We start from the raw sequence: 42,987 nt of genomic DNA on the forward strand, positions 1-42,987 counted from the left end.
TGCCGCCGCCGTCCCCCTGCCCCGAACGGCCCGCCCTGCGGGGCGAGTTGACGCTCGGAGACGACCGAGGCGCAGCCGGAGGCGCGGGCGTTCAGTCGGCGCAGAGGCCGCCGACCGTCGTCAGCGAACCGCCGTCCTTCTCGTCGTCCGTACCGAGTACGGCCTCGTCCGAGCCGGGCAGGCAGTCGATCGCCTCGACCTTGTGCTTCTTGAACTTCTCCAGCACCTCCGGGTCCTTCTCCACGGAGAGACCGACCGCGCCGGAACCGTCGAGCGTGACGTGTGCCGCCGTGTAGACGGCCGAGTCGAACGGGCCGTCGTCGCCGGGGTCGGAGGCCGAACTCACCAGCAGCGCACCGCTGTCGGTGAGGTCGGCGTCGGAGGCGTGCCGTACGTCGTCGTCCGGGTAGGGCGCCTCGACCTCGCCGGACTCCACGTCGCCGAACGTGCCCTTGCCGTCCGCGTCGAGGGTGAGCGGCGCGGCGTACAGCGTGCCCGGGGTGTCGTCCTCGCCCCGGTCGCCCCAGACCGCGACCAGCTTCCCGTCGCCGCCGGGTGCGGCCAGGGTGAGGTCCTCGATCTCGGCGCCGGACTCGACCTCCGGGAGCGTGAAGCTGTCCACGACCTCCGCCGTACCGCCGCTGACGCGCAGGTGGTAGGCCTTGCCGGAGCTCTCGGCGGCCAGGTAACCGCCTTGCTCGCCGGGCACGTTGTCGAGCGCTTCGAGGTCGACGGGCTGCTCGCCCTTCCACTCCAGCGGCTGGACGTCGGGGTCCTCGCCGTCGCGGTAGGTGACGGAGGAGATCCGGTTCTCACCGTCCTCCTTGTTGTCACGTACGAAGACGGCGGAGACGCTCTCGGCGGCGCTCCCGGCACCGGAGCCGGAGCCGTCCGCGGCGACGGAGATCCCGCTGACGCCCTCGGTCTTGCCCTTGCCGACGGACTGCCAGCCGTCGCCGTCCGCCCCGTACGCGGGCAGACCGCCGACGGCGACGGCGAGCGCCGCACCCGCACCGACGGCGGCGACGCTGATTCGTATGAGCTTTGTGGGGGGCATGAGTCCCTTTCAACTTCTGTGAACGACACGTGGAGAAGAGAACCGTCGCGGACCTTTCCACGGCGCCCGGGCACGCGCAAGATTCCACCGCCGCCGGGACCCACGACGGGGACGACGGGAACCACGGGACCCTCGGGGCCGGGTCCGCGGGTCAGTCGAGGCAGAACTCGTTGCCTTCAGGATCGGCCAGCACGATGTGACCGGCGTCGAGCGGCGGTGCGGGCTCATGCCGCGACAGCCGGGTGGCCCCGTACGGCAGAAGGCGCTCGGCCTCGGCCTCCAGGGCCGCCATCCGCGCATCGCCCTCCAGCCCGGGCGCGGCACGGACGTCGAGGTGCAGCCGGTTCTTGGTCTTCTTGCCCTCCGGCACGCGCTGGAAGAACAGCCGCGGCCCCTCCCCTTCCGGATCGACCAGCGCCGAGGCGTCGTTGCGGTTCGCGGGCGGTACGCCCATCGCCTCCAGCGCCTCGTCCCACGACGCGAAGCCCCCGGGCGGATCCGGCAGCCGGTAGCCCAGCGCCTCGGCCCAGAAGGCGGCCAGCCGCGCCGGGTCGGCACAGTCGACGGTGACCTGCACGGTGCGCGCCATGTCACCTCACCTCCCGCCGGGCCCGCTGGCCCGTACGCAGATACAGATCGCGGAGCAGACACACCTCGGCCAGGTGATGGACGACCTCGCGGTTGATGTGCAGCACCAGCTCCGCCAACGACCGCTCGCCGTACGGGGCTTCGGCCTCCCCGCACGCGCGGGCGAGCCCGTCCTCGCCGAGCGACTCGACGCCGGCCTGCCAGGCGGCGTACTCGGCGTCGAGCTGCTCCAGCGCCTCGGCGGCCGTCGCCGCGTACTCGAACGACCGGTAGTCGGTCGGCGCCCGCCCGAAGTGCCCGGCGTTGCGCACCGCCAGCACGCCGACGATCACATGCCCGAGCCGCCAGGCGATCGTCGTGAACGGCGGCGGATCGGGCTCCGGCATCGCGAAGTCGATGGTCATCGCCCCGGACCCGGCCTGCACCGGCGCGGTCCCGGTGCCACGGGGCCGCACACTCCAGCACCCGGGCACGGGCTCCCAGAAGTACTCGTCGTCGGTCAGCCCCTCCAGACGCCCCCGCAACTGCGCGTTCCAGAGCCAGGCGAGCTGATCCCGCAACAGGACGTTCCATGTCTGCTCGTTCATGCCCCGACCTTGCCGCACCTTGAGGACGAATGCGGTCCGCAACTGCGACATGGGACAAACAACGGTGGATCGGTCTCGAACGAGGAGGGGAACGGCGGCTGTTCACCGACCGGCACATACGAACGAGCACCGTGACGTACTGCGAGCCGGCCCGCACTCTTCGAACGTACGGGGACGGGCGCCTCCCGCTGCCTATGCTGACTGCCCGCCGCCGCGCAGCAACGGAGGACTGAGCAGCCACGCCTCCCCTCGGCGGTAGAGAGCAGCCGGGCGGCCGGTCGGTGGAAGCCGCTGTTCCCCGGTCGGCTGCACGAACCCCGCCGTCTTGATCACCTTGCGGCGGAAGTTGCTCGGGTCCAGATGCTGCCCCCAGACGACCTCGTAGACGGTGCGAAGTTCGGTCAGCGTGAAGGACTTCCCGCAGAAGGCCGTGGCGACGGCCGTGTACTCGAGCTTCCTGCGGACCTCTTCCAAAGCATCGGAAAGGATGTCCGCGTGGTCGAACGCCAACTCGTAGGATTGCTTGTGCAGTTGTGAGACCGGAAACCAATAGGCACGCTCGGCGTCCGTACCGCCCACAGGAGCGGGAAGATCCGGCCCCAGCGCGAGATAGGCGATCGTGACCACCCGTCCTCGCGGGTCACGTCGAGGCTCCCCGTAAGCGCCCAACTGCTCCAGATGCAGCCGGCTGGCGTCGATGCCCGCCTCTTCCCAGAGTTCACGCAGCGCCCCCGCGCGCAAGGTCTCGCCCTTCTGGACATAGCCGCCGGGCAGAGCGGGACGACCGAGGAATGGCTCCACCCCGCGCTCGATCAGGAGAACCATCAACTGGTCGTCCCTGAGCGTGAAGATCGCCAGGTCCACCGTCACCCACGACGCTTCCACCTCCTCGGAGTACTTCAGCCAGTCATCCACCAGGAGCCCCTAAAGGTCATATTGACTTAAACAAGGTCGACACTTATGGTCAGATCAACCTTAACCCTACAAGGCAGAGGCCGAACGTGATCACTTCCCATGTGCCGTCAGCCAAGGAAGCGACCGAGGAGCCCACCGACGCCACACGGCACTTATGTGCTGGCGCATACGTGGACGAACGGTTCCGTGATCTCGTGATCGACGAGGTGTGCACCGCTCCGCACCGACGCGTCGCTCCGTCCTACGGATTCGACATCGTTCCGGTCATGCGCCACGCATGGCGAGCCGCGGCGCTGAGTGCGTCGGTCCGCGCGACGGTCGTGGGAGTTGCGGCCTTTCCCGCCTTCACCGGGGCGATCCCCGCCACCGTCCTGATGACTTGCGGCCTCTGCCTCTTATGGCTCTTCCACGTCGCGATGCTGTTCCGCGGCTCCGACGACGAACCGAGACCCAGACGACGGTCCGAACGTCACGGCATGAGGACGGCACGAGAACATCGGAGCCTCCTCAAGCTGATCTTCACTTGGAAGTTCTCGGGGCGGATCAAGTACTCAGAGAAGGCACACGCGTACAGACTCATCGGTGCCGCCGCGTTCACCCTGGTTCTGACCGGCCTGGTCACCGCGGCCGTCTACCCGGATCGAGTCGCCGAAGCCCTGTACTTGGCAGGAGCGATCATCGGCACGTGCCTCACCGTTGGGGCCGCACGCCAGTTGATGCTGAATCGCGTCATGCGAGCTCCGGACCTCAGACCGAAGCGGCTGTCCCGCAGACAACGGGTGGCAGACGTTCAGCAGCGTCACGTCTGTGCCGTGTACCGGCGCCCACAGCACAGCGAGGACGACGAAGACCTCACCAGGTTCACATTGTTCGGGGAAGAGTCACCGTTCATCGGAGCCGGAGAACTCGTCTACCAGTGGAACCCGCCGATGTGCATCCAGTTGCTGCGCCCCGGCGACGACAAGGAATCGCTTGACCAGCTTGAACATCTGGAACCTCCCTTTGAGGCATACGAACTGGTCGACCACCTGCAAGACGCAGTCGAGCAGTTGAACACCGACACGGGAGACGTCCGACTTCCCGCGCGGCCCAGCCACCGCATCTATGTCGCCGAGACCGACGTAGCAGCAGACCGCGGCCTCCTGCCGCCCCGGATCGATGAGGCGGACATGCGCCTCATCATCAACACCCCGGGATGCAAACAGCACCACTTCCTCGAAATCACCAGCCCCATCGAAGGGGCGGAGTTCGTCGCGATCGTGCTGCTGCATGTGAGCCTGCGAGGACGCACCTTGACCATCTCCACTGCGGCGTGCGTACTCGCCCACACTCCCAGATCGTTCCAACGCGCCGCCGAGTTCGGCCAGAACGGCGCCATCGCTGTCGCCTGGGCGGCGTTCCGGCAACTGTCCACACTGCCGGCGGAGATCCCGCGCCTGTGGCGGATCATCCGATACCTCTACGCACTGAGCAAGGCCGCACTTCTCCCCCGCGACCTCACCTCGGCACCGATACGCAACGTCCTGATCGGCACTCGTATCAGCACGCGAGAGAAGGCATCCCAGTCATGGTCCAAGATCCAACTGGAGAAGACCGAAATCCTGGGCCGGATGAAGACCATCGAGCAGCGACTGTTGGCGGCCGCCCGCGATTTTCTGCGGGAGAAGCACATAGACATCTCTGAGTTCAACGACCGCGCTCTCAAAATCATCAACAGCGGCATCGTCAACTTCGGCGACAACAACAACTTCAGCAACAACGCGGTCGGCGACGGAGCACAGGCCGGCGGTTCCGGAAACCAGCCGGCAAGCTCGACCGCCCAAGGAAGCGGAGGAACCAAATGACCATGAATCGCGGCATCGTCAACCACGGCAGCGACAACAACTTCAACAACAACGCCGTCGGGGAGCACGCCCGTGTCTCCGTGGGCGCCCCTTTGCCCGACCCTGACGTTCCTTCCGAGAGCGAGGGCGAGGGCGAGACCTGGGACGTCGGCATCGTGACGATCCTCAGCGAGGAACTCCGTGCTGTGGTCGACGAATTAAAGATGGAACGCCACAAGGAGCCCAGCGGCCTCTACTTCTACCGGGGAAGCTACGCAGCGCCGGAAGCGACTGTCCGAGTCGTGGCCACCCAGAACCAGAGCCAGGGCCAGCGGTCGACCATGAGCGCCCTCGAGAACCTGCGCCGTCACTACAACCCGCGACTGTGGGCGCTGGTCGGCGTCGGAGGTGGAATCCACACTGAGCACGCCGGCATCGGAAACGTCATCGTCTCCACCGACGTCGTCTACTACGAGAACCGCAAGATCAATCCCAATGGCGATGTCCGGCGACGCGGAGAGCATCGACAGGCGCCGGCCCCCGTCGTCCATGCGGTGAACGCCTATTTCACCGACAACGGGACCCCAGCACGCATCCACGCTCAACTCGCTTCACACGCAACAGAACAGTTCGACGTCTTCCCGGGGCTGATCGGATCAGGCGAAGCGGTGATCGCGGACGGTGAGAGCGAGATCCGGAGCTACCTCTCGGACTACAACGAGAAGGTCTTGGCAGTCGACATGGAAGCCGGGGGGCTGAGCCAGTACTGGCAGGAGAACTCCGTCCACGGTGAACACAATCCGGGTTGGGTCGTCGTCCGTGGTGTATCGGACAACGCGGACCAGAAGAAGGGCCACGGCTACCACGAACTCGCGGCACGCAACGCCGCGTACGTCCTGCGACAACTGCTGCCGTACCTCTGCTGACCGGGAAGCGCCAAGGACCTCGTGATCATTCAGACACAGGGAGAAAGCGCTCATGACTGCATTTCTGTTCGGGGTTCTCAGCTCTCTGGCCGCCAGCGGAATCGCGCTCGTCCTCGGTCTGTTACGGGGCTCGCGACCGCTCTGGTGGCTGGTCTCCGCCTGCTCCTGGTGCACGGGCACAGGCCTCGGCCGCGTGTACCGCAATCAGTCTTCCGCCGAAGGGGACGTCGCACGGGATCTGGGCCGAGCTCGCTGGGTCAAGGTCCTGGCGGGACGCGGAAACGTGCTCACCCGTGAGGTCTTCTGCCCCGTGTGGTCCGGTGAACGCCCACTGGAGTCGTTGCAGATCCTCCTGCCGGACCCCACCGCACGGAATGACTCATGGCTGGACCGACGGTCCCACGACGTCTGCCGGTTCGACCCTGGCTTCACACCGAGTCTGCTCAGGAGCCAAGTGCAGTCGAACCTCGACTATCTCGCCCGAATATCACGCTCACAACGCCACTTCGAACTCCACAGCTTCAACCTGCCCAACACCTGCCGGGTGATCGCAACCGACCGCGCGGCTTACATCACCTTCTACAGCAGCTCCGCTCACGGGAGAAACTCCCCATGCCTGTATGCACGGTCCCCCGGGCTTCTCTACAGCATCGCGCTGCAGCAGTTCGATTCCGCCTGGGCGGACAGCTCCCCGGTGCGTTCGGCGTCGTAGCAGTACACCTTTGATATTCGGGCCCCGGAGTAACGCCCCACGACCCGCCCGCCAACACCCTTGACCTCAAGTCCGGTTGAAGTACGAGCATGAGCGCGTGCCCACAACAACCGCGGACATCAAGGCCATTGAAGAGATCGTGGCGACCGTCGAACGCACCCAGCGCGCCAAGGACGCCGAGGGGTTCCTCGCGCTCTTCCGCCCCGACGCCGTCTGGACCACCGCCCACGGCAAGGTCCTCATCGGCTTCGACGCCATCGCCGAGTTCACCCGCGCCGTCCTGCCCGGGGCGGACTGGGACGGCGACGTCACCTACGAGGCGGCGCACACGCAGTTCCTTCGCCCGGATGTGGCGGCGGTGAAGATCCGCCAGGTCTACCGCTCCCCGGAGGGCGAATCGCAGGGCTCCCCGCTCTACATCCTCACCAAGGACGACGACGGCACCTGGCTGCTCCACGTCGGCCAGAACACGGAGGTGCGCGTCGATACGGCGTGATCCGGGCACGGCACCCACGTACGGATCCTGCACGTAGAGCTTGCGTGAGGGGGCCTGGGTGAGTGATCCGCCGGGATCGGTTCGGCTCCTCGCAGGCGCATACGTACGGCACGGGGAACCATGAAGCATGCGACCGGATGACTGGCATCTCACCGACGACGTCGACGACTTCCTCTCCCGTACCGGAGACTTCCTGCGCTCGCGCCCCGCCCTGCACACCATGCCGCTGACCGTGACCGAGAGGCTGCGCGCGGACGGCGCGGTCGCGTACGGCGGCGAAGTGCCCCTCTTGGGGTGGCTGGAGCAGTCAGGCGAGGTCCGCGCCACCTTCCATCTCGTCATGCCCCGCGGTCTGAGCCTCACGCCGCTCGCCCCGGGGCCCGCCGACGCGCTCGCCGCCCGCCTGGCCGGTCTTGGCCGTTCCCTGCCCGTCGTCGGCGGGCAGGACGACACCGCAGCCGCTTTCGCCAGGGCCTGGCAGCGGTACACGGGTGCGGCGCCGGCTCTTCGTGACCGCATCCGTCTGTACCGTCTCGGCACGCTCACGCCGCCGGAGTCGCTTCCCGACGGCCGGAGCCGGGCCGCGGGCGAGCGGGACCGTGAGCAATTCATGAGCTGGTGCCGTGAGTTCGCCACGGACGTCGGAGAGGCGGTCTCGATCGACGCCGCATCGTGGGCCGGCACACGCTTCGCGGACAAGCGCTTCACCTTCTGGGAGACCCCGGACGGCACTCCCGTCTCCATGGCGGGCGCGACCCCGATGGTCGGCGGCCAGGTCCGGGTGGACCCGGTCTACACCCCGGCCCGCCTCCGCGGCCGCGGGTACGCGGGCGCCGTGACGGTCGAGGTGAGCCGGGCCGCTCTGGCTCAAGGAGCAACGGACGTCGTGCTGTTCGCGGACGCGGCCAACCCCATAAGCAACGGCCTCTACCAGCGCATCGGATTCCGCCGGCTCGCCGACTTCGCCGTGTACGACTTCTCGGCTGCCGCACCGGCAGTGAGTTGAGCCTTCCTCCCGCCAACTTCCGCGCGGCCGTGCCCACTTGTGTGCGCCCGCCCTTCCCTCCCTACCTTTACGCACCGTGTCGCCGCCGTGGAGGAGTCCCCGCCCTGCTGCGCCGGCATGTCCCCGTACACGTCGATTCGGCCCGACGCCGCTCCGTCCGAAGCAACGTGCCCGAACCAGTCCCCAGCACAGAAAGGCACCCCCGAGTGACCCCCTTACGTACCGGGCTGTGTGAGCTTCTCGGGATCGCCGTTCCCGTCGTACAGGCTCCCGTCGGGCGCCCCTGCACCCCGGCCCTGGCCGCTGCCGTGAGCAACGCCGGCGGACTGGGGATGCTGGCGTGTACCTGGGACGGCGTCGGGGAGTTGGCCGCCCGTGTACGGGCCACGCAGGCGGCCACCGCGCAGCCCTTCGGGGTCAATCTTCTCCTCGAATGGGACCAGGAGGAGCGGATCGAGGAGTGTCTCGCCCTCGGGGTCGGCGTCATCTCGACGGGCTGGGGCGACCCCGCACCGCTGACCGCGCGGATCCACAGGGGCGGCGCCCTTCATCTGCACACGGTCGGCTCGGCCGCCGAAGCACGGCACGCCGCGGACGCCGGCGTGGACGTGGTCGTCGCGCAGGGCTGGGAGGCCGGAGGCCATGTGTGCGGCGGGATCGCGTCGTTGCCTCTGGTCCCGGCGGTGGTGGACGCCGTGGCGCCCGTGCCGGTCGTCGGCGCCGGAGGGGTCGCGGACGGGCGCGGACTGGCGGCGATGCTGGCGCTGGGGGCCCAGGCCGCCTGGATCGGCACGCGTTTCCTCCTGGCGGAGGAGGCCGCCACGGCACCGGCGTACCGGGCGGGCCTCGCGCGCGCAGAAGAGACGGACACCGTGCACGGGGTGATCTTCGACAAGGGGTGGCCGCGCGCCCGTCACCGCGCGCTGGTCAACAGCACCGTCGAGGTCTGGAGGGCCGCGGGCCGTCCGCCCGTGGGCGAACGGCCGGGAGAGGACGACGTGTTGGGACATGGCGCGGACGGCGCCCCGATCGAGCGCTACGCGGACGTCGCCCCCACGGCGGACGTCGAGGGCGACGCGGAGGCGATGGCCCTGTACGCGGGGCAGAGCGTCGGGCTGGTCGGCCGGAGGCAGCCGGCCGCCGCCATCGTGGCGGAGCTGGAAGCAGAAGCCGTGCGCAGCCTCGACTCCCTGCGAGGGATGGGTGGTTGAGGATCACCGATGGGTGACTGAGGCCGACTGCTAGGTGGTTGAGGCCGACGGCTAGATAGTTGAGGCCGCCGGGTCCGGCTCCTCTCCCCACAGATCCCGCGCCAGCGCAGCGAGATCGCTCAGCGCACGGGTCTGGCGGCGCGATTTGTGCGTGATCATGTAGACGCCCAGGTGCGGAGCGCGCGTCCAGGGGAGGATCTGCAACTCCCCGCGCGCGGCCTCGTCGTGCACGGTGCTGGCGGGCAGCAGCGCCACCCCGAGTCCCGCGGCGGCGCACTTCTTGATCGCCTCCACGCTGACGAACTCCATGAGAACCGGGTCGACTTCGGCCTCTTTGAGTTCGGCGTCGATCATCTCCCGCTGGGCGCAGCCCTTCTCGATGACGAGCAGCGTCTCCCCGGCGAGCTGACCGCTGTGCACCCGCTTGCGCTCCGCGAGCGGGTGTCCGGGCCGTGCCACGAGCAGCAGCGGCTCCTCCGCCATCAGCTCCGCGGTGGTCATCGGCGCGGCGACGTTCCTCTCCAGCAGGAAGCCGACGTCGACGCCGCCGTCCTTGAGCGCGGCCAGCAGCGCGGTGCGGCCCGCGGGCCGGAAGACCACGCGCAACAGCGGGTAGCGGTCCTGCAACGCGCGGAGAACGGCCGGAAGCCGGTAGGCGCACAGGCTCTCCGGTGCGGCGATGTGCAGCGTCCCGCGGACCTCGCGCTGGTCTCCTCCCGCTTGCAGTACGGCTTCGCGTACCTCGTCGGCGTAGTTGACCATCCGCCGGGCGTGACCGCGCAGTTCCTCTCCCGCGGCGGTGAGGACGATCCGTCTGCCCAACCGCTCGAACAGCTCGGCGCCCAGGTCGGATTCGAGCGTCTTGATGTGGCTCGTCACGCTGGACTGGACGTATCCGAGCTCATCCGCGGCCCGGGTGAAGCTCATCGAACGGGCCACTTCGAGGAAGGTCACCAGATGCTTCATCTCCACGTTCCCATCGGTCCCCTCGATGGAGTCCATCGCAAACATTCGTTGGACGCGATGGCTCTGCGGCTCTTACAACAAAGACATGACCTTCACTGCCCGAGACGCCTCCCGGGGCGTCGGCACCTCGTCCGCGGGCGGACTCGCCGACCGCAACTTCCTGCTGCTCCTCGTGGCGACGGCCTGCGCCTTCTCCAACTACGCGCCCATGCTCTCGGTCGTGCCCCTGTGGTCGGACGACGGCGGGGCCGGGACCGCCGGGGCGGGAGCGGCGACGGGCGTGACGATGGGGACGACGGTTGCCGTCCAGTTGTGCATGCCGTGGCTGCTCAGGAAGCTCAGCCTGCTGGCGATCTTCGCGGTGGGCGCCGTACTGCTCGGAGTGCCGACCTTCGGCTATCTGCTCTCCTCCCAACTCACGCCGGTTCTCACGGTGTCGGCCGTGCGCGGCGTCGGATTCGGCATGGTCGCCGTCGCCGGCAGCGCGCTCGTCGCCGAGCTGGTGACGGAGGACAAGCGCGGACGGGCCGTCGGCTGGTACGGCATCGCGGTCGGTCTCCCCCAGGTCGTCTGTCTGCCGCTGGCGGTGTGGGGCGTCGAAAGCTGGGGCTACACCGCGGTGTTCACCGTCTCGGCGGTGCTGAGCGTCGCCGCGGCTCCGCTGATCTGGGCGGTGTCCGCCGATACGAGGCAGCGCGGCGGCCGGCCCTCCTCGGCCGACGGACGCCGCTCGGGCGTCGTCGAGCAGTGGCGCCCCCTGCTGAACCCGTGGACGGTGCTGATCACCGCGGCCTGCGCCCTGGGCGGTGTGACGTCCCTGCTGCCGCTCGCCCTGGACGACGTCGACGTGGCCGCCACCGCCCTGTTCGTGCTCTCGGCCACGGTGATCGCCGGGCGTTGGGGGGCGGGCTGGCTGAGCGACCGTCTGGGTCCCGGGCGTCTGCTGGTCGCCAGCGTCCTCGCGTGCGCCGCGGGCATGGCCGGTTTCGCCGCCGCCGTGGCGGGTGCGCCGCCCTGGCCGGTGTCCATGGCCGCCGCCGCGGTGTACGGGCTGGGCTTCGGCGTGCTGCAGAACGACACCCTCGTCGTCATGTTCGCCCGTGCCGGACCTCGGGGCAGCGGCCTGGCCAGCACCGCCTGGAACATGGCGTACGACGCCGGCACCGGTGTCGGCGCGGCCGGCGTGGGGGTCATCTCGGGCGCCTTCACGATGGGCGGCGCCTTCGCCGCGGCAGCCGCCGTCATCGTCGCCGCGGCTCCCCTGGCCTGGCTCAGCGGACGGACGGCGGGCTCCGCGCGGGGCGTACGCCACAAGTCCCCGCCTCCGGACGACCCGACCGACGACATCCGCAGTCACACAGGCTGAAAGGAGCCATCGACGATGAAGAGCAAGCAGGAATTCCGGCAAGGAGACGTCCCCATGGCCGGACGCAACGGCAGCCGGTTCGTGGATCTCAGCCACGACATCGTGCCGGGCTCAACGGCTTATCCGGGTCTTCCCCAGCCGTCGCTCACCGACTACATCTCGCGCGAGCAGTCCCGTGAAATGTACGCGGAGGGAACGGAGTTCCACACGGCGCAGTTGTGTCTCGTGGGGCAGACGGGAACGTATCTCGACGTTCCCTTCCACCGGTACGCGGACGGATACGACCTGACGCGGCTTGATCTGAACCGGGTCGCCAATGTGCCGGCCGTCGTGATCGATACCGACGCCGACGAGATCCCGCCGTCCGTCTTCGCAGGTCAGACTTTAACGGGACGGGCCGTGCTGCTGCGTACCGGCTGGTCCCGGTTCTGGGGCATGGACGCCTACCAGAACGGCGGTCACCCGCATCTCTCGGAGGAGTCCGCACGCGTATTGGCGGACGCGGGTCCCGCCGTCGTGGGCATCGATTCTCTCAATATCGACGGCACGCACACGGGCGAGAGGCCGGCGCACACCCAGCTCCTCGGGGCCGGTATTCCGATTGTCGAGCACCTGACGAATCTTGGCCAACTCCCGGGCACGGGCGCTCGGTTCACGGCTGCCCCTGTTAAGGTTGTCGGCTGTGGCACGTTCCCGGTACGTGCCTTCGCAACGTGGAGTCGGTGGGTTTAACCTGCTCCTAGGTACCACATGTAACAGTCTTTTCTGTTCCGTCTTACCTTCGTGGGGGAGACACGTGGCCACCCTGCAGCAGTTCAGGACATTGCACACCGTGGAGACCTGCGGCGGTATACACGCCGCGGCGAAGGCTCTGCATCTCTCGCCCTCGGCGGTGTCGCAACAAGTCAAGGCGCTTGCGGCGGAATGTGGTTTCCCCCTGCTCGAACCGGACGGCCGTGGAATAAGGCTGACGGAGAGCGGCGAATCCGTCGCCCAAGCCGTGTCCCAGATAGCGCAGTTATGGGAGAAGGCGATACTGCGCGCACGTCCCGAGGTGCGGGCGAAAAGGCTGCAACAGCCCGTCGTCAGCCTGGGCTCGTTCCCCTCCGCCATGGCCAACTGCGTACTTCCCGCTTTCCGTTCGTGCGCCGAGTACTCGGTCAAGGTCAGGCTCTTCGAGACGAGTCCGCACGAGGGATGTGAACTCGTACGCAACGAAATCCTGGACGCGGCGGTCTCCCTGAAGGACGCGGTGCAGACGAACGAGGACGGACTGCACTGGTTACCCCTCCAGCACGATCCCTTCGTGCTGGTAGGGCCTTCGGGACTGCTCTCCTCCACGGCGCGCAGCCGGGGCGCGTCCGCTCTCTCCAGCCTGCCGTGGATCCTTCCCTGCGCGGGGTCGGACTGCGACCGGCTCATCTCGGGCCATATGGCGCGGCACGGAGTGCGGGCGCGGCCCGCCGGCAGGACCGACGACTGGTCCCTCGCCCAGGAGATGGCCGCGGCCCTGAACGCGGTGGCCTACATCCCGTCCTCCGTGCTGCGCAACGAATGCGGTCTGGCGAGGGTCGTCGACCTGGCCGGCATTCCCAATCCCTTCCGCACGGTCGTGCTCGTCACCCGCCGCCCCGAGGAACATAAGCAGTGGTTCTCGGACATGAGCCGGCGCTTCAAGCAGGCGTACGCGCGCACCGCCGGTGAGGCGTACAGCAGTTGAGCCCCGCCCGGCCGGTCAGCGGCCGGTACGGCGCACCAGGCCCTCGTACTCCTCCTTCTTCTTCCACTCCGGGTCCGGCGGCACATGCCCCGGCTGCGGCACATAGGCGGAGATCTCGCCCCGGCCCACGTCGTGCAGATAGCGCGGGCAGTTCTCGAAGACGTCCCGCACCGTGACGCGCACCACCGCGTCCGCCTCGTGGAACAGCTCCATCAGGCGGGAGTCCGTCGAGACCTGCGCCTCTCCGTTGATCCGGATCTTTATGGGCCGGCCGTAGTCGATGAAGAGCATGCCGATGCGGGGGTTCTCCAGAATGTTCCCGAGGCTGCGGAACATGCCGTTGCCGTCGTAGCTGGGGAAGAGCAGATGTGTCTCATCGGGGACCTTGACGAAACCGGGACGGCCCCCTTTGTAGGAGCAGTCCGGTGCTCCCTCGGCGTCGGCGGTGGCCAGATAGAAGCAGTCGGCCGCCTCGACCACATGTATCTCGTCGGGGCCGAGCCGGCTCTGCACGTACTTGCCGGCGATGTGATCGGCGAGGGCCCGTGTCTCCAACATCTCCTGAACTTTGCGTGAGCCGGGGTTGTAGAACTCCTGAGAGCGGTTCACAGCGATCTCTCCTCTCCGGATGGGCCGGACGCGGCTTTCGCAAGATCGCAGGGCGCACCGGGCGGCACAAGGACCGTTCAGACATCGTGAACGGATAAGCGGCAGACGGCAGATGAGCCGCAGGACCCGAATCACCGGACCTTTGCGGCCGCCTCCGTACTCCACGGGTCAGATCGGCACGAGACGGACGCGCAGAACGCGGCGGCGCCGGACACCGAACCGTTTCGATAAACCTGACGGATCTGTTTCCTTCGCACCTTGTGGCGATACTTTCGAAGGCGTCGAAGAAATCACCTCTTCCATTCTCACGGCAACCAGAAACGGGATGATGACCTTGAATGCCCGTGCTCAGGAACTAGGCGAGAGAATGTTCACCCGCGGACATGTGACGTCCCTGGTGGGCCAGGAAGTGCATGCGGAGGAATGGAAGGTTTTCTCCGAGAGCTGGCACCGGCTTCCCGTCGACGCCTTCATGGCCGACGGTGAGAAATACCGGCTCCGCCGGCACACCGTTTTCAACGTGAACTCGGACTCGGGCATCGAGCAGCTTCCCCCGCGCCCCTACGTACAGACCCTGGACATCAACCATCTCAACGGCGACGTGCGCCGCAGCTACGACGGGATCGAGCGGCCGGTGACCGGAAGCCGGTTCTTCCGGTCGCTTCTCCTCGGCCTGTCCGCCCTGCTCGACGAGCTCCAGGACGGCCCCTGCACCTGGCACCACCAGTGCTTCCAGAACCGCATCACCACCAGCGGCTCGGAGGTCGGCAACCCGACCCCCGAGGGGGTGCACCGGGACGGCGTCGACTATGTCCTGACCATGATCGTCGACCGGCACAACATCACCGGCGGATGCAGCGGCATCTACGAGGCGTCCACACGCAAACCCCTGCACTCGGAAACGCTCACCGAACCCGGGAGCTTTCTGCTGGCCGACGACGAACGCACCCGGCACGACGCGACGTCGGTCTTCCCGCTCGACCCTGCACTCCCGGCTCACCGCGACGTCTTCATCGACGTCATCACACGCGGCACCCAGCCTCGCTGACCTGATCGGTCACCGAAGTCACCGCACCCACTCACCCACGTAAGGACGGAGCACCGATGACCGCGACCGCCTCTGAGCACACGCAGGCGAACGCCTTCACCGCACAGTTGCACAGCGCCTTCCCCGAGCACGGCACCCCCGATCCGCGGGCACGGGAGACCCTGCTCGCCCGGCTGCACGCGCACTACGTCTCGTACATGGCGGGGCCCGAGTCCTTCGCCTCCATCCCCCGGCTCAACAGCGACCCGGAGCTGACGGCGGTCGAGGACGCCTGGCTGCGCTGGGAGGACGCACAGGTCGACATGAGCCGACTCCCCGCCACCGGCAAGGAGTTCAAGGACTGGTTCCTGACCGTCGCCGACCAGCACACGCAGCCGGAGTTCTGCGAATACCTCGCGCACAAGGCGTCGCTGGAAGAGATGGCCCTGTTCTTCATGGGCGAGGAGCTGGTGGACAGCAAGTTCGACGACCTGATGGCGATGGTGCAGATCGGCACCGAGGGCCACACGAAGCTGACCATCGCGGAGAACTACTGGGACGAGATGGGCGAGGGCGAACTCGACGCCGTCCACACCCGCATGTTCGAGCACTCGGCCGTCTATATGCGGGCCCGTCTCGCCGACGCCGGCGTGGACCGCAGCCGACTGCACTGCCCCGAGGCGTTCGAGAACGCGTGCCTCCTGCTCATGTACGGCATCCACCGGCACCTCAACCCGAGGGCGCTGGGGGCGATGGGCGTGCTCGAACAGAGCGCCTCGCCGCGCTTCCAGGCCATGGTCGACGGCTGCGACCGGCTCGGCGTCCCCGCCGACGTCATCGACTACCAGCGCGTCCACGTCCATGTCGACGCGGACCACGGCGCGGAGTGGTTCGACGGCGTCTTCGTCCCGCTGGTGGACCGCTCGCCGGAGCTGCTGCGGGAGATCTCGCTCGGCGTCGCCACGCGCGTACGGGTCGCCAACGCCTACTACCAGCGCATCTGGCATGTCATGCGCGATCTGACGAGCTGAGAGGAGAGGCATGACCACGTCCGTCCCCAACGCCGAACCGCAGTTACTCTTCCGGAAGGAACGCGTCGGCCCGTTCGACCAGTCGGTGTTCGTCTTCAAGGTCGCCCTCGCCCTGGGGCTTGTGGCGGCCGGTGTCTCGCTGGCGCTCAGCGACCGCTGGTTCGTCGCGCTGCCGGGCTGCCTTCTGCTGGCCGCCGTCTACACGCACATGGTGGAGCTGCAGCATCAGTGCCTGCACCACTCGGCGTTCCGCCGGTCCAAGCTCCATCGCAGGGTCGGAGTGCCCCTGGGCGTACCGCTGTTGGTGGCCTACAGCCACTACCGCGTCCGGCATCTTCAGCACCACCGCTATCTGGGCACGCCCAACGACTCGGAGTTCTTCGGCTTCGATCCGCGCAAGCCGCTCACCTGGGGCGTACTGCTGCGGGGGCTGCTGGACTATCTGCGTCTGGCCACCGTCGTCCGGGACATCGGCCGCGCCTACACCGGCCGGTGGACCTATGACGCCGGGCAGATAGCCGAGCGGCGGCGCCGTGAAATCGCCGCGGAGTACCGGATGTTCGGCGTCGTGCTCGCGGCGGTCGCCGCGCTGGCCGTCGCCGGCTTCGGTGAGGAGATCCTGCGGCTGTGGCTGGTGCCCCTGGTCTTCGCGGTGCCCATGCACTTCCTGGTGGAGCTGCCCGAGCATCTGCTGTGCGAGACGGAGACCACGGACGTCCTGCGCAACACCCGGTCCATACAGGGGAGTTGGTTCAGCACCTGGTTCACCAACGGCAACAACCTCCATGTGGAGCACCATGCGGCGATGGTCGTGCCCATCAACCGGCTGCGGGAGCGCCACCCGGACGTCCAGCGGCACGCGGTCCATGTCGAGCGCAGCTACCTGGACTTCTTCGCCACCGTGGCGAGTACGGCCCACCGGAACGCGAAGAAGAGCCTGTCCTAGGCGGAAGGTGAGACCCGTCATGCCAGAAGCGATACGGAGTCGAGCACGAGACGCCGGGACTAGGGCCGGGGCCGGGGCAACGGCGGCCGGGACCGGGCCAACGGCCGCTACCGGGGCCGGAGTTGGTGCCGGAGCCGATGCCGATGCCGATGCCGGCACCGGAACGGGCGGCAGGGGCCCGGCGGCCTCCCACCGGGCGGCGCTGATGCGAGCCGTCCCCGACGCCCTGCGGATCTCCTGCACCGGCGACGTCGTACGCATCGACCTCCCCGACGGCGACGTACGGCTGCGTCTGCACAGCGCGCCGGGGGGCACCCGGATCGGGCTGCAGGTCGCCTACCGCGAGAACAGACCCTCCGGCCGTACGTGGTGGTCCAGTTGGGAGAGGTCGGTGGCCGCGCCTCCCGCATCCCCCTCCGTGGGAGCCGTGCTCACCGCCGAAGTCGCCGCGAGCCGCCGCGAGTTCGCCCGTGAACTGGACAGCGTCCGCATCTGTGAAGCCGCCCTGGAGTCCCCTGTCGATCCGGCGGCGTCCACGGCCGCGCCCCGAGCGAACGAGTAGACCACGCCACGGGAGCAGGTTCTCGAATGGAACTGACCGAAGCACTCCTCACACGACGCAGCAGGCAGTACCTCCTTGAGCCGGCGCCGTCCGGCGAAGAGCTGATCGACCTCATCCGGCAGGCGTCCTCGGCACCGGACCACGGGCTGCTCAGGCCGTGGCGGTGGGTGCTGCTGCGCGGTGCGCAGCGGGACGCCCTCGGGGCGGCCCTCGCGTCGACCGTTCCCGAGGACGTACGGGACCGGGCCGCCGCGAAGCCGCTGCGCGCACCGCTGCTGGCGTCGATCATCTTCGCGCCGCGCACGGCGACGAAGGTCCCCGAGTGGGAGCAACTCGCGGCGGTGTCCGCGCTCGTGACCTGTCTGGAGCTGCTGCTGCACGACCGGGGCTGGGGAAGCATCTGGAGGACGGGCGAGACGGTCGCCTCGCCCGCCGTCCGGGAGTTCCTGCAACTCCGGGAGAACGAGCGGCTGTTGGGCTGGCTGTACATCGGTACGCCCGATCCGCGGAACTCGCCCGTGCCCAGGAAGCACTGCTCGATCACCGACAGGGTCTCCAGCGTGTGAGCGCCCGGCGGTGAGACCGACGGTGGCCCGCGGACGATGCCGGACGGCGCGTCCGCGGGCCACCGTCGTCATGCGCCACCGCCGTCATGCGCCACCGCCGTCATGCGCCACCGCCGAAGGCCACGGCGGCCGACCCTCGGCGCCGCGCCTCCCGACGTCCGGGGCACGACCCGGGTCGCCACCCGGGTCACCGTCCGGGACGGTCCAACTGCCGGGTCGTGACGAAGCCGCCGTCGTGGTGCACGAGGGCGGAGCCCGGTGCGTCGCCGCCGGGCGCGGCCCCGTCGTCCACCTCCCCCACGACCAGCAGGTGGTCGCCGATCTGCCGCAGCAGCGTCGGCCGCGCGGTGAGCCAGGCCGGTACGCCGTCCAGCAGCGGCAGCCCGTCCTCGGCAGCCGTCCAGGGGACGCCGTCGAATCTGTCGATGCCGCTGCGGGCGAACTGCCGGGCCAGCGCGGTGTTTTCGGCGCCCAGCACATGGACGGCGAAGCGGTCCGCGCGTCGTACGGCCTCGGCGGTGGAGGCCGTGGTCCCGAGGCAGAAGGAGACCAGCGCGGGGTCGAGCGAGACGGAGGTGAACGACGTCGCCGTGAAGCCCGCGGGCCCCGGAACCGTGATCACGGTGACCCCGGCCGCGTGCTGCCGCAGTGTGCGGCGCAGGATCCTGTCGGGGGTGGGCGGTGCGTTCCCGGCGTGGGCCCCGGCCCGGTGCTCGGCGTCGGCTGCGAGAGTCATGCCGCGTCCTTTCGCTGTGGGCGGTGGAGTGGGCGGTGCTGTGGGCGGTGGCGTGCACGGTGCTGTGGGCGGTGGAGTTCGCGGTGGAGTGCCGCCGGAGTGCCGTACGCGCGTCCGTGCCGCCGTCCGCAGCGGTGGAGGCCCGCTCATCGGCCGGGCTCGGACTCGACGGTCAGCAGCGGGCTCATCGAACGGTCGGTGCGCAGCCGTTCCAGCCACTGCACCACCGCCGCGGCGATCGTGCGGTGTGCCGCGTCGTTGAGGACGTCGTGCAGGCCGTCGTGCAGAACCGCCAAGGTGGCCCTGGGCAGTTGGGCCGCCAGTTCGCGTATCTCCTCCGGCGGCGTCACCGGGTCGGCCTCACCGTGCAGCAGCAGAGCCGGCAGCGCGGGCCGTGCCGCGTCGAGCAGATGCGCGGGCACGTTTGTCGTCAACTGCCCCCGTACGAAGGCCGCGTCGTCGGTCAGGCGCCGGCGATGGGTGGGACAGGCGGTACGCGCGGCGAGTTCCCACTCCCAGCCGTCCTGCGGCTCGGGGCCGCCCTCGGCGTCCTGGGGTGGTCCGGGCGCCGCCGCCGTCGGCGCGGTCCCGGCCAGGATGACGCCCTCGACGGGGAGCCCGGGGTCGGCGGTCGCCACGGTCTGGAGCGCCTGGAGGGCTCCGGTGTCGCTGCCGACGAGGACGACGGGAACGGCGGGTTCGGGCCCCGCGAGCGCGGTCGCCAGGGCGAGCGCCGACGTCGCGTCGAGTCCGGGTGTGCTGCCCAGGGCGTGTACGACGTAGCCGTCGGCGGCCAGACGCAGCCCGAACCGCTCGTAGACACGGCCGTGTTCGCCTCTGCCGGGGAAGACCAGCAGCGTGCCGCGGGGCGCGATGCCGGACGGCGGCTCCCAGGTGTGCGTGGTGCCGCCGGCGGCGCCGGTGAGGCCGGCGGTCGTCGTCATCACAGGCTCCCGCCGGCGAGGGCGGCTGCCGGGCGCCGGGTGGCCGCGCGGTGGGCGAGTTCCTGACGGACGAGCGGAATGAGGTGACGTCCGTAGTCGATGGCGTCGTCCAGCGGGTCGTAGCCGCGGATGAGAAGCGTGGTGACGCCGATGTCGACGTAGTCCAGAAGGGCCGCGGCGACGGTCTCGGGCGTGCCGACGAGCGCGGTGGTGTTGCCTCCCGCCCCGCTGGCGGTGGCCGTCGGCGTCCACAGGGCGCGGTCGTGCAGGTCGCCCTTGGCGGCGGCGGCCAGCAGCCGCTGCGAACCGGCGTTCTGCGGGGCCTCGCCCGCGGTGTGGTGCCGTGCCTGGTCGAAGAAGGGCCGTCCCGCACCGCTGTTGATGGTCTCCAGGATGCGGTGGGCGCGTTCCCAGGCCAGTTCCTCGGTGGGGCCGAGGATCGGCCGGAACGAGACGCTGATGGAGGGTGGTTGAGCGCGTCCGGCGGCCTCGGCCGCGGCGCGCACCGCGGCGATCTGCCCGGCGGTCTCGGCGAGCGGCTCGCCCCACAGCGCGAAGGTGTCGGCGTGCCGTCCGCCCACGCGGTAGGCGGCGTCGGAGGAGCCGCCGAAGTAGAGCGGGATGCCGGTCTCCCGTACGGGAAGCACCTCGGAGCCGTAGTCCTCGAAGTGGTAGTGGGTGCCCTCGTAGCTGAAGGGCTCGGCCGAACTCCAGGCGCGGCGCAGGACGGTGAGGTATTCGTCGGTGCGCGCGTAGCGCTCGTCCTTCGTCAGATAGTCGCCGTCGCGGCGCTGCTCGGTGTCGTTGCCGCCGGTGATGGTGTGGACGGCGACGCGTCCGCCGGTGAACTGGTCCAGCGTGGCGAAGCTGCGCGCCGCGAGCGTGGGGGCGACGAATCCGGGCCGGTGCGCGACGAGCAGGCCCAACCGCTCGGTACGGGCGGCGACATGGGCGGCGACCTGGGTGCCGTCGGGCCTGCTGGAGCTGTAGCCGATGAGGACGCGGTCGAAGCCCGCGTCCTCGTGGGCACGGGCGAAGCGCGTGGTGTAGTCGGGGTCGATCGGCGGCCCGGCGGCGGGCCGGGTCTCGGATGCGTCCCGGGTGGCGATCATGCCGATGAACTCGACGGACGAGGGCGACGCGGGTGCGGAGGGCGAGGTCGAGGGCGAGGGCGCGGAGGCGCTCATGATCGGCTGCCTTTCGGTGCGGTGGCCGGCTCGTGCCTGCTGAGGACGGCGCGGCCGGTGTCGGTGAGGATGGAGTCGTCCTGCGGGGTGTGTACGCGGCTGCAGAGCACGTCGCGGTAGTGCCGCTGGAGTGGATTCGCCTTGGTCAGGCCGTGGTTGCCGACGAGCCGGACGGCCTCCTCGACGGCGGAGACGGCGGCGCGGGTGCCCAGCAGCTTGGCAGCGCCGGCCCGCGCGGCGGCCTCCGGATCGCCCGCGTCGACGCGTGCGGCGAGTGCGTCGACCAGGGTGTCGGCGCCGAAGAGCGCGGTTTCGATCTCTCCGACGGCCGTCTCGAACCGGGGCACCGAGGCCAGCGGCCTGCCCAGCGACGCGGGGACGCGTTCATGGAGGAAGCCGGCGAGCCAGTCGCGGGCCGCACCGGCGACGCCGAGATAGAGGGCGGTGAGTCCGAGCGCGTTCCAGGCGCCGGTCACCGGATCGGGCCGCGCGCCGGGGATCTCGCCGGGTTCGGCGAGGCCCAGCACGTCCTGCGACGGCACGTGCACCGCGTCGAGGATCACGTCGTCGCTGCGGCTGGCGCGCAGCCCCACGTGGTCCCAGGTCTCCTCCACCCGCACACCGGGGCTGTCGCCGCGTACGAGGAAGGTGCCCACGCGTACCGGATCCTCGTCCGTACGGGCGAAGACCAGCATCCTGCTGAGGCCGACGGCTCCCGTCGAGTAGATCTTGCGTCCGCTCAGCGCCCAACTGCCGCCGCTGCGCCGGGCGATGGTGGCCGGAAGCCCTCCGCGTACGGGGCTGCCGAGTTCGGGTTCCACGCGCAGCGCGTTGAGCAGCGTGGGGCGCACGGCCGCCTCGTCGAGGAGGTCCCCGTACGCGGCGGCGGGCCAGCCCGGCGTACGGGTCTCCGCGGCGTGGGTGAAGAGCGTCATGGCGGTGACGAGGGCGACGGACGGGTCGCCCGCCCCGAGGGCGCGCAGGATCCGCACGGTGTCGGCGAGGCCCGCCTCGGGTCCGCCGTGGCGGGCGGCGACGGTGGCGGTGAGCAGTCCCGCGTCGTGGACGAGGGCGAAGCCCTCGTGCGGGAAGGACCCGTCGCGGTCGTGGCCGTCGGCGCGCCCGGCGAGCGCGCGGGTCACCTCGGGCAGGCGGCCTGGCTCCCACGGCGGGAGCAGCGCCCGTCCGGACGGGCCGGTGCGTTCGGTGGCGGTGGTCACGGATTCTCCAACCGGTCGGCGGGGCGGGGGCGTTGACGGTGCTCGTGCGGTCGCCGGTGCGGGTGCCGGTGCCGCGGTATGCGGGCTCCGTCGAGCAGCGGTGGCGGCTCCCGTACGGCCACGGGCGGCGGACGGCCCTGGTACCGCTCGGCCTGTACGAGCGCGTGCTGACCCGTGCATCCCTGGGTCAGACGGGAGGTGGGCACGTCCGCGGTGAGGGTGTTGGGGTTGCCGTGCACGCACAGCAGGGCGCCGGGCTCTCCCGCCGCCTCCCGTACGGGGTCGGGCACCGGGTCGAACCAGGCGCCGACGGGCAGCCGCAGCACCCCCGGTCGCACCGCGTCGGAGATCACGGCGCCGGCGAGCACGGCTCCCCGGTCGTTGAAGACGCGGACGACGTCCCCGGCGTGGATGCCGCGGGCCGCGGCGTCGTCCGGGTGGACCGTGAGGGGTTCGCGTCCGGCGACCTTGCCGCCGAGGCTGACCGGGCCTCCGTCGTGCTGGCTGTGCAGCCGGGACTCGGGCTGATTGGCGATCAGGACGAGGGGATGCCGGCCGGCTTCGCCCTGGCCGGCGTCCTCGCTCCGGTCGCCGGATCCGGCGTCGGCGGCGGGTTCGATCCAGGCGGGATGTCCGGGGCAGTCGTCCAGGCCGAGGGCCGCGACGGCGGCCGAGGTGATCTCGATGCGGCCGCTCGGGGTGCCCAGCGGGGCCTGCCGGGGATCGCGGCGGAAGTCCTCGAAGAGGGTGAACTCCCGTGGCCCGTCGGGGAGTCGGTACTCCCCCGCCGCCCAGAACTCCTCGAACTCCGGCACGTCAAGCACGCCACGAACGCCCGGTACGCCGTCGCGCGGCGCGCGCAGGCCGTCCCGCCACCGTCCGTACAGATGCTCAAGCCACTGCCGCACCGTGCGCCCTTCGGTGAACTGCCCGGCGAAGCCGAGGCGTTCGGCGAGACCGGCCAGGATGGCGTGGTCGTCGCGTGCCTCCCCGACGGGCGCGGCGAGACGGTGCATGGCGATGAGGTGGGTGTCACGGCGGCCCGCGCCGACGTCCTCGCGCTCCAGCGGCGTGGTGGCCGGGAGCACGATGTCGGCGTGCCGGGCCGTCGAGGTCCAGTAGGGCTCCTGGACGAGAACCGTCTCCGGACGCCCGAAGGCCCGCCGCAGCCGCCCGAGGTCCTGGTGGTGATGGAACGGGTTGCCGCCGGCCCAGTGGACGAGGCGGATGTCGGGGTACGTACGCCGCTCGCCGTCATAGTCGTACCCCTCGCCAGGCCCCAGCAGCATGTCGGCGATCCGTGCGCAGGGGATGAACTCCTCGACGGGGTTGGGGACTTGGGGCAGCCGGGGAAGGCCGAGCTGCGGGCCGTGGTCGCCGACGTCCGCCATGGAACCGTAGCCGTGGCCGAAGCCCGCCCCGGGCAGCCCGATCTGGCCGAGCATCGCGGCCAGGGCGAGAGCGGCCCACACGGGCTGCTCTCCGTAACGGGCCCGCTGAAGCGACCAGGTGACGGTGATCAGCGTGCGGGAGGCGGCCATCCTGCGGGCGAGGGACCGGATGTCGTGTGCGTCGATCCCGCACCGTTCGGCCGCCCAGACCGCGTCCTTGGGGACTCCGTCGGCGCTGCCGTCCAGATATCCGGCCCAGGTGCCGAAGCCGGTGGTGGCGCGCTCCAGGAAGGCGCGGTCGTAGAGGTCCTCGGCGAGCAGGGTGTGGGCCAGGCCGAGGAGCAGCGCCGTGTCGGTGGCGGGCCTGACAGGCAGCCAGTCGGCGTGCAGCCGCGCCGGCAGATCCGTACGCAGCGGGCTGACGAGCACCACGCGGGTACCGCTCTCCGCGAGGGTCTCCAGTCGTCCCCGTGTCCGGTGCCGGGTGACGCCGCCGGGGTTGACGTGCACGTTCTTGGCGGGCATCCCGCCGAACGCCACGATGAGCTCGGTGTGTCGGGCGATCGTCGGCCAACTGGAGGCGGAGCGCAGCACCGCCTGGGCTCCGTCCGCACCGACGAGGCGGGGCAGCAGCACGAGCGAGGCACCCAGGCTGTAGGAGTTGCGGGAGGCGGTGTAGCCGCCGAACTGCGCCAGGAATCGGTGCAGTTGGCTCTGCGCATGGTGGAAGCGTCCGGCCGACGCCCAGCCGTAGGAACCGCCGAAGACGGCCTGCGGGCCGAACTCCTCCCGTACGCGGGCGAGTTCGCCCGCCGCCAGCTCCAGCGCCTCGTCCCAGGACACCTCCACGAAGGGGTCGCTGCCGCGGCGCTCTGTCGGTCCCGGGCCGTGCTCCAGCCAGCCGCGGCGTACCGCCGGACGCCGCACCCGGGCCGGGTCGCGCAGCGCGTCCTCGGCGCCGCGCAGCAGCGGGGAGGGCGCGGGGTCCTCCGGGTGCGCCCGCATCGACACGGAGCCGTCGGCCCGTACGCGCACACGGGAAGCTCCCCAATGGGAGGTCGTCGGAACGTCCATCAGCCGAGCTCCGCACGCCAGTCGGCGGCCCGGTGGCAGGCGACGGTGGCGCGTTCCGTGCCGGTGGCGGTGCCGGTATCTGTGTCGGTGCCGGACGGGTCCGGCTCGTCCACGACGGTCGCGGCGGGCTCGTCGCGGCACTCGGGAGCGGCGAACCGGCAGCGCGGCGCGAAGACACATCCCTCGTCCTCCGGCCACGGCTCCCGGCTCGCCGGTACGCGCAACAGGGCGGGCAGCAGCCGCGGTTCACGCCGCACGCTGGGCGCCGAGGCGGTGAGCAGCGCCGTGTACGGATGGCGGGGCCGCTCCAGTACGTCGGCGGTGCGGCCCTGCTCGACCAGGCGGCCCCGGTAGAGCACCGCGACACGGTCGGCGATTCCGGCGAGCGAGCCGAGGTCGTGCGAGATGACGACGACGGCGAGGCCCAGCTCCCGCCGCAGCCGGTCCAGCAGCGACAGCACGAGGTTGCGGTTGGAGGCGTCGAGGGCGCTGACCGGTTCGTCGGTCAGCAGCAGCCGGGGCCGGGTCACCAACGCACGGGCCAGCGCGACGCGTTGACGCTGACCGCCGGAGATCAGGCCCGGGGTGCGGGCGCCCAGTTCGCCGGCGTCGAGACCCACGAGCGTGAGCGCCTCGGTGACGCGCTCCTCGCGTTCGTCCCGGGTGAGTGTGCCGGCGACGGCGAGCGGTTCGGCGACGGTCTGGCGCACCGTCGACTCCGGGTCCAGGGAGCGCAACGGGTCCTGGAACATGTACTGGAGCTGTCCTGAGCGGCGGAACGCGCGCAGTCCGCGTCCGGCCAGCCGGGTCAGATCGCGTCCGTCGAAGGCGATCCGCCCGGCGTCCGGCCGCTTCAGACCGACGACGGCGCGGGCCAGCGTGGTCTTGCCCGATCCGGTCTCGCCGATGATGCCGACGATCTCCCCCGGGCGCACGGCCAGATCGACGCCGGACAGCACACGGGTGCTGCCCTCGCGGCGGCGGGCGGTGGCACGGCGTCCGTACGAGACCGACAGGCCCTCCACCCTCAGCAGCGGTTCCTGTCGCTGCTGCCGCGTCGTGGCGTCCGTCGGCGACTCGCCGGTGCCGGGCGGGACTTCGGAGACGGTGGTCACACGCGGCTCCCTTCCGGTTCGGGCTCGGGAGTCCCGGCCGTCGTCGCACCGGTCCCGGCTGTCGCGTCCGCGCCGGAGACGTTCCCTGCGGAGGGGTTCTCCGCGGAGGGGTTTTCCGCGGAGGGGTTTTCCGCGGAGGGGTTTTCCGCGGAGGGGTTTTCCGCGGAGGGGTTTTCCGCGGAGGGGTTTTCCGCGGACGCGGCGGCCCCGGCGTCCTGCCTCCGTCCCGAGGGCTGCCCCGCGGGCCGTACGCAGCGCGCCCGTCGGCCCGGCTCCACCAGCCGCGTCGCGACCGGCCCGGCCAGGCACTCCGCGTCGGCGTACGGGCAGCGCTCGGCGAAGCGGCAGCCGGGCAGCTCCGCACCGGTCTCGGGCGCACCGCCCGGGATGGTCTCCAGTGCGCCCGTCCCGGCCTCCGCGGTCGAGGCCACCCGCAACAGGGCCTCGGTGTAGGGGTGCGCGGGGGCGGCGAGGACGTCGGCGGTGGGCCCCTCCTCGACGATCTCGCCCGCGTACATCACCAGGATCCGGTCGCAGCTCCGTGCGACGACCGCCAGGTCGTGGGTGACCAGCAGCAGCGCGAGTCCCTGTTCGGAGCGCAGCCGCTGGAGCAGTTCGAGGATCTCGGCCTGTACGACGACGTCCAGCGCGGTGGTGGCCTCGTCGGCGATGAGGAGTTCGGGTTCGCAGGCGATCGCTATGGCGATCAGCACCCGTTGCAGCATGCCGCCGGACAGCTCGTGCGGATACCGGTGGTAGATCGCGCCGGGCCCGTGCAGCCCGACGGCCGCGAAGAGGTCAACGGCTCGGCTGTGGGCGGCCGTTCGGGAGAGACCGCGTCCGACGCGGAGCTGCTCGGAGAGCTGACGGCCCACGGTGAGCGAGGGGTTGAGATACGAGGCCGGGTCCTGGAAGACGGCACCGAGGCGCCGGCCGCGTACGGACTCCCACTCCTTGGGTGTGAGCGCGGTGAGTTCGGCCGGTTCGTCGCCGTCGAGCACGATGCTGCCGTCCGCCACCGCGCAGCCGGGAGGCAGCACTCCGAGCACCGACCGGCAGGTGAGGCTCTTGCCGCTGCCCGACTCCCCCACCAGTCCGACGGCTTCGCCGGGGCCGATGGTCAGGCTCACCTCGCGTACGGCCTCGACGCGTTCGGGCCCGCCGACGGTGACATGCAGCCCGTCGACCGACAGCACGGGCGGTACGGGCCCATGAGCGGCTGACGCGGTGCGGGCCGGCGCGGCGGTCTCAGGCGGTCGGGACATCGGCGGGTACCTCCCCCGTACGGACTGCGTGCGGCTGAGAAGCAGAAGAACCAGGGGACTTGGGCGTACCGGCGGCCGCACGTGACACGGACGCGGCACCCGCCGCCCCCGCCGTACCGCTCCCGGCCCCGGTGCTGTCGCGGATCGCGTCCGCGAGGATGTTCAGCGCCCCGACCGTGATCATGATGGCGGCGCCCGGGATCAGCGGCGCCCAGGGCTGCTGCGCCAGATAGCCGAGGTCGGAGGCGAGCATGCCTCCCCAGGTGGGCGCGGGAGGCTGTACGCCGAGGCCGAGGAAGGTCAACGACGAGACGACGAGCAGGGCTTGGCCGATCGCCTGCGCGGTGGTGACCGCGACGGTCGGCAGCACCTTGCCCCAGACGTGGACGCGCAGGACCCACCGGCGCGAGGCGCCCATGAGTTCGGCGGCCTCCACGTACTGCGCCTGCTTCAGACCCAGCGCGGCGGCCCTGGTGACGCGGAAGTACAGCGGCGCGAACAGCAGGCCCAGGGCCAGCATCGCCTGGTGCATTCCGTTGCCGAGCGCGCCGACGACGGCGATCGCGAAGACGGTGAACGGCATGATCATCAAGGTGTCGGCGGCCCGCAGCGCTCCCCATTCGAGCGCCCGGCCGAACCATGCGGAGGCCACGCCCGGCAGGGCGCCGATCACCATCGCCGCACCGACGGACTCCAGCGCCCCGGCTACCGACAGCCCGGTGCCCGCGAGCAGGCGGCTGGCGACGTCGCGCCCCAAGTAGTCGGTTCCCAGCGGGTGTTGGAGGCTCGGCCCCTGGAGCATGTCGGACGGATGCTGGGCGAGCGGATCGTGCGGCGCCAATACGCCTCCGAGCGCGGCGCACAGCGCGACCACGGCGAGGGCCGCCAGCGCGAGGCGCGCGGAACGCAGTCGCCAACTGCGGCTGATCGTCTTCACGGCGAGCCCCCCTCCGCCGCACGGGGTCCGCGACCGCCCCGACTTCCGCGCCGGGCCGCGGGGTTGAGGGCCGCGAGCGCCGCGTTGACCGCGATGCTCGCCACGAGCACGACCCCGATGGTCACCAGCAACGTGCCCTGTACGACGGGCACATCGTGCTGTTCCGCGGAGTCCAGGGAGAGTTGGGCGATCCCGGGAAGGTTGAAGATCTTCTCGGTGACGACGGCGCCGCCCAGGATCACCGGCACGCTGACGCCGAGCACGGTCAGCGCCGGACCGGCGGCGTTGCGCAGCGCATGCCCGAACACCACGCGGCTCTGCGAGAATCCGCGCATCCGCGCCCCGGTCACATAGTTCTCGCGCAGGGCGCCCACCAGGGACGTACGCAACTGCCGGGCGATGGAGGCGGCCGCGTCCAGGCTCAGCGCGAAGGCCGGCAGGATCGCGAACCGCAGCCAGCTCCCCACGCCGTCCTCGATCGGCACATATCCGCCCGTGGGCAGCGCTTTGAGCTGCACCGCGAAGACGACGATCAGCACGATCCCGATGAGGAACGGCGGCAGGGTCGCCAGCACCGAGCACACGAGGGTGACCGCACGGTCGATCCGTCCGCCGTTGTTCAGGGCCGCCGCGACGCCCGAGCCCGCGCCCGTCAACACGGCCAGCAGCAGGGCGAGTCCGGCGATGGACAGATCGACCGGCAGGGCCTGGACGACGCTGTCGGCCACCGGCGCCCCGGTGAACCAGGACACCCCCAGGTCGCCGGTGAGCGCGTTGCCCAGCCAGCTCAGATACTGCACGTACAGGGGCCGGTCGAGGCCGAACTGCGCCTCGACGCGGGCGATGTCGGCGTCCGTGGCGTTGTCGCCGAGCACGGCGGCGGCCGGGTTCGCGTCGGACATCGCCCCCAGCGCGAACGTCAGCAGCGTGGCCAGCAGGAAGACCGTGCCGGTGACGGCGGCGAAGCGCCCGAAGCGGCCGGGGGCGGCGATCAGCCATCTCAGGCCCGTGGCACGCCAGTTGAGGGACGCCGGCCCGGCGCCCGGTCCGGCACCCGCCCCGGTGTCCTGTGCGTCCGCGCCCGTCAGAGCCGGCGCGGTCATGAGACGGTGACTCCCTCGAAGCGCTGGACGACGGAGAACTCGGGGATCTTCGAGACCGAGGGGTTGCGCGCCAGGATGCGCGGCATCGTGTAGAGGAAGACGTTCGGCATGCGCCGCACGGCGGCGGACGTGGCCTCGCGCAGGACGCGCGGGTAGTCGTCGGACTCCAGCGGTGTGCGCCGTACGACCTCCAGCGCCTTCTCCAGCTCCGGCGAGGTGGTACGTCCCGGGTTCATCAGCCCTTCCTTGCCGAAGAGCACCTGGAACGCCTGGGTGGCCGAGTCCCGCCCCGCGAACTTGTCCAGGTACAGCCCCTTCTTGCGCTGTACGTAGACGATCTGGGTGGCGCGGGCCTCCGGGATGGTCTCGATCTTCGCCTTGACGCCGACCTTCTTGAGCTGCGCCTGGATCAACTCCGAGGCGCCCTCGGCCTCTTGGGTGGTGAGGGTCAGCTCCAGCTCGTCGCCTTCGCCGTATCCGGCCTTGGCGAGCAGCTTCCTGGCCTTGGCCGGGTCGTAGGGGAAGAGCTTCTCCAACTCCGGGTCATGGCCGACGTATCCGCTGGGGAACGGCTGACGGACGACCTCTCCGTACCCGAACGCGGCCGTTTTCAGCAGCTCTTCGCGGTCGATCGCGTGCTTGAGGGCGAGCACGACGTCGGGGTCGGTGTAGGGCTCCTTCTTGTTGTGCACGTCCAGTACGGCGATCACCATCGAGGGGATGACCTGGACCTTCAGCCCGGCGGCACGGGCCGCCTTGACCTGGCTGCCCGGTATCTCCGCGACGTTGTACTGGCCGGACTTGAGCGAGGCGACGACCGTGGAGGCCTCCGGGCGCGGATAGAGCTCGAAGTTCTCCACCGTGGTGTGCTTCGCGTCCCAGTAGCCGGAATTGCGGCGCAGGACCGCCTTGGAGTTCTCCACGTACGAGGAGAGCGTGTACGGCCCGGAGCCGGCCGGCTCGGTGGCGAGACTGCCCGGATCCTTCTCGAACACCTTGGGGTCGACGACCATCCCCGTCTTTCCGGCGAGGAGGGTGGGGATCTGGAAGTCGGGCGCCGCCAGGTCGACGGTGACCGTGTGCGCGTCGGGAGCGGTGACCTTCTCGAAGCCGACGAGCTGCGAGGCGATGAGTGACTTCTGGTCGTCGCGGCCCCGCTCGATGCTCTTCTTCACCTCCTGTGCCGTCAGCGGTGAACCGTCGCTGAAGCGCAGCCCCTTGCGGAGGGTGAAGCTGACGGAGGTGCCTTCCTTGTTGTACTTCCAGGACTCGGCGAGCCCCGGCACGGCCTCGCCGCCGGGCCCCAGCTTGGTCAGTCCGGAGTAGACGAGGGAGAGGGAGTGCACGTCCCAGCCGGCCGAGGAGGTGACCGGGTCCCATGAAGTCGGCAGGTCCCAGCCCCATTTGAGGGTTCCGCCCGCTCCGCTTCCGGACTCGGTGGACTCACCTCCGCAGGCCGACAGGACGAGTGCGGCGCCCGCCCCGAGGGACAGGCCGAGGAAGGACCGCCGGTCCGGACCGCCCGGCGAGGGCAGCCGGCCGGCCGGTCGGGCCGGGGAGTTCGGGAAGTTCTGCATGGGCGGTGTCGCCTTTCGTCACCTTGTGCTGTGCGTCCGGATCCGGAGCACCTCGTGTCGCCGGCGCGATGCGACGAGGCGGGGCCGCAACGGAACGGGTTCGGACAGCAGTCGGCGGAGCGGTGGGCATGCGGGCGGGGAGCACGCATGGAGAAACCGGGCAGGCAGACGGCGCACGACGGCGACCGCCCGCGGGGTGAGTGCTGGGAGAAGGCCCGGGACCTGGAGAACGGCCGGACCCTGACGAGAGGGAGGAGCGGACGCACGCGACCCGTGGCGCCGGGCCACGCGAGAGCGCGGGACCCGTCAGTGCCGGAGTGGTGCGCGACGGCTCGGCGAACGGCTCAACTGGACGGCCGCGGCCCGTAGTTCATCCGTCCCGGTCCGCACGGTGCGAAGCCGTACGAGGGAGGGACGGGGCGCTGGGCGGGCACGTCTGCGGGAGCCGTGGAAGGTTCAGCGACAGAGCGCGCTGGAGGTACGCAGGTAATCCACGTAGCGGCAGACCACACCGGGGTGCGTCGATTGCATGCCGACATCTTCGCGAGGCGGCAGGACCCTGTCAATGGACACCTAGAGGTGTCTCATTGTCCGAGACCGCGCCGACCTGGGCATTCACGAACTGGGCGCAGGCGCCACGCCGTTGAGAAGGATCCGTATGGGGCGGACGTCAGGTCCTGAGCCGAGGGCGCGCACGTCACGCGCTGAGCGCCGTCACGGGATGGACGCGCGCCTCGTCGGGGTGGAGCCAGAGCGGACCGCCCGCGGTCTCCACGCGTACCGCCCCGGCGGGCGGCTCGGCACGGCCGGTGAGCGCCGTGAACTCCGGCAGGGTCAGACTGCGCCAGCGGCCGAGCGCCTCGTCGGCACCGACCGTCGAAGGACCGGGAAGCGGCGCCGCGGCGGCCGTACGCGCCGCGTCCAGATACTCCCCGAAGGAGCGCCACCCCGGCACGCAGACGCGCCCGCCCGCCCCCTCGAACAGCACCGTCGGCAGGGCGTACCGGTACCGGTCGTTGTGAAGCTTCGCCTTGCCACTGTGCGGACCGGGCGCGTCCAACTCCAGGATTTCGCGCGGGGGTTGCCGCGTCTCGCTCCAGTCCCGTTCGACCGAGTCGCGGGTACGCGGGGCGGCGGCCTCGCTCAGCAGCGCGTCCACATCGAGGCCGGGGACTCCCCGTACGACCTCCCGTACGCCGTCCGGCTCGTCGACGGGAGCGCCCAGGACGAACATCGCCTCGCGGAGCCTGCGCAGCACGCGCTCCGCGACGTCCGGCCCCTGAACCTCCGCCGCCCGTGCGGCCTGTGAGGCGGGCAGGCTCGTACGGGTCACCCGGCGCAGCGGCAGGGCGAACGGAGCGCCAGTGTGGGCGGCGACGTCCGCGACGAAGCCCTCGTACCAGCGTGTCTCCGCGTCGGCGTCCGGCGGCGGATCGTCGTCCTCCTCGAAGAGGATGCCGAACACGCGGCGCCAGGCGGCCCGTTGACCCAGGGTGTGGCGCAGCAGCCGGAGCGCGGGCTCCGAGCCCCAGGCCCACGGGCACGCCGGATCGGTGAACTCCGTGACTTGTACGGCCTGTTCGGCCTCTCCGGACCGGCCGGCCCGTCCGGCGCGTACGGCGGTCGGCGCCGCATCGCCCGTCATACGGTCACCGCCGCCGCGGCGTCGGGTCCCGTGCCCCCACCCGGCTCGTACGTCCCGGCGGGCTCCGCCTCCACCAGGTCCGCCAGGGTCACCGTCCCGAGAATCCCGTCCGCGGCGGCCTCGACCGCACGCCAGGTGTCCGGCAGCCGCCGCGCCGTGCCGGGGTAGGTCACATCGTCCAGGCGCTCACCGCGCAGGGTGAAGAACTCGCCGTCGACCGCCCGCATCACCTCGGCGACCGTGATCGTGCCGGCGTCGCGCCCCAGCCAGTAACCGCCCTCGCAGCCCCGCTGGCTGCGGACGAGACCGGCACTCCGCAGGTCGCGGAAGACCGACTTGAGGAACCTGAACGGGATTCCCTGCGTCGTGGCTATCCCCTCACAGGTCTGCGGCTGCGCGCTGTCCGCGGCGAGTTCGACGAGCGCGCGCACCGCGTAGTCCGCCTTGGCCGAGATGTGCATCGTCACCGTCTTCCTGGAGCGTTCCGCTGTCATGCGATCACCGCCCGCGAGAACAAAGGTCCAGCTCGGCGGTAATGGACACATCTTGACATCCATTCGCGGCGGTCTCTACGGTCACGCCGTGCCCTCGCACCGGGCCGGGACGGGAGACATCCGGAGCCATCGCAGTCGGCACACCCGGCCGCCGTCCCCGTCAACACCCCCGGCCCCGCCCCTGTTTCGGCACCCGGCGCCGGCGCCCGGCAGCCGCCACCCCGCACGAGGAGCAGGAGTCCCATGGCCCCGTCCACGTCGTCCCAGCCCGAGTCGTCGCAGCACGGGTCGTCCCAGTCCAGGTCGTCCCAGCCCGGCGATCCCCCCGGTGCGCAGCCGGACGGTTTCCACCCCGATCTGCCGGACGACAGCGAGGCCGGCAGCACACTGCCGCTGCGCGCCCGGCTGCACCACATCCGGGCCGACGCCTTGGACGGCGACACCGCACAGAGCGGCGGGATGCGCCGGTTCGCGGCCGTCAGCGGGCAGTCGGTGGGCTCGGAGCGCATCTGGATGGGGCAGACACACGTCGCCCCGGCCACCGCGTCCTCCGACCACCACCACGGCGCTTCGGAGACGGCGATCCATGTCGTCAGCGGCCACCCCGAGTTCGTCTTCCTCGACGACACGAACGGCACCCCGGAGGAGGTGCGGCTGCGCACCTCGCCGGGCGACTACGTCTTCGTCCCCCCGTACGTCCCGCACCGCGAGGAGAACCCCGACGCGGACGAGGAAGCCGTCGTGGTGATCGCCCGCAGCACCCAGGAGGCCATCGTCGTCAACCTTCCCCATCTGTACGTCCACGGCCGCGAGGACGGACCGGACGGCCCGGGGCACTGAAGACGACGGAGAATTCCGCGCCCGATTACCGGCACGGAAATCAGCACGAAAAAGGGAATTCCTCAGACGAAATCCGCGAGTTGGGCAGTCGGCGCACGCCTGGATTCATGTTGCCGGACTGTTTCGCCGTGTTTCACTGAAGCCGACGCTCTCCTGTGAATCACGCCGCTCACCAGGGCGTTCAATGGTTCGTTATCCGGTCGCAACTCTTCCGGCAGCGACAACGCCGGGCGCGTGATGCAAGGATGCAGCGCGACTCGCCTTTTCCGGCGCGGCTTCGCCGACCAATCCTCTGGAGGCTCACAGGTGTCTGCGCGTACTCCGCTCCGTCCGGTCGCGGTGGTTCTCCCCCTCGTCCTGGCGTCCGGCCTGGTGGCCGGCTGTACCAGCACCAAGTCCTCCGGTTCGGGAGGCTCGGGAGTCCAGCTCGTCGCGCAGGACAAGCTGACGGTGTGTACGCATCTGCCCTACGCGCCCTTCCAGTTCAAGAAGTCGGGCAAGATCGTCGGCTTCGACGTCGACATGCTGGACCTGGTGGCCGACAAGCTCAAGGTCGACCAGAAGATCGTGGACACCCCCTGGGAGGGCATCCAGTCCGGCGAGGACCTCAACGCCAACAAGTGCGACGCGGCCGCCGCCGGCATGACGATCAACGACGTACGCAAGAAGAACCTGGACTTCTCCACGCCGTACTTCGACGCCACCCAGGCCCTGATCGCCAAGAAGGGCGCGAAGTACTCCTCGCTCAAGGACCTCAAGGGCAAGAAGCTGGGCGTCCAGGCCTCCACCACCGGCGAGGAGTACGCCAAGAAGAAGGCACCGAAGGGCGTCGAACTCGTCCAGTTCGAGGACGTCGCGCTGCTGCTCACCGCGGTCAAGTCCGGCCAGGTCGCCGCGGGCATCAACGACAACGGCGTGCTCTACGACTACGTCAAGAAGAACCCGGACACGGAGGTCACGGCCGAGTTCGACACGGGCGAGCAGTACGGCTTCGGCGTACGCAAGGGAAACTCCGCCCTGCGCAAGCAGATCGACGAGACGCTGAAGAAGGCCAAGTCGGACGGCACGTACGACAAGATCTACAAGAAGTGGTTCGGCACCGCGCCCAAGAAGTAGCCGCCCGAACCGCCCGGACACCGGACGCGGAACCGGGACGCGGAACCGGGACGCGGGACCGGGACGCGGAACCGGGACCCGTCGGCCGGTGGAAGTACCGCCGGGCAGGCACCAGTTGAGGAGTTGCACACCACATGTCCATGTCCCGCCGGCAGCGGACGCGGGCCGTCCGGGGCGTCCAGTACGGGGTACTGGCTCTCGTCGTGGCCGCCGTCGCCTTCGGCGCGAACTGGGGCGAGATACGCCGCGCCTTCTTCGATCTCGACGTCGCACAGGCCCAGTTCCCCGACATCATCACCACCGCCCTGGTCAACACCGTCGTCTACACCCTGCTCGGGTTCGGCTTCGGCCTGGCGCTGGGCCTGATCCTGGCGCTGATGCGGCTGTCGTCGGTGCCGCCCTACCGGTGGCTGGCGACCGCGTACATCGAGTTCTTCCGCGGCGTCCCCGCGCTGCTGGTCTTCATCGCGCTCGGCTTCGGCGTCCCGATCGCCTTCCAGGTCGTCATCAACCAGTACGTCACGGTGATGCTCGCCCTCGGCCTCGTCGGCGCCGCGTACATGGCGGAGACCATCAGGGCCGGCATCCAGGCCGTGCCCAAGGGGCAGGTGGAGGCGGCCCGTTCGCTGGGGATGTCGCAGGGCCGCGCGATGCGCTCGATAGTCATCCCGCAGGCGTTCCGTATCGTTCTGCCGCCGCTGACCAACGAGTTGATCCTGCTGACCAAGGACTCCTCGCTGGTCTATCTGCTCGGTCTCTCCCTCGGCCAGTACGAGCTGGCCAAGTTCGGTCGTGACGCGCTGAACGAGAACCGCAGCCTGACGCCGATCCTCGTCGCCGGGCTGTGCTACCTGATCATCACCCTCCCGCTCGGCCATCTCGTCCGGCGGCTCGAGGCCCGTACCGCGAAGGCCAGGTGAGCGACGGTGAGCGAGCACAAGACGACGGCGGCCGACCAGAAGACGACAGCAGCCGAAGAGAAGGCGGACGAGGCCGCGATCCGCGTCGAGGGACTGCACAAGTCCTTCGGCGAGCTCGAAGTCCTCAAGGGCATCGACTTCACGGTGCGCCCCGGTGAAGTCGTGTGCGTCATCGGCCCGTCCGGCTCCGGCAAGTCGACGCTGCTGCGGTGCGTGAACCTCCTGGAGGAGCCGACGGCGGGCACCGTCGCCCTCTCCGGCACCGAACTGACCGACCCCGACGTGGACATCGACCGCGTCCGGCGCCGCATCGGCATGGTCTTCCAGAGCTTCAACCTCTTCCCGCACCTGTCCGTGCTGGACAATCTGACCATCGCCCAGCGGCGCGTCCTCGGACGTACGAAGGACGAGGCCCGGCGCATCGGCCGGGCCAATCTGCGGCGCGTGGGGGTCTCCGAGAAGGAGTCGGCCTACCCCGCCCAGCTCTCCGGCGGCCAGCAGCAGCGCGTGGCCATCGCCCGCGCGCTGTCCATGGAACCGGAGTTGATGCTCTTCGACGAGCCGACCTCCGCGCTCGACCCCGAACTCGTCGGCGACGTCCTCGCCGTCATGCGCCGCCTCGCCGACGAGGGCATGACGATGATGGTCGTCACCCACGAGATGAGCTTCGCCCGCGAAGTGGCGGACCGCGTGGTCTTCATGGACGGCGGCGTCATCGTCGAGGAGGGTCCCCCGACCCGCGTCATCGGCGACCCACAGCACCAGCGCACCCGCACCTTCCTCTCCCGGGTGCTCGACCCGGCGGCGGCGTCGGTGACGGAGGCCGGCACGGAGGCGGAAGCGGAGGCGGAAGCGGAGACGGGGGCAGCGGCCACGGAGGGCGACGCGCTACGGGGCTGAGGAACGTGAGCGCGAGCGCCGGGGATTGCCTGGTCGCTCGCCCAACTCGCCCTCGCAGCAAGCCCTTTCTGTAAAGTTTGTTGACGATTCCTCGGGCCGTACTTAGAGTTGCCGCACTTTGGACTAGACCTAGCGCGTCCAGTCCCCCCACAACTCTGAGCGCCGGAGGCCCCCATGACGTCCCGGTCCAAACTCATCGCCGTTCTCACCGCCGCGGGCTTGGCAGGCACCCTCGCCGTGTTCGGCGGCGCCAACGCCCACGCGGGCCCCGCAGCCGACCCGGACACCGCGCCCGGGGGAAACTTCGACCTGTCGACCTGGGAACTCCAGGAGCCGGTGGGCTCCCCGGATTCGCCGACCACCATCCCCTCCTCGAAGCTCCAGGGCGCGGACGGCTTCCAGGACTCGTACTTCTACACCGACGGCAAAGACGGTGCGATGACCTTCTGGGCGCCGGAGAAGGGCGTCCACACCCCCAACTCCAAGTACGCCCGCTCCGAGCTGCGCGAGACCGACAAGGACGGCAGCCCCGCCGACTGGTCGCTCGACGGCTCGCATCGCCTTGAGGCGACGTTGCGTGTGGTGTCGGTGACTTCGAACGTGTGCGTGGGACAGATCCACCTCGGCAGCGGCGGCCCGTCCACCAAGCCGCTGGTAGAGCTGTACTACCGCTCCAACGGCGACATCGCGCTCGGCACCGAGAACTCGCCCGACGGCGGTCAGACCCTGCACGACGTGGGCAATGTGCCGGTCGGCAAGACGTGGAGCTACTCGATCGGCGTCTCCGGCGGCGACACGATCGACCTGAAGGTCAACGACAGCACGACGCACTACAAGATCCCGTCGTCCTTCGACCAGTACAACCAGTACTTCAAGGCCGGTTCCTACAACCAGTCCTCCTCCGACAGCACCGAGAAGGGCGCACGCGTCGGCTTCTACGGCCTGGACGTCTCCCACGGCTGAGCGTTTCTCGCCGAGCGGACGCTCCCAACACCCCTGGGTGCAGGACCAGTTCGGGTCGGCACGGAACGGGGCGACGGGTGCCGAGTGCCGGGTGCGGAGCGGGCGGGCCGGGGTTCAGGGAGCCGGCGCCCGCTGCGCACCGAGCGGTTGCGGTGTCCGGGCGGAGGGCTTCCGGCGTTCCGCCCAGCGGACGGCAGGCGGCGCCAGCAGGCCGGTCAGAAGGAAGAGCGCCCCGACGACGTACCACCCCGGGCGTCCCCAGGTGATGCAGAGGGCGATGAGAAAGGCGGGTCCGACGGCTTCCGCAAGGCCGGCGCCCAGGCCGAAGACACCGAGGTACTGACCGGTGGCGCGCTCGGGCGCGAGGACGAAGGAGACCTCGAAACCTCCGGCGGAATGCCAGAGTTCGCCGACCGCATGAACGACCACCGCCGCAAGGAGAAGCGTGGCGGCCGCCCATGCGGGGACACCCGCGGACAGCGAGATCAGGGAGCAGGAGACGAGAAAGGCCGCGCCTGCTAGCCGGTAGGCGCCGGCACCGGCACGGACGGAATCGACGCCACGGCTGACACGGACCTGGAAGGCGACGACGATCAGCGTGTTGGTGAGCATGGTGCCCGAGATGAGCCAGTGCGGAGCGGTGGTGGCCGCGACCAGCCAGAGCGGAACGGCCACCGTGAGGACCTTGAACTGGACGGCCATGATGCCGTCGAGGCCCGTGATGAGCAGATAGGGCCTGTCCCGTAGTCCGACCCAACGGGGGCCTCCGGCAACGGGATTCGGCTCGACCGGCGGCAGGAAGACCAGGATCGCCGCAGCCGCGACGAACGCGACGGCATTGCCCATGACCAGGAGCTGGTAGGCGGTAAGGGTGCCGACCTGGACGACCCAGCCCGCGAGCAGAGCGCCGAGAGAGATCCCGACATTGGTCACGGCGCGCAGATAGCCGCGGAACTCCTGCGGACGATCGCCTCCGTAGTACCTGATGAGCGGGCTGCGAGCCGCATTGCCGGCCGCCTTCGCCCCGGTGGCGACGCTGACCGCGAGCACGAATAACCAGAAGCTGTCCGCGAGTACGAATCCGGCCGTGGCCACTGCCTGCACGACGAGGGTGGCCGCGTGGACACCGCGCGCTCCGATCCGGTCGGCCAGATGACCGACGGCGATGCCCAGAGCGAGCGAGACGAGACCCGCGACGCTGAGCCCGAGCCCGACCTGGTGGGCCGGGAGACGGACCGCCTGCGTGAAGTAGAGCACTCCGGCGGTGAGGAAGAGGCCGCTGCCGATGGTGTACACGAAGTTCGAGGCGGCCAGGACACGTTGCGGCCCGGCTGTCGGCACGAGGTGACGCATGCAGCGGCTCCACTGGACGGACCGGTAAGGACCCGCACAGCTTGTTGCATATTATTTGCAGGAGCAAGGCCAATGCGACAGATGAAGACCGTCCCCGCCACGACGCTCCTCACAGAAACGGGCCGGGAGAACGAACGAGCGCTCTGACCCGCGTCGTTGAGCCCACCCGCGAAGTGCCCCCATGGCTCACTGAAGAGTTGAGTTTCCAAAGTCGCGATGCTCTCCCAGAGTTGGCGACCGGTAGGGAGGCGGGAGAACGACAGGCGAGTCCTCGCCAGCAGTGCCCACCGCTGCATACGCGACGACGGACTCTGCGCGGCAAGTCCCTGCCGACCAACAACCCGCTCCGTTCCACGGTTTCGACGGACGGCGTCGTGTCTTTGGGCGGCGGGTGGGGCCCCTTACGGGCCTTGGGATGTCGGTCAGTGTCGAAAGCAGCAGCCGTATGTGTGCCGCAGCATCTGATCGTTGTCAGTGTGGGCTGGCAGGATCGCCGGCATGCCACCGTTACTTCTCGCCGACGTCGAACAGGCCCTTCGCAGCAGTTGGAGTGCGGAGACCTGCACCCCTGAGTTCAGATCACGATGGACCGAAGACAATCCGGCTCGGGACCAGTGCGGGGTGACCGCCATGGTCCTCAACGACCTGCTGGGAGGCGAGCTGATCCGAGGAGAGGTCCACGTGAACGGAAAGCAAGTGGACTTCCACTGGTGGAACCGCCTGGGCATGGGCATTGAGATCGACCTCACCCGCGAGCAGTTCGGACCCGAGGAGACCGTCACCAGCGGCGTCGTCATCCCTCGTCCGCCCGTGACCGAGTGGCGCCGGCTCCGCGAGGAGTACGAGCTTCTCCACGAACGGGTCATGGAGAAGCTCAACAACCAGCAGGGGACGGCCTCTGCTGCCGCACGTAGTCAGCCGGTTTGAACCTGCTCGGTTCGTGCCGGGCGCGGCGAGGCGATAGGAGCTAGTGCCGGTCTCGACGAGGTGCCGTTGAAGCGAGGCGGTCGACGACGGCAGCGGAGAGTCGGAAGGTCCGTGGACGTCATGTCACCCCGGCAGACGTGCCGTCAACGGATTCAGCCATCGTCTACCGGCGCCCCCGCAGAAGGCCGGCCGAGGACGAGCAAGTCCCCCGTGTGCGGCCTGCCTCCCGGAGAAGTGAGCGGTAGAAGGACAGATGACGGTCGGCGGCAGCCGGCCAGGTGTGGCGGGCCGCGAGGGCGTGGCCCGCGTCCCTTCGGTCCGGGTCGGCGACGGCCATCGCCGCGGCCAGTTCGTCCGCAAGGTCGTGTGCGGTCGCTCCGAAACGTGCGGCGGAGCCGAAGACCTCGCGCAGTACGGGGAGATCACGTACCACCAGCGGTACGCCTGCGGAGAGGGCCTCCATGGCGGCGAGCCCGAAGCCCTCCTTGGTCGAGGGGAAGGCGAAGGCGTCGGCTGCCGCGACGAGGGGCGGCAGTTCGCTGTCGGGGACGGCACCGAGGACGACGGGTTCGACGCCGAGCTGCGCCGCGCGTTCCTGCCAACGGGCCCGGTAGTCACGGTAGTCGAAGAGGGTCTCGCCGCCCGCGATCACCAGGCGCAGCCCGGGGAGCCGTTCGTGCAGCAGCGCGTACGCCTCCAGCAGGTCGAGGGAGCCCTTGCGCGGTTCGATGCCGCCGACCGTCAGCACGTAACGGCCCAGCCGCTCCCGCCACTTCGCGCGGGCGGCGGGGTCCGTGGCGGCGAACCGGTCGTGGTCGACGCCGTTGGGGATGACCTCGGCCTCGATGCCCCAGCCGTCGGCCAGTTCGTCCGCGACGGCGCGGGAGACGCAGATGCGCGCGTACGGGTCGACGACGGCCCGCTCGTGGCAGGCGGCCAGTTCGGGAGTCGTGAAGTCGTCGAGATGGTGGACGGTGCGCACGCAGCGCCCGGCCGCGTTGGCGCTGATGCAGTCCTGCGCGTGGACGATGTCGTAGCCGTCGGGGTCGAACGCTTCGCGGAGCACGTCGATGGAGCGCAGGACGCGCTCCCCGACGGTCTCCTCCGGCGGTCCGTCGGGGAAGGGCACGATCCGCAGTTCCACGGCAGGGTCGACGGGCCGGAAGAAGCCCTTGTCGCCGTCCCGTCCGAGGGTCCAGACGGCGACCCGCGCTCCCGCGGCCGCCAGCGCTTCGGCGAGGGCGAGCGTGTGCACCACGCCGCCGCGCGGCTTGGTGGAGTAGCTGAGCAGGGCGACCGAGAGCGTCATGTGTGCCCCCGGTACGCGGGCGGCCTTCGCTCGTCGAGGTGGCGCAGTACGCGGCGGGCGGTGTCGATCTCTGCTGCGACGTCGAGTTCCGCGACCGCGACGCCTGCCTTGGACCAGGTGCGGGCGAGGACGTCGCCGCCGGGCCCGACGACCTTGGCCTGGCCGAGGAACCGCATGCCGCCCATCGCGCCGGTCTGGTTGGACGAGGCGAGGCAGACCTGGTTCTCGGCGGCGCGCGCCATGTCGTACAGGTCGAACAGCTTCGCCTGGCGGTCCTGGTGCATGCGCGGCGCACGGTTGGTGATGCTCGTGGGCCAGGCGGACAGGCAGGCGAGGATCTGCGCGCCGTCGAGGGAGAGGCTGCGGGCGGACTCCGGGAAGGTCTTGTCGTAGTCGATGAGCATGCCGACGCGGCCCGCCGGGGTGTCGAAGGCGTCGAAGCGGTCGCCGGGCGCATAGGCGGTGGTCTCGCCGGCGGGCAGGTGGACCTTGCGGTGCCGCCCGAGTACGCCGTCGCCGCTGACGCAGACGGCCGCGTTGTAGCGTTCGTCGCCGCCGTCCTCGCAGTAGCCGACGCAGACCACCATCTCGGCTGCGAGCCGGGCGACTTGGAGGATCAGCGGGTCGTCCGGCTTGAGCGCGGGGGGCAGCGCCTCCGGGTCCGGGTGGCGCAGGTCGGCCAGGTAGCCCCCGAGAGCGGCGTCGGGCAGCACGAGCAGCGCTGCGCCGCTGCTTCGCGCGTCGTCGATCAGCTTCGCGATCCTTGCCAGGTCGAAGTCCAGGTCGCGGCCGAAGTGCGCGGCGGCGGCCGCGATCCGGATCGTCCTCATCGGGCGGCAGCTCCCGTGGTGGCGGAGAGGGCCGGGTAGGCGTCGGGGCGGCGGTCCCTGAGATGGCCCATGGAGCGGCGGGCGGTCTCCAGGGCCTCGGCGACGTCGAGTTCGGCGGCGGCGATGCCCGCCCCGACGCCGGTCCCGGCCAGGAGATCGCCTCCGGGGCCGACGACTTTGGCGCTGCCCACGAAGCGCAGCGAGCCGAACGTGCCCGACTGGTTCGCCGAGAGCCACACCATCTGGTTCTCCAGGGCCCGCGCGCGGTCGAAGAGGTCGAAGCGCCGCTTCCAGCGGTCCTCGGAGAGGTCGGGCGCGGGATCGGTACGCGCCGCGGGCCAGGCCGAGACGCAGACGCCGATCTCGGCCCCGTCCAGGGCGAGTTCGCGGGCGGCCTCCGGGAACGCCTTGTCGTAGCAGATCAGCATGCCGATCCGGCCGACCGGGGTGTCGAAGGCCGCGAATCCGTCGCCCGAGGCGTAGTCGGCGTCCTCGCTCAGCGGCTGGTGGACCTTGCGGTGGTTGCCCAGGACGCCGTCGCCGCTCACGCACACCACGCTGTTGTAGCGAGAGGTGCCGTCCGTCTCGCAGTAGCCCGCGATGACGGTCATGTCCCCGGCGAGGGCCGCCAGCCGACGGATCTCGGGGCCGTCGGGGGCGAGCGGCGGCGGCCCCGGGTCCGCTCCCCGCCCGTCCGCGTCGAGGCTTCCGCCCCCGTCGAGGCTGAGGAGGTAGCCGCCGAGGCATGCCTCGGGCAGCGCCAGGAGCTGGGCCCCGTCGGCGCGGGCCTCCTTGATCAGCCGCTCGGCGACCGCGAAGTCCTCCTCCAGATCACGGCCGAACTCCGCGGAGACCGCGGCCAGTCGTACGGTGCTCATGTCGTCTCCGTTCCGGTTGCCATGCCGGTCACCGCCCCGGTGACCGCCTCGGTGGTCTCTCCGTCCGGCCAGCGCAGTACGACGCCGGTCCCCGGCCGCAGGCTGCCGCAGGCGCGGCTGACGGCGGGCCCCGCGGCCGGCGGGGGCGA

At 70.3% G+C, this 42,987-nt stretch carries 42 protein-coding genes; 20 read left to right on the plus strand and 22 right to left on the minus strand.

The window, feature by feature from the left end; translation table 11 throughout:
- Positions 1-91: 91 nt before the first annotated feature.
- From AN218_RS26785 to AN218_RS26800, 4 genes are all read right to left on the minus strand, one after another.
- Positions 92-1,057 (minus strand): hypothetical protein, encoded by a 966-nt coding sequence (locus AN218_RS26785; RefSeq protein WP_070019684.1) that lies wholly within the window; start codon positions 1,055-1,057, stop codon positions 92-94.
- Between the two features lie 151 nt (positions 1,058-1,208).
- A complete protein-coding gene (locus tag AN218_RS26790) occupies positions 1,209-1,646 on the minus strand; it encodes a VOC family protein (RefSeq protein WP_070019685.1) in 438 nt (145 codons plus the stop codon).
- 1 nt (position 1,647) lies between these two features.
- Positions 1,648-2,232: a DinB family protein gene (locus tag AN218_RS26795; RefSeq protein ID WP_070019686.1), complete on the minus strand. Its 585-nt coding sequence runs from the start codon at positions 2,230-2,232 to the stop codon at positions 1,648-1,650.
- Positions 2,233-2,424: 192 nt separating this feature from the next.
- A complete protein-coding gene (locus AN218_RS26800) occupies positions 2,425-3,147 on the minus strand; it encodes an NUDIX hydrolase (protein ID WP_070019687.1) in 723 nt (240 codons plus the stop codon).
- Positions 3,148-3,233: 86 nt separating this feature from the next.
- Between AN218_RS26800 and AN218_RS26805 the strand changes: the two genes are divergently transcribed.
- The 6 genes from AN218_RS26805 to AN218_RS26830 all read left to right on the plus strand — a co-directional run bounded on the left by AN218_RS26805 (position 3,234) and on the right by AN218_RS26830 (position 9,321).
- Positions 3,234-4,991, plus strand: a complete 1,758-nt coding sequence (locus AN218_RS26805) for a hypothetical protein (protein ID WP_070019688.1) — start codon at positions 3,234-3,236, stop codon at positions 4,989-4,991.
- The gene (locus AN218_RS26810) at positions 4,988-5,896 is read left to right on the plus strand and encodes a 5'-methylthioadenosine/S-adenosylhomocysteine nucleosidase family protein (RefSeq protein ID WP_070019689.1); all 909 of its coding nucleotides are present in this window, start codon (positions 4,988-4,990) and stop codon (positions 5,894-5,896) included. Before AN218_RS26805 ends, AN218_RS26810 begins: the two co-directional genes overlap by 4 nt.
- Before the next feature lie 52 nt (positions 5,897-5,948).
- Entirely contained in the window at positions 5,949-6,608 is a 660-nt protein-coding gene (locus AN218_RS26815; RefSeq protein ID WP_070019690.1) for a hypothetical protein, read from the plus strand.
- 97 nt (positions 6,609-6,705) lie between these two features.
- Positions 6,706-7,104, plus strand: coding sequence for an SgcJ/EcaC family oxidoreductase (locus AN218_RS26820; protein WP_244900731.1), 399 nt, complete (start codon positions 6,706-6,708; stop codon positions 7,102-7,104).
- Positions 7,105-7,231: 127 nt separating this feature from the next.
- Positions 7,232-8,110, plus strand: coding sequence for a GNAT family N-acetyltransferase (locus AN218_RS26825; protein ID WP_070019692.1), 879 nt, complete (start codon positions 7,232-7,234; stop codon positions 8,108-8,110).
- A 206-nt stretch (positions 8,111-8,316) separates the two neighbouring features.
- A complete protein-coding gene (locus AN218_RS26830; RefSeq protein WP_070019693.1) occupies positions 8,317-9,321 on the plus strand; it encodes an NAD(P)H-dependent flavin oxidoreductase in 1,005 nt (334 codons plus the stop codon).
- Positions 9,322-9,372: 51 nt separating this feature from the next.
- Here AN218_RS26830 and AN218_RS26835 read toward each other — a convergent pair whose 3' ends face one another.
- Positions 9,373-10,323: a LysR family transcriptional regulator gene (locus tag AN218_RS26835; RefSeq protein ID WP_244900732.1), complete on the minus strand. Its 951-nt coding sequence runs from the start codon at positions 10,321-10,323 to the stop codon at positions 9,373-9,375.
- Between the two features lie 49 nt (positions 10,324-10,372).
- Between AN218_RS26835 and AN218_RS26840 the strand changes: the two genes are divergently transcribed.
- The 3 genes from AN218_RS26840 to AN218_RS26850 all read left to right on the plus strand — a co-directional run bounded on the left by AN218_RS26840 (position 10,373) and on the right by AN218_RS26850 (position 13,373).
- Positions 10,373-11,653, plus strand: a complete 1,281-nt coding sequence (locus AN218_RS26840) for an MFS transporter (protein WP_070019694.1) — start codon at positions 10,373-10,375, stop codon at positions 11,651-11,653.
- A gap of 15 nt (positions 11,654-11,668) precedes the next feature.
- Complete coding sequence (locus tag AN218_RS26845) at positions 11,669-12,385, plus strand: cyclase family protein (RefSeq protein ID WP_079132626.1); 717 nt, start codon at positions 11,669-11,671, stop codon at positions 12,383-12,385.
- Between the two features lie 64 nt (positions 12,386-12,449).
- Complete coding sequence (locus tag AN218_RS26850; protein ID WP_141747706.1) at positions 12,450-13,373, plus strand: LysR family transcriptional regulator; 924 nt, start codon at positions 12,450-12,452, stop codon at positions 13,371-13,373.
- Positions 13,374-13,388: 15 nt separating this feature from the next.
- Here the strand turns inward: AN218_RS26850 and AN218_RS26855 are convergent, their stop codons facing one another.
- Entirely contained in the window at positions 13,389-13,982 is a 594-nt protein-coding gene (locus AN218_RS26855) for a pyridoxamine 5'-phosphate oxidase family protein (RefSeq protein ID WP_244900733.1), read from the minus strand.
- A 367-nt stretch (positions 13,983-14,349) separates the two neighbouring features.
- On the opposite strand from AN218_RS26855, the gene AN218_RS26860 reads away from it, so the two are divergent.
- The 5 genes from AN218_RS26860 to AN218_RS26880 all read left to right on the plus strand — a co-directional run bounded on the left by AN218_RS26860 (position 14,350) and on the right by AN218_RS26880 (position 18,114).
- A complete protein-coding gene (locus AN218_RS26860) occupies positions 14,350-15,030 on the plus strand; it encodes a 2OG-Fe dioxygenase family protein (RefSeq protein WP_244900734.1) in 681 nt (226 codons plus the stop codon).
- Positions 15,031-15,086: 56 nt separating this feature from the next.
- Positions 15,087-16,040, plus strand: coding sequence for an iron-containing redox enzyme family protein (locus AN218_RS26865; RefSeq protein ID WP_070019696.1), 954 nt, complete (start codon positions 15,087-15,089; stop codon positions 16,038-16,040).
- 10 nt (positions 16,041-16,050) lie between these two features.
- The gene (locus tag AN218_RS26870) at positions 16,051-16,986 is read left to right on the plus strand and encodes a fatty acid desaturase family protein (protein WP_070019697.1); all 936 of its coding nucleotides are present in this window, start codon (positions 16,051-16,053) and stop codon (positions 16,984-16,986) included.
- A 205-nt stretch (positions 16,987-17,191) separates the two neighbouring features.
- Positions 17,192-17,548: a hypothetical protein gene (locus AN218_RS26875; protein WP_070019698.1), complete on the plus strand. Its 357-nt coding sequence runs from the start codon at positions 17,192-17,194 to the stop codon at positions 17,546-17,548.
- A gap of 26 nt (positions 17,549-17,574) precedes the next feature.
- Complete coding sequence (locus AN218_RS26880) at positions 17,575-18,114, plus strand: nitroreductase family protein (RefSeq protein ID WP_070019699.1); 540 nt, start codon at positions 17,575-17,577, stop codon at positions 18,112-18,114.
- Positions 18,115-18,301: 187 nt separating this feature from the next.
- Here AN218_RS26880 and AN218_RS26885 read toward each other — a convergent pair whose 3' ends face one another.
- From AN218_RS26885 to AN218_RS26940, 12 genes are all read right to left on the minus strand, one after another.
- Positions 18,302-18,850: a flavin reductase family protein gene (locus tag AN218_RS26885; protein ID WP_079132628.1), complete on the minus strand. Its 549-nt coding sequence runs from the start codon at positions 18,848-18,850 to the stop codon at positions 18,302-18,304.
- A gap of 146 nt (positions 18,851-18,996) precedes the next feature.
- Complete coding sequence (locus tag AN218_RS26890; RefSeq protein ID WP_070019700.1) at positions 18,997-19,794, minus strand: alpha/beta hydrolase; 798 nt, start codon at positions 19,792-19,794, stop codon at positions 18,997-18,999.
- Positions 19,794-20,981, minus strand: a complete 1,188-nt coding sequence (locus tag AN218_RS26895) for an LLM class flavin-dependent oxidoreductase (RefSeq protein WP_070019701.1) — start codon at positions 20,979-20,981, stop codon at positions 19,794-19,796. The genes AN218_RS26890 and AN218_RS26895 overlap by 1 nt, the downstream gene beginning before the upstream one ends.
- Entirely contained in the window at positions 20,978-22,201 is a 1,224-nt protein-coding gene (locus tag AN218_RS26900; RefSeq protein WP_171908811.1) for an acyl-CoA dehydrogenase family protein, read from the minus strand. The genes AN218_RS26895 and AN218_RS26900 overlap by 4 nt, the downstream gene beginning before the upstream one ends.
- Positions 22,198-24,666 (minus strand): molybdopterin-dependent oxidoreductase, encoded by a 2,469-nt coding sequence (locus tag AN218_RS26905; protein ID WP_079132630.1) that lies wholly within the window; start codon positions 24,664-24,666, stop codon positions 22,198-22,200. The genes AN218_RS26900 and AN218_RS26905 overlap by 4 nt, the downstream gene beginning before the upstream one ends.
- Positions 24,666-25,781 carry an oligopeptide/dipeptide ABC transporter ATP-binding protein gene (locus AN218_RS26910; RefSeq protein ID WP_070019703.1) on the minus strand — a complete coding sequence of 372 codons (1,116 nt, stop codon included), beginning with the start codon at positions 25,779-25,781 and terminating at the stop codon, positions 24,666-24,668. The genes AN218_RS26905 and AN218_RS26910 overlap by 1 nt, the downstream gene beginning before the upstream one ends.
- Entirely contained in the window at positions 25,778-27,046 is a 1,269-nt protein-coding gene (locus tag AN218_RS26915) for an oligopeptide/dipeptide ABC transporter ATP-binding protein (protein ID WP_079132631.1), read from the minus strand. Before AN218_RS26915 ends, AN218_RS26910 begins: the two co-directional genes overlap by 4 nt.
- On the minus strand, positions 27,030-27,983 hold the full coding sequence (locus AN218_RS26920; protein ID WP_079132632.1) for an ABC transporter permease: 954 nt from the start codon (positions 27,981-27,983) through the stop codon (positions 27,030-27,032). The genes AN218_RS26915 and AN218_RS26920 overlap by 17 nt, the downstream gene beginning before the upstream one ends.
- Positions 27,980-29,086 carry an ABC transporter permease gene (locus tag AN218_RS26925; RefSeq protein ID WP_079132633.1) on the minus strand — a complete coding sequence of 369 codons (1,107 nt, stop codon included), beginning with the start codon at positions 29,084-29,086 and terminating at the stop codon, positions 27,980-27,982. The genes AN218_RS26920 and AN218_RS26925 overlap by 4 nt, the downstream gene beginning before the upstream one ends.
- Positions 29,083-30,663, minus strand: coding sequence for an ABC transporter substrate-binding protein (locus AN218_RS26930; RefSeq protein WP_079132634.1), 1,581 nt, complete (start codon positions 30,661-30,663; stop codon positions 29,083-29,085). The genes AN218_RS26925 and AN218_RS26930 overlap by 4 nt, the downstream gene beginning before the upstream one ends.
- 697 nt (positions 30,664-31,360) lie before the next feature.
- A complete protein-coding gene (locus AN218_RS26935; protein WP_070019705.1) occupies positions 31,361-32,308 on the minus strand; it encodes a DsbA family oxidoreductase in 948 nt (315 codons plus the stop codon).
- On the minus strand, positions 32,305-32,769 hold the full coding sequence (locus AN218_RS26940) for an RrF2 family transcriptional regulator (protein ID WP_079132635.1): 465 nt from the start codon (positions 32,767-32,769) through the stop codon (positions 32,305-32,307). Before AN218_RS26940 ends, AN218_RS26935 begins: the two co-directional genes overlap by 4 nt.
- Before the next feature lie 276 nt (positions 32,770-33,045).
- Here AN218_RS26940 and AN218_RS26945 point away from each other — a divergent pair, with 276 nt between their 5' ends.
- From AN218_RS26945 to AN218_RS26965, 5 genes are all read left to right on the plus strand, one after another.
- Complete coding sequence (locus AN218_RS26945) at positions 33,046-33,642, plus strand: cupin domain-containing protein (RefSeq protein ID WP_244900736.1); 597 nt, start codon at positions 33,046-33,048, stop codon at positions 33,640-33,642.
- A 306-nt stretch (positions 33,643-33,948) separates the two neighbouring features.
- Entirely contained in the window at positions 33,949-34,758 is an 810-nt protein-coding gene (locus AN218_RS26950; RefSeq protein WP_244900738.1) for a basic amino acid ABC transporter substrate-binding protein, read from the plus strand.
- Between the two features lie 134 nt (positions 34,759-34,892).
- Positions 34,893-35,678 (plus strand): amino acid ABC transporter permease, encoded by a 786-nt coding sequence (locus tag AN218_RS26955; RefSeq protein ID WP_070019708.1) that lies wholly within the window; start codon positions 34,893-34,895, stop codon positions 35,676-35,678.
- Positions 35,679-35,756: 78 nt separating this feature from the next.
- Positions 35,757-36,578: an amino acid ABC transporter ATP-binding protein gene (locus tag AN218_RS26960; protein ID WP_070019723.1), complete on the plus strand. Its 822-nt coding sequence runs from the start codon at positions 35,757-35,759 to the stop codon at positions 36,576-36,578.
- 174 nt (positions 36,579-36,752) lie between these two features.
- Positions 36,753-37,541 (plus strand): polysaccharide lyase family 7 protein, encoded by a 789-nt coding sequence (locus tag AN218_RS26965; protein WP_079132636.1) that lies wholly within the window; start codon positions 36,753-36,755, stop codon positions 37,539-37,541.
- Positions 37,542-37,655: 114 nt separating this feature from the next.
- On the opposite strand, the gene AN218_RS26970 is transcribed toward AN218_RS26965, so the two are convergent.
- Entirely contained in the window at positions 37,656-38,894 is a 1,239-nt protein-coding gene (locus tag AN218_RS26970) for an MFS transporter (protein ID WP_070019709.1), read from the minus strand.
- A 498-nt stretch (positions 38,895-39,392) separates the two neighbouring features.
- On the opposite strand from AN218_RS26970, the gene AN218_RS26975 reads away from it, so the two are divergent.
- On the plus strand, positions 39,393-39,821 hold the full coding sequence (locus AN218_RS26975) for a YunG family protein (RefSeq protein ID WP_070019710.1): 429 nt from the start codon (positions 39,393-39,395) through the stop codon (positions 39,819-39,821).
- Positions 39,822-39,984: 163 nt separating this feature from the next.
- On the opposite strand, the gene AN218_RS26980 is transcribed toward AN218_RS26975, so the two are convergent.
- From AN218_RS26980 to AN218_RS26990, 3 genes are read right to left on the minus strand one after another with little or no spacing between them, the layout of a single operon-like run.
- Positions 39,985-41,130: an MSMEG_0565 family glycosyltransferase gene (locus AN218_RS26980; protein WP_070019711.1), complete on the minus strand. Its 1,146-nt coding sequence runs from the start codon at positions 41,128-41,130 to the stop codon at positions 39,985-39,987.
- On the minus strand, positions 41,127-41,960 hold the full coding sequence (locus tag AN218_RS26985; RefSeq protein ID WP_070019712.1) for a carbon-nitrogen hydrolase family protein: 834 nt from the start codon (positions 41,958-41,960) through the stop codon (positions 41,127-41,129). The genes AN218_RS26980 and AN218_RS26985 overlap by 4 nt, the downstream gene beginning before the upstream one ends.
- A complete protein-coding gene (locus AN218_RS26990; RefSeq protein ID WP_070019713.1) occupies positions 41,957-42,838 on the minus strand; it encodes a carbon-nitrogen hydrolase family protein in 882 nt (293 codons plus the stop codon). The genes AN218_RS26985 and AN218_RS26990 overlap by 4 nt, the downstream gene beginning before the upstream one ends.
- Positions 42,839-42,987 lie beyond the last annotated feature (149 nt).

Source organism: Streptomyces nanshensis (assembly GCF_001751255.1).
Classification (GTDB): Bacteria; Actinomycetota; Actinomycetes; order Streptomycetales; family Streptomycetaceae; genus Streptomyces; species Streptomyces nanshensis_A.

What these genes read in the sequence shown, in the direction of transcription:
- AN218_RS26935 (WP_070019705.1), bottom strand. Translation starts at nt 32,308, where the DNA reads ATGACGGGCGATGCGGCGCCGACCGCCGTACGCGCCGGACGGGCCGGC.
- AN218_RS26815 (WP_070019690.1), top strand. Translation starts at nt 5,949, where the DNA reads ATGACTGCATTTCTGTTCGGGGTTCTCAGCTCTCTGGCCGCCAGCGGA.
- AN218_RS26785 (WP_070019684.1), bottom strand. Translation starts at nt 1,057, where the DNA reads ATGCCCCCCACAAAGCTCATACGAATCAGCGTCGCCGCCGTCGGTGCG.
- AN218_RS26875 (WP_070019698.1), top strand. Translation starts at nt 17,192, where the DNA reads ATGCGAGCCGTCCCCGACGCCCTGCGGATCTCCTGCACCGGCGACGTC.
- AN218_RS26955 (WP_070019708.1), top strand. Translation starts at nt 34,893, where the DNA reads ATGTCCATGTCCCGCCGGCAGCGGACGCGGGCCGTCCGGGGCGTCCAG.
- AN218_RS26840 (WP_070019694.1), top strand. Translation starts at nt 10,373, where the DNA reads ATGACCTTCACTGCCCGAGACGCCTCCCGGGGCGTCGGCACCTCGTCC.
- AN218_RS26940 (WP_079132635.1), bottom strand. Translation starts at nt 32,769, where the DNA reads ATGCACATCTCGGCCAAGGCGGACTACGCGGTGCGCGCGCTCGTCGAA.
- AN218_RS26810 (WP_070019689.1), top strand. Translation starts at nt 4,988, where the DNA reads ATGACCATGAATCGCGGCATCGTCAACCACGGCAGCGACAACAACTTC.
- AN218_RS26870 (WP_070019697.1), top strand. Translation starts at nt 16,051, where the DNA reads ATGACCACGTCCGTCCCCAACGCCGAACCGCAGTTACTCTTCCGGAAG.
- AN218_RS26985 (WP_070019712.1), bottom strand. Translation starts at nt 41,960, where the DNA reads ATGAGGACGATCCGGATCGCGGCCGCCGCCGCGCACTTCGGCCGCGAC.
- AN218_RS26790 (WP_070019685.1), bottom strand. Translation starts at nt 1,646, where the DNA reads ATGGCGCGCACCGTGCAGGTCACCGTCGACTGTGCCGACCCGGCGCGG.
- AN218_RS26915 (WP_079132631.1), bottom strand. Translation starts at nt 27,046, where the DNA reads ATGTCCCGACCGCCTGAGACCGCCGCGCCGGCCCGCACCGCGTCAGCC.
- AN218_RS26905 (WP_079132630.1), bottom strand. Translation starts at nt 24,666, where the DNA reads ATGGACGTTCCGACGACCTCCCATTGGGGAGCTTCCCGTGTGCGCGTA.
- AN218_RS26895 (WP_070019701.1), bottom strand. Translation starts at nt 20,981, where the DNA reads ATGAGCGCCTCCGCGCCCTCGCCCTCGACCTCGCCCTCCGCACCCGCG.
- AN218_RS26795 (WP_070019686.1), bottom strand. Translation starts at nt 2,232, where the DNA reads ATGAACGAGCAGACATGGAACGTCCTGTTGCGGGATCAGCTCGCCTGG.
- AN218_RS26925 (WP_079132633.1), bottom strand. Translation starts at nt 29,086, where the DNA reads ATGACCGCGCCGGCTCTGACGGGCGCGGACGCACAGGACACCGGGGCG.
- AN218_RS26945 (WP_244900736.1), top strand. Translation starts at nt 33,046, where the DNA reads ATGGCCCCGTCCACGTCGTCCCAGCCCGAGTCGTCGCAGCACGGGTCG.
- AN218_RS26825 (WP_070019692.1), top strand. Translation starts at nt 7,232, where the DNA reads ATGCGACCGGATGACTGGCATCTCACCGACGACGTCGACGACTTCCTC.
- AN218_RS26835 (WP_244900732.1), bottom strand. Translation starts at nt 10,323, where the DNA reads ATGGACTCCATCGAGGGGACCGATGGGAACGTGGAGATGAAGCATCTG.
- AN218_RS26845 (WP_079132626.1), top strand. Translation starts at nt 11,669, where the DNA reads ATGAAGAGCAAGCAGGAATTCCGGCAAGGAGACGTCCCCATGGCCGGA.
- AN218_RS26965 (WP_079132636.1), top strand. Translation starts at nt 36,753, where the DNA reads ATGACGTCCCGGTCCAAACTCATCGCCGTTCTCACCGCCGCGGGCTTG.
- AN218_RS26970 (WP_070019709.1), bottom strand. Translation starts at nt 38,894, where the DNA reads ATGCGTCACCTCGTGCCGACAGCCGGGCCGCAACGTGTCCTGGCCGCC.
- AN218_RS26890 (WP_070019700.1), bottom strand. Translation starts at nt 19,794, where the DNA reads ATGACGACGACCGCCGGCCTCACCGGCGCCGCCGGCGGCACCACGCAC.
- AN218_RS26975 (WP_070019710.1), top strand. Translation starts at nt 39,393, where the DNA reads ATGCCACCGTTACTTCTCGCCGACGTCGAACAGGCCCTTCGCAGCAGT.
- AN218_RS26865 (WP_070019696.1), top strand. Translation starts at nt 15,087, where the DNA reads ATGACCGCGACCGCCTCTGAGCACACGCAGGCGAACGCCTTCACCGCA.
- AN218_RS26885 (WP_079132628.1), bottom strand. Translation starts at nt 18,850, where the DNA reads ATGACTCTCGCAGCCGACGCCGAGCACCGGGCCGGGGCCCACGCCGGG.
- AN218_RS26880 (WP_070019699.1), top strand. Translation starts at nt 17,575, where the DNA reads ATGGAACTGACCGAAGCACTCCTCACACGACGCAGCAGGCAGTACCTC.
- AN218_RS26860 (WP_244900734.1), top strand. Translation starts at nt 14,350, where the DNA reads ATGTTCACCCGCGGACATGTGACGTCCCTGGTGGGCCAGGAAGTGCAT.
- AN218_RS26930 (WP_079132634.1), bottom strand. Translation starts at nt 30,663, where the DNA reads ATGCAGAACTTCCCGAACTCCCCGGCCCGACCGGCCGGCCGGCTGCCC.
- AN218_RS26990 (WP_070019713.1), bottom strand. Translation starts at nt 42,838, where the DNA reads ATGAGCACCGTACGACTGGCCGCGGTCTCCGCGGAGTTCGGCCGTGAT.
- AN218_RS26980 (WP_070019711.1), bottom strand. Translation starts at nt 41,130, where the DNA reads ATGACGCTCTCGGTCGCCCTGCTCAGCTACTCCACCAAGCCGCGCGGC.